The organism is Pseudomonas salicis (genome assembly GCF_057128705.1).
In genome coordinates, this window is sequence record NZ_JBSKHU010000005.1 from 519,045 (window position 1) to 576,715 (window position 57,671).

The 57,671-nt window shown below is 58.5% G+C and carries 45 protein-coding genes, 2 tRNA genes and 1 other RNA gene (2 of these 48 cut by a window edge); 32 read left to right on the forward strand and 16 right to left on the reverse strand.

The features are described from left to right. Positions 1–1,161, reverse strand: partial view of a sugar transporter gene (locus tag ACWKWE_RS20755; RefSeq protein ID WP_483851559.1) — the 5' portion only. 18 nt of this gene lie to the left of the window's left edge; only the first 1,161 of its 1,179 coding nucleotides appear in the window; it begins with the start codon at positions 1,159–1,161; its stop codon lies off the left edge, out of view. Between the two features lie 395 nt (positions 1,162–1,556). Between ACWKWE_RS20755 and ACWKWE_RS20760 the strand changes: the two genes are divergently transcribed. Beyond that, positions 1,557–4,220, forward strand: a complete 2,664-nt coding sequence (locus tag ACWKWE_RS20760; protein ID WP_483851560.1) for an autotransporter family protein — start codon at positions 1,557–1,559, stop codon at positions 4,218–4,220. On the opposite strand, the gene ACWKWE_RS20765 is transcribed toward ACWKWE_RS20760, so the two are convergent. Beyond that, complete coding sequence (locus tag ACWKWE_RS20765) at positions 4,210–5,157, reverse strand: LysR substrate-binding domain-containing protein (RefSeq protein ID WP_483851561.1); 948 nt, start codon at positions 5,155–5,157, stop codon at positions 4,210–4,212. The two genes, ACWKWE_RS20760 and ACWKWE_RS20765, sit on opposite strands and share 11 nt — an antisense overlap. A 117-nt stretch (positions 5,158–5,274) precedes the next feature. Here ACWKWE_RS20765 and ACWKWE_RS20770 point away from each other — a divergent pair, with 117 nt between their 5' ends. After that, entirely contained in the window at positions 5,275–6,279 is a 1,005-nt protein-coding gene (locus tag ACWKWE_RS20770; protein ID WP_483851562.1) for an aldo/keto reductase, read from the forward strand. Positions 6,280–6,363: 84 nt separating this feature from the next. Beyond that, complete coding sequence (locus ACWKWE_RS20775) at positions 6,364–6,780, forward strand: SRPBCC family protein (RefSeq protein WP_483851563.1); 417 nt, start codon at positions 6,364–6,366, stop codon at positions 6,778–6,780. Positions 6,781–6,885: 105 nt separating this feature from the next. Here the strand turns inward: ACWKWE_RS20775 and ACWKWE_RS20780 are convergent, their stop codons facing one another. The 10 genes from ACWKWE_RS20780 to ACWKWE_RS20825 all read right to left on the reverse strand — a co-directional run bounded on the left by ACWKWE_RS20780 (position 6,886) and on the right by ACWKWE_RS20825 (position 22,841). Further along, the gene (locus tag ACWKWE_RS20780) at positions 6,886–7,821 is read right to left on the reverse strand and encodes a restriction endonuclease (protein WP_483851564.1); all 936 of its coding nucleotides are present in this window, start codon (positions 7,819–7,821) and stop codon (positions 6,886–6,888) included. Positions 7,822–7,846: 25 nt separating this feature from the next. Then, positions 7,847–9,121 carry a restriction endonuclease subunit S gene (locus tag ACWKWE_RS20785; protein WP_483851565.1) on the reverse strand — a complete coding sequence of 425 codons (1,275 nt, stop codon included), beginning with the start codon at positions 9,119–9,121 and terminating at the stop codon, positions 7,847–7,849. Next, positions 9,118–10,659, reverse strand: a complete 1,542-nt coding sequence (locus tag ACWKWE_RS20790; protein WP_483851566.1) for a class I SAM-dependent DNA methyltransferase — start codon at positions 10,657–10,659, stop codon at positions 9,118–9,120. The genes ACWKWE_RS20785 and ACWKWE_RS20790 overlap by 4 nt, the downstream gene beginning before the upstream one ends. 66 nt (positions 10,660–10,725) lie before the next feature. Further along, positions 10,726–12,219 carry an RNA-binding domain-containing protein gene (locus ACWKWE_RS20795; RefSeq protein WP_483851567.1) on the reverse strand — a complete coding sequence of 498 codons (1,494 nt, stop codon included), beginning with the start codon at positions 12,217–12,219 and terminating at the stop codon, positions 10,726–10,728. A gap of 97 nt (positions 12,220–12,316) precedes the next feature. Next, positions 12,317–15,781, reverse strand: a complete 3,465-nt coding sequence (hsdR, locus tag ACWKWE_RS20800) for a type I restriction-modification system endonuclease (RefSeq protein WP_483851568.1) — start codon at positions 15,779–15,781, stop codon at positions 12,317–12,319. 257 nt (positions 15,782–16,038) lie between these two features. After that, positions 16,039–16,430: a transfer-messenger RNA gene (ssrA, locus tag ACWKWE_RS20805) on the reverse strand. Between the two features lie 121 nt (positions 16,431–16,551). After that, positions 16,552–16,842, reverse strand: a complete 291-nt coding sequence (locus ACWKWE_RS20810) for a hypothetical protein (RefSeq protein ID WP_166597081.1) — start codon at positions 16,840–16,842, stop codon at positions 16,552–16,554. A gap of 209 nt (positions 16,843–17,051) precedes the next feature. Then, a complete protein-coding gene (locus ACWKWE_RS20815; protein WP_483851569.1) occupies positions 17,052–19,862 on the reverse strand; it encodes an FAD-binding and (Fe-S)-binding domain-containing protein in 2,811 nt (936 codons plus the stop codon). A 63-nt stretch (positions 19,863–19,925) separates the two neighbouring features. Next, on the reverse strand, positions 19,926–21,074 hold the full coding sequence (lldD, locus tag ACWKWE_RS20820; RefSeq protein WP_401149687.1) for an FMN-dependent L-lactate dehydrogenase LldD: 1,149 nt from the start codon (positions 21,072–21,074) through the stop codon (positions 19,926–19,928). A gap of 69 nt (positions 21,075–21,143) precedes the next feature. Beyond that, on the reverse strand, positions 21,144–22,841 hold the full coding sequence (locus ACWKWE_RS20825) for a lactate permease LctP family transporter (protein WP_166597078.1): 1,698 nt from the start codon (positions 22,839–22,841) through the stop codon (positions 21,144–21,146). A gap of 408 nt (positions 22,842–23,249) precedes the next feature. Between ACWKWE_RS20825 and ACWKWE_RS20830 the strand changes: the two genes are divergently transcribed. Continuing rightward, positions 23,250–24,017 (forward strand): GntR family transcriptional regulator, encoded by a 768-nt coding sequence (locus ACWKWE_RS20830; RefSeq protein WP_166597077.1) that lies wholly within the window; start codon positions 23,250–23,252, stop codon positions 24,015–24,017. A 164-nt stretch (positions 24,018–24,181) separates the two neighbouring features. On the opposite strand, the gene smpB is transcribed toward ACWKWE_RS20830, so the two are convergent. Then, positions 24,182–24,664: an SsrA-binding protein SmpB gene (smpB, locus tag ACWKWE_RS20835; RefSeq protein WP_166597076.1), complete on the reverse strand. Its 483-nt coding sequence runs from the start codon at positions 24,662–24,664 to the stop codon at positions 24,182–24,184. Between the two features lie 117 nt (positions 24,665–24,781). On the opposite strand from smpB, the gene ACWKWE_RS20840 reads away from it, so the two are divergent. Genes ACWKWE_RS20840 through ACWKWE_RS20850 form a run of 3 tightly spaced genes read left to right on the forward strand, consistent with a single transcriptional unit; the run spans position 24,782 to position 26,940 of the window. Next, positions 24,782–26,185, forward strand: coding sequence for a sodium-dependent transporter (locus tag ACWKWE_RS20840; RefSeq protein WP_341959982.1), 1,404 nt, complete (start codon positions 24,782–24,784; stop codon positions 26,183–26,185). 7 nt (positions 26,186–26,192) lie between these two features. Beyond that, on the forward strand, positions 26,193–26,627 hold the full coding sequence (locus tag ACWKWE_RS20845) for a type II toxin-antitoxin system RatA family toxin (RefSeq protein WP_166597074.1): 435 nt from the start codon (positions 26,193–26,195) through the stop codon (positions 26,625–26,627). Next, positions 26,620–26,940 (forward strand): RnfH family protein, encoded by a 321-nt coding sequence (locus tag ACWKWE_RS20850; protein WP_483851570.1) that lies wholly within the window; start codon positions 26,620–26,622, stop codon positions 26,938–26,940. Before ACWKWE_RS20845 ends, ACWKWE_RS20850 begins: the two co-directional genes overlap by 8 nt. Before the next feature lie 88 nt (positions 26,941–27,028). Here ACWKWE_RS20850 and ACWKWE_RS20855 read toward each other — a convergent pair whose 3' ends face one another. Continuing rightward, positions 27,029–27,553 (reverse strand): outer membrane protein assembly factor BamE, encoded by a 525-nt coding sequence (locus tag ACWKWE_RS20855; protein ID WP_166597072.1) that lies wholly within the window; start codon positions 27,551–27,553, stop codon positions 27,029–27,031. A 98-nt stretch (positions 27,554–27,651) separates the two neighbouring features. Here ACWKWE_RS20855 and fur point away from each other — a divergent pair, with 98 nt between their 5' ends. Then, positions 27,652–28,059 carry a ferric iron uptake transcriptional regulator gene (gene fur, locus ACWKWE_RS20860; RefSeq protein ID WP_110951407.1) on the forward strand — a complete coding sequence of 136 codons (408 nt, stop codon included), beginning with the start codon at positions 27,652–27,654 and terminating at the stop codon, positions 28,057–28,059. A 240-nt stretch (positions 28,060–28,299) separates the two neighbouring features. Here fur and recN read toward each other — a convergent pair whose 3' ends face one another. Then, positions 28,300–29,973 (reverse strand): DNA repair protein RecN, encoded by a 1,674-nt coding sequence (gene recN, locus ACWKWE_RS20865; protein WP_341959975.1) that lies wholly within the window; start codon positions 29,971–29,973, stop codon positions 28,300–28,302. 275 nt (positions 29,974–30,248) lie between these two features. Between recN and grpE the strand changes: the two genes are divergently transcribed. The 7 genes from grpE (at position 30,249) to greA (ending at position 40,373) form a co-directional block, all read left to right on the forward strand. After that, positions 30,249–30,815 (forward strand): nucleotide exchange factor GrpE, encoded by a 567-nt coding sequence (gene grpE, locus ACWKWE_RS20870; protein ID WP_166597070.1) that lies wholly within the window; start codon positions 30,249–30,251, stop codon positions 30,813–30,815. Positions 30,816–30,917: 102 nt separating this feature from the next. Next, on the forward strand, positions 30,918–32,834 hold the full coding sequence (dnaK, locus tag ACWKWE_RS20875; protein WP_166597069.1) for a molecular chaperone DnaK: 1,917 nt from the start codon (positions 30,918–30,920) through the stop codon (positions 32,832–32,834). Between the two features lie 350 nt (positions 32,835–33,184). Continuing rightward, entirely contained in the window at positions 33,185–34,312 is a 1,128-nt protein-coding gene (gene dnaJ, locus ACWKWE_RS20880; protein ID WP_166597068.1) for a molecular chaperone DnaJ, read from the forward strand. A 10-nt stretch (positions 34,313–34,322) separates the two neighbouring features. Then, positions 34,323–35,129 (forward strand): 4-hydroxy-tetrahydrodipicolinate reductase, encoded by an 807-nt coding sequence (gene dapB, locus ACWKWE_RS20885; RefSeq protein WP_341959974.1) that lies wholly within the window; start codon positions 34,323–34,325, stop codon positions 35,127–35,129. Positions 35,130–35,410: 281 nt separating this feature from the next. After that, positions 35,411–36,547 (forward strand): glutamine-hydrolyzing carbamoyl-phosphate synthase small subunit, encoded by a 1,137-nt coding sequence (gene carA, locus ACWKWE_RS20890; RefSeq protein WP_483851571.1) that lies wholly within the window; start codon positions 35,411–35,413, stop codon positions 36,545–36,547. Positions 36,548–36,672: 125 nt separating this feature from the next. After that, on the forward strand, positions 36,673–39,894 hold the full coding sequence (carB, locus tag ACWKWE_RS20895; protein WP_483851572.1) for a carbamoyl-phosphate synthase large subunit: 3,222 nt from the start codon (positions 36,673–36,675) through the stop codon (positions 39,892–39,894). 2 nt (positions 39,895–39,896) lie between these two features. Next, positions 39,897–40,373, forward strand: coding sequence for a transcription elongation factor GreA (gene greA / locus ACWKWE_RS20900; RefSeq protein WP_166597136.1), 477 nt, complete (start codon positions 39,897–39,899; stop codon positions 40,371–40,373). A 95-nt stretch (positions 40,374–40,468) separates the two neighbouring features. Here the strand turns inward: greA and yhbY are convergent, their stop codons facing one another. Next, the gene (gene yhbY / locus ACWKWE_RS20905) at positions 40,469–40,777 is read right to left on the reverse strand and encodes a ribosome assembly RNA-binding protein YhbY (protein ID WP_093465544.1); all 309 of its coding nucleotides are present in this window, start codon (positions 40,775–40,777) and stop codon (positions 40,469–40,471) included. Positions 40,778–40,881: 104 nt separating this feature from the next. On the opposite strand from yhbY, the gene rlmE reads away from it, so the two are divergent. The 17 genes from rlmE to ACWKWE_RS20990 form a co-directional block, all read left to right on the forward strand. Continuing rightward, the gene (rlmE, locus tag ACWKWE_RS20910; RefSeq protein WP_166597064.1) at positions 40,882–41,532 is read left to right on the forward strand and encodes a 23S rRNA (uridine(2552)-2'-O)-methyltransferase RlmE; all 651 of its coding nucleotides are present in this window, start codon (positions 40,882–40,884) and stop codon (positions 41,530–41,532) included. A 187-nt stretch (positions 41,533–41,719) separates the two neighbouring features. After that, complete coding sequence (gene ftsH / locus ACWKWE_RS20915) at positions 41,720–43,630, forward strand: ATP-dependent zinc metalloprotease FtsH (RefSeq protein WP_166597063.1); 1,911 nt, start codon at positions 41,720–41,722, stop codon at positions 43,628–43,630. 8 nt (positions 43,631–43,638) lie between these two features. Further along, on the forward strand, positions 43,639–44,490 hold the full coding sequence (folP, locus tag ACWKWE_RS20920; RefSeq protein WP_483851573.1) for a dihydropteroate synthase: 852 nt from the start codon (positions 43,639–43,641) through the stop codon (positions 44,488–44,490). A 16-nt stretch (positions 44,491–44,506) separates the two neighbouring features. After that, complete coding sequence (gene glmM / locus ACWKWE_RS20925; RefSeq protein ID WP_483851574.1) at positions 44,507–45,850, forward strand: phosphoglucosamine mutase; 1,344 nt, start codon at positions 44,507–44,509, stop codon at positions 45,848–45,850. A gap of 66 nt (positions 45,851–45,916) precedes the next feature. Then, the gene (gene tpiA / locus ACWKWE_RS20930; RefSeq protein ID WP_166597060.1) at positions 45,917–46,672 is read left to right on the forward strand and encodes a triose-phosphate isomerase; all 756 of its coding nucleotides are present in this window, start codon (positions 45,917–45,919) and stop codon (positions 46,670–46,672) included. 4 nt (positions 46,673–46,676) lie between these two features. Then, positions 46,677–47,060 (forward strand): preprotein translocase subunit SecG, encoded by a 384-nt coding sequence (secG, locus tag ACWKWE_RS20935; protein ID WP_166597059.1) that lies wholly within the window; start codon positions 46,677–46,679, stop codon positions 47,058–47,060. 45 nt (positions 47,061–47,105) lie between these two features. After that, positions 47,106–47,191: transfer RNA gene (locus tag ACWKWE_RS20940), tRNA-Leu, on the forward strand. 97 nt (positions 47,192–47,288) lie between these two features. Next, positions 47,289–47,365 (forward strand) — tRNA-Met (locus ACWKWE_RS20945). Positions 47,366–47,497: 132 nt separating this feature from the next. Continuing rightward, positions 47,498–47,956 (forward strand): ribosome maturation factor RimP, encoded by a 459-nt coding sequence (rimP, locus tag ACWKWE_RS20950; RefSeq protein WP_166597135.1) that lies wholly within the window; start codon positions 47,498–47,500, stop codon positions 47,954–47,956. A 47-nt stretch (positions 47,957–48,003) separates the two neighbouring features. Next, positions 48,004–49,485 carry a transcription termination factor NusA gene (gene nusA / locus ACWKWE_RS20955; RefSeq protein ID WP_166597058.1) on the forward strand — a complete coding sequence of 494 codons (1,482 nt, stop codon included), beginning with the start codon at positions 48,004–48,006 and terminating at the stop codon, positions 49,483–49,485. Between the two features lie 27 nt (positions 49,486–49,512). Then, entirely contained in the window at positions 49,513–52,053 is a 2,541-nt protein-coding gene (gene infB, locus ACWKWE_RS20960) for a translation initiation factor IF-2 (protein WP_483851575.1), read from the forward strand. 157 nt (positions 52,054–52,210) lie between these two features. Further along, positions 52,211–52,612, forward strand: a complete 402-nt coding sequence (gene rbfA / locus ACWKWE_RS20965; RefSeq protein ID WP_166597056.1) for a 30S ribosome-binding factor RbfA — start codon at positions 52,211–52,213, stop codon at positions 52,610–52,612. 4 nt (positions 52,613–52,616) lie between these two features. After that, the gene (gene truB / locus ACWKWE_RS20970) at positions 52,617–53,534 is read left to right on the forward strand and encodes a tRNA pseudouridine(55) synthase TruB (RefSeq protein WP_166597055.1); all 918 of its coding nucleotides are present in this window, start codon (positions 52,617–52,619) and stop codon (positions 53,532–53,534) included. A gap of 149 nt (positions 53,535–53,683) precedes the next feature. Beyond that, a complete protein-coding gene (gene rpsO / locus ACWKWE_RS20975; protein ID WP_166597054.1) occupies positions 53,684–53,953 on the forward strand; it encodes a 30S ribosomal protein S15 in 270 nt (89 codons plus the stop codon). 209 nt (positions 53,954–54,162) lie between these two features. Beyond that, the gene (pnp, locus tag ACWKWE_RS20980) at positions 54,163–56,268 is read left to right on the forward strand and encodes a polyribonucleotide nucleotidyltransferase (RefSeq protein WP_483851576.1); all 2,106 of its coding nucleotides are present in this window, start codon (positions 54,163–54,165) and stop codon (positions 56,266–56,268) included. A 295-nt stretch (positions 56,269–56,563) separates the two neighbouring features. After that, positions 56,564–56,914 (forward strand): BON domain-containing protein, encoded by a 351-nt coding sequence (locus ACWKWE_RS20985; RefSeq protein ID WP_166597052.1) that lies wholly within the window; start codon positions 56,564–56,566, stop codon positions 56,912–56,914. 507 nt (positions 56,915–57,421) lie between these two features. After that, positions 57,422–57,671, forward strand: partial view of a sensor histidine kinase gene (locus ACWKWE_RS20990; RefSeq protein ID WP_483851577.1) — the beginning only. The gene runs 1,178 nt beyond the window's last position; only the first 250 of its 1,428 coding nucleotides appear in the window; the start codon lies at positions 57,422–57,424; the stop codon falls past the right edge of the window.

Consider the following 57,671-nt stretch of genomic DNA (forward strand, 5'->3'; position numbering starts at 1 on the left):
GCTATAGCGATAGGTCGCCACGCAAGCCAGTGCCAGGCCGCTGAGCGCGACCAGCCCACCGACCAGGCCGATATTGGCGACGCCCAACTGGCTGATCACCATGCTGCCCAGCAACGCGCCGCCACCGATGCCGATGTTGTAGATGCCCGAGTGCAGCGACATCGCGACGTCTGTGGCGTCCGGCGCCATGGCCAGCACCTTGGCCTGCATGACCAGGCCGAAACACATGATCGCCATGCCCCAGACCACGCTCAGCGCCGCAACCCACGAGGCCTTGCCTGACATCGGCAACAGCAAAATCAGACACAGCGCCAGCGCGCCGATGGCCGCAATCAGCAATCCGCGTGGATAGCGGTTGTTGTAGCGACTGAACACGATCGAGCCCAAAACGCCTGCACCGCCGAACAGCAAGAGGACGATGGTGATCATGTCACCGCTCATCTTCCCGACGATCTGTGCGAAAGGTTCGATGTAGCTGTAGGCCGTGAACTGCGCGGTGATCACCAGCGCCGTCAGCACGTACAGCGACACCAGCGCCGGGCGTTTGAAGAGGATTGGCAGGCTGCGCAGCGAGCCCGAGTTCTGGCTCGGCAACAACGGTAGCGATTTCATCAACACCAGTACGGTCAGGGTCGCCGCACCGCCAATGGCCAGGAATGTTGTCCGCCAGCCCAGCGTTTCGCCCAGCACCCGTCCCAGCGGAATGCCCAATACCATCGCCAGTGATGTGCCGGTCGCAAGCAAGCCCAACGCCTGCACCTGTTTGCCCGCAGGCGCCACGCGCACGGCAAGCGACGCCGTGATCGACCAGAACACCGCATGGGCCAACGCAATCCCCACGCGACTGACCAACAACATCCCGAAGTTCGACGCCACACTCGACATCACATGGCTGGCGATGAACAGGATGAACACGAACATCAGCAACTTGCGCCGCTCGATGTTGCGCGTCATCAGCATCATCGGCAGCGACGTCAACGACACGATCCACGCGTACACCGTCAGCATCAGACCCACCTGAGCGGTGGTCATGTCGAAACTGTGGCCGATGGCGCTCAACAACCCGACCGGCACGAATTCCGTGGTGTTGAAAATGAAGGCCGCGAGGGCCAGCGCGATGACGCTGAGCCAGCTACCCGTTTGAGCATCGGTCGTGTTCATGAAAGGACGCATCAGCCTCAAGGAAAAAATCCGACAACAAAGCCGCCAGCCTCACACGCAAAACGCCGACAAGCAGAAACGCCGCGCAGGGTGGTAAACCGAGGCGGTGTAGGCAGTCAGCAAACTATTATGGGTATGGGGGGTACGACCAGATGAGGCGCAGTGTACGTGGTTGTTAACGTTGTCACAACGGGGTGACCCCTGCGTCAAAATGGCCCACTCGCAGGTTCGCTAATCAATCATTCGCCCTTCATTGCATCTTGCCGCTCACTTGACGCGCCCTCGATGCTGAACTTATCTGGATAACTATAGGGAGTCACGACTCGATGCAGCTGTTCGCATCGGTATCTAAATGGATGTAAATATCTCGGGTATATCCCGCAGGAGTATTTCTGATGAAACGGCCCATTGGGGCTAGTGTCAGCAATATTCTCTATTTGTCTTGCGTATCTATGTTGTTATTGCCAGCCACGGAGATTAATGCCGCCTGTTCGCTCACCCCGAGTGCAGGCAATGACAGCTATGTCTGCGACAGCGGTACAAGTGCGGGAGTGACCGACTTACAGGGCAGCAACACCCTGAACTTCCCCGCTGGGGGCACCGGCACCATTAACGGCGATGTGCAGTTGGGGCCGGCAGCAGATCAAGTGCTGATGGATTCCGGCACGATCCAGGGCCGCCTCGACATGGGGGATGGCGCCAACGTGCTGCGTATCGGCGCAGGCACCGTCACCGGCGCCGTCCAGCAAGGGGCGGGGCCGGATATCTTCCAGATGACCGGCGGCTCGATCCTCTCGCTTTCCCAAGGCGACACCCGCGACACCTTTTTCATGAGCGGCGGCACCATCGTCGGCGCGTTCGAAGATGGCGATGTGGCGACCATGACCGGCGGTACGATTGGCCGCGTCGACATGAAGCTCGATAACAACATCTTCGACATGTCGAACGGGCGAATCATCGGCAATCTGGTGACGGGCTTGGGCCGGGACATCATCATCGTGTCGGGAGGCAGTATCGGCGGCAACGTCAGCGTAAGTGGCGGCAACGACAACGTCACGGTCACCGGCGGCGTCATTTCAGGTGAGATACGCACCAGCCTTGGCAATGATGTGTTTGTCTGGAACGGCGGCGGGCAGATCAACTCCGCCGTGCTGATGGGCGATGGCGACGATACCGCGCGGGTGGCGAACCTCACTGAAAGCCAGCTTGCGGCCACGCCGTCACTCGATGGTGGTCTTGGCGCCGATACCCTGACCTTCAGCAACACCCCCTCAGGCAACCCCGCCCGTTACGTGGGTTGGGAAACCGTCAACCTCAACGACGGGTCGCGCCTGGACCTTGGCAACGGCAGCTTATTCCTCGGCGACAGTGCCAGCGCCACTGGTACCTTCAACATTGATGGCAGCAGCATACTGACCTCGATACAAGGCGCGGTTCGTCCCTATCAAGCGGATCAACTGGCCACCCTGAACAATGCCGGGGTCATCGACCTGACCCGAGGCAGCTCGGTCGCCGGTGACACCTTCAGCGTGTACGGCAACTACGTCGGTGCGGGCGGTCAGTTGTGGGTGAAGACGGTACTCGGCGATGACCAGTCGGCCAGCGACAAACTGGTCGTCTCCCAAGGCTCGATCAGCGGCCATACGCAACTGAGTGTCACCAATCTCGGTGGCCTCGGCGGGCTGACCCAGTCCAACGGTATCGAAGTCGTTCAGGCGCTCAACGGGGCCACCAGCACAACCGACGCCTTTGCCCTGAAAGGCTCGCTGTCCGCAGGCGCTTATCAGTACTACCTGTTCAAGGGCGGCGTGACGGCGGGGACTGAAAACAATTGGTATCTGCGCTCCTCGGTGGCGGCCGTGGGGCTGTTTTCCGTCCCGCCTTCGGCGCCCGTGGCAGTCGTGCCGCCTGTGACCACCCCCGTCGCCGCAGCGCCGCCCACCGTGAGCGCCGACGAACCGCCCGTTGAAGCACCGACCGCTGCCCCTGTGGCGCCGCCTGATCCGCCGGCTACGTCTTCAACCGCGCAGGCCGCGACCTCACCCGAACCCGCCGCCACTACACCGCCGGTTCCGCAGGCCGTCCCGGGTGAAGCGCCCATTGCGTTGTATCGGCTCGAAGTGCCTGTCTATTCGGTCATCGTGCCCGCTGCGCAGATGATGACACTGTCTGCCCTGGGGACCTTTCACGAGCGGCAAGGCGATCAAAGCCTGCTGGCTGAAACCGGCATGGTGCCCGCCGGGTGGGGGCGCCTCTATGGTGATGACCTCAAGAAAAGCTGGTCAGGCACTGCGTCTCCCCGTTTCGATGGCTCGACGCAGGGCTACCAGATCGGCCACGACCTCTTTGCCTCCGCCCTCGACGCCGGTCAGACGCAACGCCTCGGTTTCTTCGTGGGCCAAAGCCGTTTGCGCGGCGACGTCCAAGGCTTCGCCGAAGGCTTCCAGCACCGCAAGGCCGGCCATCTTAAACTCGAAGGCGACCACGTCGGTGCGTACTGGACATTGGTCGATCCGAGCGGCTGGTACCTGGATGCCGTCGCCATGGGCACCCGCCTGAACGGCACCAACCGCTCCGACCGCGGCGTCAAACTCGACACCGATGGCCACGCCGTCACCCTGTCACTGGAAAGCGGCTACCCGCTGCCGATCTCGGAACACTGGATACTCGAACCCCAAGTGCAAATTATCCGCCAACGCATCGACCTGGATAAACAGAACGACGGCATCTCCGACGTCGCCTTCGACGCCCAAACCTACTGGACCGGCCGACTCGGCGCGCGCCTCAAAGGACGTTACGTCGTCAGCGGAACTCCCGTTGAGCCGTACCTGCGTGCTAACGCCTGGCACACCTTCAACGGCCGGGACACCGTCACCTACAACGGCGTGGACCGTATCAAGAGCGAGCATCGCGCATCCTCGGCCGACATCGGCGCGGGCGTTGTGGCGAAGCTGTCGACCAGCGTCAGCCTGTATCTGGCCGTGGATTACAGCGCAAACCTGGACAGCGAGGTGTTGGAGGGCAGCAGTGGAGAGGTGGGGGTTAGGGTCAGTTGGTAACCGTTTCGCGTGTCTGCCGTTCAGGCGCGGCAGCAAGCGTGGCATCAGCGTCCGTCCCGGTAAGGATCATTCGAAAAGTGCCCACCAGAGGCCTCAGCGTCACCCGATGCCACGCCGCCCACAGTGGCATGGTGAAGGTCAGCCATGGCAGTTCCCGGAACACGACCCCCGGATGCGCCGACTGGTTGAGGCTTTTTTGAGTCATCGCAATGCCCAATCCTGCCGCCACCAAACCTAACGCCGTATAAGGCTCGGCGGCCTCCAGACGAATCTCCGGCGTGAAACCGGCGCGGATGCACGCGGCGACAAAGTCATCATGAGGATTCTGGCTCTGGCTCGACTTCACGCCGATCCAGTCGAGGTTTTCCAGATTGGCCGGGGTCAGCCGCTCGATGCTCGCCAGCGGATGATCGGCGGGCAGTGCGAGCAGCATCGGGTCTTCCAGCAATTGGCGGCACGTCAGGTCCGGGTCGTCATCGACAGGAGGCTCGCTGACCAGCGCCACGTCCAGGCTGCGCTGGCGCAGGCCTTCCAGTTGATCCGCCGAACTGAGGTTGTACAGCGCGACGTGAACCCCCGGCCGAATGGCGCGCACTTCACTCAGTGCCTTTGGCAGCACGTTGGCGTGCATGGCGTTCTCGATGTAGCCGATGCACAGACCGCCTTCTTCACCGCGTCCCAGGCGCTTGCCCAGCGACTCCAGCCGATCGGCGTGTGTCATCAATGCCCGAGCTTCGGTGAGGAAAGTACGTCCATCCACTGTCAGACGAATCCGCTGCTGAGTGCGCTCGAAGAGGATGAGACCCAAGCGCTCTTCCAGTTGCGCGATCTGACGGCTTAGGGGCGATTGCGAGATGTGCAAACGCTCAGCGGCGCGACCGACATGCTCCTCTTCGGCAACGACGACGAAATAACGAAGCTGGCGCAAATCCAACATGGCGATGCTCTACAGGTCTCAAGTGTTGCTTATTGTGTCTTGGACGGTCTCGTCTTGGCAATCTAGGATCTGCTCAACGGTCGCAACAGCGGCCCACAATTGATCCGGAGAACCACCATGAGCTTGAAAGACAAACTCCCTGGCGTCATCGGTTTTGGCACCGCTCCACTGGGCAACATGTTCCGCAACATCCCTGAAGCAGAAGCGGCGGCGACCGTCGATGCCGCTTGGGCTGCTGGCGTCCGCTACTTCGACACCGCCCCGTTCTACGGCGCGGGCCTGTCGGAAATTCGCCTCGGCGATGCGCTGAAAAAATACAACCGAGACGAATACGTGCTCAGCACCAAAGTCGGCCGCGTCATCCTCGACGAACTCGACAACAGCGCCCGCGACCTCGGCGAAAAAAGCGGCGTGTTCGAACACGGCCTGCGCAACAAGATCGTCAACGACTACAGCGCCGACGCCACGCTGCGCTCCATTGAAGACAGCCTCAAACGCCTGAAAACCGACCGCCTCGACATCGTCTGGATTCACGACATCGCCCAGGATTTCTACGGCGACGAGTGGCTGCGCTACTTCGAACAGGCCCGCACCGGCGCTTTCAAAGTGCTGACCCGCCTGCGCGAAGAAGGCGTGATCAAGGCCTGGGGCCTGGGCGTGAATCGTGTCGAACCCATCGAACTGACTCTCGGCCTCGACGAAGCCAAACCCGACGGCTTCCTGCTCGCCGGACGCTACACGCTGCTGGATCACGAACGTGCCCTACAACGCCTGATGGGCGAGGCGCGCGCGCAAAACACCGACATCGTCGTCGGCGGCCCCTACAGCTCAGGCATCCTCGCGGGCGGCACCCACTTCGAATACCAGAAGGCCAGCCCGCAAATCATCGCCAAGGTCGAGTACATCAAACGCATCGCCCAGGCCCACAACGTCGACATCAAAGCCGCCGCGCTGCAATTCTCGCTTGCCAACCCGGCCGTCGCAGCGGTAATACCTGGAGCCAGCCGCCCTGAGCGGATCGCAGAAGACATCGCCGCGCTCAACGCCGTCATCCCCGCAGCCTTCTGGAAAGACCTGCGCGACGCCCGGCTGATCGCAGTCGACGCCCCTGTTCCGGCATAACGACCCACACGCTCTTGAACGAAAACCCGCGACGGCTCCACACAACGCCGTCGCCGGTCAAACCCCAAATTCTGGAGAAACACCATGGCACACGCATCTGCAACCCTCGACATCCCGGCTTCGGCCAATACCGTCTGGCAACTCGTCGGCGGCTTCGACTCGCTGCCCGACTGGCTGCCCTTCATCCCCAAAAGCGAACTCAGCGAAGGCGGCCGCGTCCGCACCCTGCAAACCCCGGACGGCGACACGATCATTGAACGGCTTGAAGGGTTTGATAATGATGGGCGGTGGTACAGCTATTCGATTACCCAGGCTCCGTTTCCTGTGACGGGGTATCGGGCGACTCTGCGGGTTGAGAATGGGTCTGATGCGAGTACGGCTCGGGTGACCTGGTCGGCTGACTTCACGCCGAATGGGGTTTCTGAAGAAGAGGCTGTGGAGTTGTTTGATGGGATTTTCACCAGCGGTCTGGAGGCGATGAAGGCGAATTTTGCGGGGTAGTGTGAACAGCCGGTTGGTGAATGATCTCTATCCGGCCTCCGAACGTCAGTAGCGTCGGAGGGTATTTGAGGACCGTATTGGCCAACGTCATGGTGCTTTTCAAACTCAGCCGAGCGACTCGTCAAAGTAATCGCTGTCGAGCCTAGGCACCTTGAAAAGCTGCGAGCTGACACCGACCTCGTGATCCAACATCAAGTTGACCAGGCGCTTACCGTCGACCAGCACAAGCCCTTCGACCGATAGCGCGAACTCAACTGCTTGGGCAGTGAAGCCGGAGGTGGTGATGAACACCCCGCGTTTGGCTTTCTGTCCAGCGAGGGCGCCATAGAACGCTTGAAGGTCGGGGCGGCCGACGGTGCTCTGCCACCGTTTGGCCTGTACGTAGACTTTTTCCAGCCCCAGTGCGTCTAGCGAGATTACGCCGTCAATGCCGCCGTCGCCACTACCGCCGACTTGCTGCAGCGCCTGACGATTCGCGCCGTAGCCCAAGCTGTGCAGCACATCGAGTACGATGTGCTCGAAGCGCGTCGGGCTCGCTTGCAGCAGGCTGTCCAGCAGGTCGCCCGCGACGCTGGTACGCAGCTCGAGGATGGCTTGGTTCAAGCGCTCCTGCGGGCTGCTGGTTGCGAGATCGGCGTTGGCAATTGGCACTGGCGTGTCGTTGTTTTCATCCAGCGAAGCGGCATCCGGCGCTGTCTTCAGCTTGACGCTCATGAAGTTCACGGCCAGATGCTCGACCTGTTCTGCGCTCAATGGGGCGGGGTTGGACTGAGCGAATGCGCGGCCAGTGTCGGTCAGCTGCCAGTAGCCACGCTTTGCGCTGCTCGAATAGCCAGCGCGCTTGAGCCGATCATGTGCCCAGCCGGAGCGGTTCTTGTAAGTAGCCTGGCCGCTGGCGATGGTCTCGTATCGTTGCGAATCGCTCAGGCCAAGTGTCAAGGCAGCTGCTTCATGGGCCTCGCTCGCAGTGGAACCGGCCGGGTGGGCGGCGAGGAAGCGCAGGATGGGCTCGATGAACTGGTCGTAGGTCGGGACTGGCATGGTTCGTCATATTCCAGATAAAGGCTTAGCCCAACTTAGCGGCTTGGCGACCGCGCTTTGCCTTGGGCGCGGTGGCGCGTTGAGCCTTGATGCGATCCAGCAGCGTGCCGGCTGTTTCGTCATTCGTATCCTGCGGGACCAACTCGCCACGGAAGGCCTTGATAAGGATGCTCTGTGTGAGTTGGTCGATACGGCTTTTTGCCGAGGCAATTTTGGTTTCCAGTTGGTCAGCATAGGCGAAGAGTTGTTCGACGCTGCAGACGATTTCGCTCTGCTCAACAAGAGAAGGAAGCGGTATTTTTAATACTTCCAAATCTCCTTGAGAAATTTTCCAAATACCAGCGGTTGTCCGTGCGGTGGATTCAATTTGCCCTCGAACTAACTGGCTATTCCAAACAGTGGCTAAGAATTTTGGAAGCAGTTTTTGTGTGTCAGGTCGTACTCGGATCATAGTATCTGGATAGGCAACGTTATCGGTTACATGGCGGGCTAAGCCACCGCGCCCTACTAGCGCTTTCGAGCCATTACCACGAGAAATGAGGAAGTCGTCATTTTTGACGATGTATTGCTCAAAATTTATTCCAGTCCAATTTCCTGCTTTGGACTCAAAAAAATCAATGCTGTTTTTTTTGACCGCGGATAGTCGTAGAACTCGCTGACCTATACCATCTTTGACAGATTTTCCGTTGCGAAGTGGCTCCGCAACCAGCTTGCCCAATGGCTCTAGTGCATAAGTGCCGCTTAATGAATCATAGCTCTCTCTCGTAAGCCGCCCGGAAACAGCAGCGGCCAGGACGGACTGGCGGAAGCGTTTGAGTAGTGCAGGTATGCCGTCGATACGGGCTTTCAGGGTGTCGACTTGGGCCAGCAGTTCGTCGAGCTTGGTGGCTATGCGGGTTTGCTCAGCAAGTGGAGGTAGCCCTATCTCTAAATCATATGCATCCTGTCTATTAAGGCCGGGGATGGCGGTCGATTTATTAAGGTCACCAAGCCTAAGAGTCTTCAAAAGATAAAAGCAAAATTTGGGATCGAGGGATTTGAATGAATCGACATAGTAGGTTGTATCAATAGGCGAGCAATTTTTATCCGAAAAGCAAATCTCTCCGACGCTGCCCTTTCTTCCAATGATGATTGTGGGGGCAGCGGACAGCCATGTCGAGTGCTGGCCGACAATTCCATTCGACCCGTAGACCGGAAACTCTCCACCATCTCGTACAGTCGCGGGTAATGCTTTTCCGTATTTAAACTCAGAAATATCACCAAGCTTTACTAGGCTCCAGCTAGCGGGAGATTCACTCATTCTCCGATCCTCACTTCCAGCCCCATCACCTCAGCCATCAACTGCTTCTGCGCCACAACCTCATCCCCAGCACCCAGCGCCTTCATCAGTTCTTCCAACTCATGCAGTGCCTCAGTCAGCTCAGCCATGGCCTCGCCCGCCAGCACTTCCGGAGCAGGGAGGTCGGCGGCATCCAGGCTGCTGTCGTCCTTGAGCCAACTGATATCCAGCGAGTCACCACGGTCATTGCGAATGTAATCGCGAGTAAAGCAACGGAAGCGGCTTGCCTCACCAATACCTTCGACGTTTTCCGCACGCGGGCTTGCGCCGTTGGTATCGTCACCAAAGGCATCTTCGAACGGCTTGAGGTGTGCAGGACCAAAGGGCGTGCGCTTGCCAAAACTGGGCATATTGCTGCGCAGGTCATAAATCCACACCCGCTTGGTGCAGCCTTCTTCCTGACGAGGGTTTTCCGCAGTGCCTTTCTGGAAAAACAGCACGTTGGTCTTCACGCCTTGTGCGTAAAAGATGCCCGTAGGCAAACGCAGGATGGTGTGCAGATTGCACTTGTCCATCAGGTCGCGACGCACCTCAGTGCCAACACCCGCCTCAAATAGCACGTTGTCCGGCAACACGACGGCGGCACGGCCACCGGGCTTGAGACCTCGATAAATGTGCTGAAGGAAGGCCAACTGCTTGTTGCTGGTCTTGTACGTCAGATCATCACGAGTCGGGCCGCCGCCGCCCTTGGCAGTGCCAAATGGTGGGTTAGAAAGAATGACATCGACTTTGGGCAGGTTAGCTCCGGTCTGACCTAGTGCGTTGCCTAGGTGCACGACGCCTTCCTCATCCCCCACCATCCCGTGCAGCAAGGTGTTCATCAACGCAAGACGACGGGTGCCAGGCACCAACTCCACGCCGACATAGGCCTGAGTGCGTTGGAACTCGATCGCTTTGGCTGGCAAAGCGTACAGGTCGCTCGTTTGGGATTTGATGTACGCATCCGCAGCAATCAAAAAGCCCGCAGTACCCGCGGCCGGGTCTTGGATGGTCTCGCCCGGCTGCGGCTTGATGCAGCGGATGATGCTATCGATCAGTGGGCGCGGCGTGAAGTACTGGCCCGCACCGGACTTGGTCTCGCTGGCGTTCTTTTCCAGCAAGCCTTCATACAGGTCACCGAGGCCGTCCTCGCGAGCGCTAAACCAGTCGATACCGTCGAGGCTCTTGACCAATTGCTCGAGGTGGCGTGGTTGCTGCAGACGAGTCTGTGCGTCGGCATAGATGGCGGCGATCAACGGGTCCGGGTTTTTGCCAAGGTCCAGCAGCATCTGCCGGTAGTGATCGAGCAGGGTAACGCCGGACTTGCCAGCCAGGTCTGGCCAGCGCGCGCCTTCGGGTAGCTTGTGGCCGAAGTTCTCGTTGTTTTGCACCTGCTCGTATTCCATCTTGATGAACAGCAGCAGCACGAGCTCTGTGACGTAGTCGCTGTAGTTGATGCCGTCGTCGCGCAGGACGTCGCAGAGGTTCCAGAGTTTCTGGACGATGTCGGAGTTGGTCATGGGGTACCTGTGGTGATGTGTGTAAAGCGCCAGATTGCGCTGGCGCAAAAATAGGGTTGTCCGGGGTCAGTCGTGCGGAGCGTGTTGTTCAGCCTTTAGCGTTTGGCCGATTGAGGTCAGGCGGTAGCGTTGCTTGCTGCTGTTGGGTTTGTCTGGAATGGTCATCTCGACCATGCCCAGTGCCAGCAGCGGGGACAAAACCAACTCACGGAACTTGGTGCGGTTGTTGCGCCCGACGAAGGTCATCAGCTCTGGCACGGTGTGGGCGCCTGTCATGCTGTAGAGCAGCGTTAGCTGCTCTTGCTGCAAGGATTTACCTTCTAACGCCAGCTCAGCCCCTACTTGGTCCCTACTTGGTCCCGACTTAGTCCCTACTTGGTCCCTACTTGGTCCCGAAAGAGGCCCGCTTTCAACGACCCGCTGAATGACCACCTTGAACTGGTTGCCTTGCCGATCATCATCCAAGGTGATCATGGGCCACGCATCGATTGCGCGCGGGATGCCAGTACCCAGGCCGCGATAGGGCAGGATGTGTACAGCATGGGAGGTCAACGTCGGGTTACGACGGTTTGACAGGCCGAATCGGATCTTCTCGGTATCGAGTACGTCGGGCAGGTGTCCAGGGCTGATCAGTTCGATGCGGTCGGCGAAAATCATGACCCGTATAGAGGCGCTGACAAAGTAGTCGCGGTGGATCAGGGCATTGACCAGCAATTCTTCGAACACTTCCTCCGGTACTTCCAGTTGACCGAGGCTATTGAAGCCCTGCTGGTGCTGCACATGGCGCAGGTTGCGTTTGATAAAGGCCAGGCTGCGTCGGTACTGCTCTTGAAGATTGCCGTCGATATCCTCGCTGTCGAGGTAGTGGCGGTCATGCAGCTCAGTGCCCGGAAACGCGACGGCTTTGATATCGAACGCGGGGCAGAGACGTTGCGGAGCCTTGCCGAACAGTAGCATTCCAGCCAGATTGGGTATGCCGCCGCTGGCGAGGCCGAGGTTTTCCAGGATGCGGATGGTGTCGAAACCTGTCTGCTCTAGACTTTGCCGGAAGCGTCGTTCGAAGTAGTCGGCAAGCGCTTTGGCGTCGATATCTGCCACGCTACTGCCTATCACCGGAACCGCGTCGGCGCACACTAATCCGGCCTGCTGGAACAGGCGCTGCAGCTCTTCACGAGCCGTGACTCTGCGTTTGTCTGCGCCGTTCTTCACCCAGATGCGACCTTGGTTGTCCACATAGGGTTTGTTCAGCCCTGGTTCGACAGTTACCACAATGACCAACCCTTGTTCGGTCTGAATGTTACTGGACAGGGGATTGATGGCGGGGCGGATATTCTGCGATGCCGCATTGGAGAGCAGTTGGTTGAGGCGCGCAACATCGGCACTGTCCAGCCCGCTCACCTCGCCGGAATCCTCCACGCCAATCAGCAGATAGCCACCGGACGTATTAGCAAACGCCACCAATTCGGCTGCCAAGGCATCGATATTGTTGAAGTCGCGCTTGAACTGATGGCGGCTGTCCTCACCACAGGCAAGGATTTGGTGAAGCTCGGCAAGGGTCATTAAGCGTCTCTGGATGTTGCGGGCGATGAGTCGAGTAGCGGGTGGCATTATCCCTCATGAACGAGTACTGAGGCCAATCCAGCTCGCTGGATTGGCCTCATCCCGTTTGTGACCACAGATTGTCGTTCAGGGCATCCAGCACCGCCCCCAGATTGCCGCCCAGCAGTTTATTCAGCCGCGTGCTGCCACCATCGTTCCTGAAGGCTTCGCCAATCTGCTTTTCGTCAATAACAACCTCGTGCACCAGTTGGTTGGCGAGATGGTCTAGCCATCTACGCTGTACTTGAGTCCAAGGCTGCAGGGCGTAAATCGTCTCCATTGCCTTGGCTACGCGCTGCCTAAATGGCAGCAGAGCCTCTCCAAGGGCCGCGCGACGGATGAACCCTACGATACTGGCGGCGACTTCCTGGTTAGTCTGGTTGCGCCATGCGCTCTGCAGGTTTACTTCGCTGTAGCCGTGCTCGTCGAGCAGCAGCCGCACCTGGCGCAGTTGCTCACGGGTCAGGTCCCGCGGGCGGTTGACCACTACGCCGAGGGCCACCGACTGGTTCAACTGATTTTTGATGAAGTCGTTGAAACTTTCCAGATAGTCGGCAGGCTTCTCGTAGGCGCCGTAATTCTGCTCACGGGTCACGAGTTGGTCTGTGTGAGCGGAGATCACTGGGTAGTTCAGCGAACCCATCAGGGTGTTCACCGTATCGAGCTGGCGAAGCAATTGGGAATGTTGCCGGATGAACTGCGCAGCCTGCTGCGGACCCATCTGGCGCAGATGCTGGTGCAGTGTGTCAGGCGGTACGCCCCAGGTATCTTCCAGTTCTGCGAGCTTATCTTTTAGCACTGACTTGCGTTCGGCTTCATGGTTGGCCTTGCGCAGAATACGCATAATCCGTTGACTGAGCTGGTCTAGCACGTCGTGGGCATGGCTGGTCTCTGGCTGATTGCCTGGAGCATCGAGGCTGGCAGGGTTGGTCAGTTCGCTGACCAGTTGTTCGAGACTAACGCTTGGGTCTTTTACTAGCGGCTTCATCGTATCGACTGGTTCGAGGGCAGCGTACAGATCAACCGGATCGTAGATCTTGAATACCGTCTTGCCGATGTCATCGCAGCGGCGGGTTGCGCGGCCTTTCATCTGCTCGTAAAGGATGCGCGAACGCACCCGGCGCATGAACACGAGGTGACAAATGCGCGGCACGTCGATACCGGTGGTTAATAGGTCAACCGTGATCGCAATGCTCGGGTAGCGCTCGTTCTTGTACTGGCGGATCAGCTGTTTGACCTTGTCACTTTGCCCGGTGATGATCTGCACTGCTGCCTGGTTGTAATCCTCGCCGTGAACGTCCTTGAAGGCTTCGTCGAGGAGGTTTTTGACCCGCTCGGCATGGGCCTGATTCACACAGAAAATCATCGTTTTTTCGTCGCCCGAAGGGTCAAGCTCTTGGGCTAGCTGTTCGCAGATCACCTTGTCGAAACCGGGCGTAATCACGCGCCGATTGAAGGACTCGATTTCGAAGTCGAGCTCATCCTCAAGCTCGGCAACATCTACTTCACCAGTGCTCGTATCGATGACGTTGACACTCTCGCCCTTGGCAAAGTGGATGCCATTTTTGTTAAGTAGTGTCTGGTAGCGGATCGGCGGTTCGTGATCGATCAGCCAGTCGTCAGCCACGGCCTCTCGGTAGCTATAGGTAAATATCGGAGCACCGAAAACTTCGCTGGTGTGCTTGGCGGGCGTGGCAGTCAGTCCGATGCGGCAGGCATCGAAATAGTCGAGCACGCGACGATACTGCGACAGGTATTGGTTGAAGTCGCGTATGGCCAGCTCGCCTTCGGTCATTTCCTGATCGAGGGTATAACCGCGGTGGGCTTCGTCAACGATGATGCAGTCAAAGGCATCAATGGGCGGCGGAGTGTCCGACTGGAAGATGCGTTTAACCATGGCCTGAACGGTAGCGACCTGAACTCGCGTTGCCGCTTCTGCAGCCATGTCACCGAGCTCTTTCACATCGTAGATCTGGGCCAGGGTCTGGTTCTGTTCCAGCGTTGCCTCGTTAAAGGCTTCGATGGCTTGCTCTCCCAACGCGCTGCGATCCACCAGGAATAGAATGCGGTGAAAGCGCTCAGCCTTCAGCAGGCGGTACATCAGGCCAATGATCGTGCGCGTTTTTCCGGTGCCGGTCGCCATGGCCAGTAGACAGTTGCGGCGATTGGCAACCAGTGCTTGTTCGACGGCCCGGATAGCGTTTTCTTGGTAGTCACGCAACTTGAGATAGGCAAAGCTTTCTTGCTCCAGCTTCGCCTCTGATGCTTGCTGGCTGCGCGTGAGCAGGTCGAGTAGGCCGTTTGGCGTGTGGAAGTCCTGTAGCGGTCGCCGCAGGTTCGCTGGGCTACGCAAGTCGCGAAACCAAATGCCGGACAGTTCGGCGAGCTGCTTGATGAACGGGCGACCATTGCAGGCAAAGGCAAACGGGACTTTGAAGTGGCCGCCTTGTCCATCCATCCAGCCAGTTTCCTGCCCTGCGGGTTGTAGATCAGTGGTCATGATCAACTGCCGTGAATAGCGCTCTGCTTGGGGGATGCGGTCCGCAATGTTGATGCGCTTTCGTTTGGCTTCAACGATGGCAACGGGTGTAAGGCCAGCGAACAGTACGTAATCAGCGTCTTCATTGGTCTTGCTGGTTGGCCATTCAGCGATGGCTTTGTTTTTTCCTTTCTCGGGTCGAGCACCCTTTTTGTAGGTAAGCTCGAGCGAGTTAGCCTCCCAGCCAGCGTCTTTCAGCTGTTGATCAATGAGAATACGGGTCAGGTCTTCGTTGAGGTCAAACTGGCTGCTGGCCTGCTGGGTTTTACGCGTGACCTGCTGCGCGGCTTGAGGCTGATCTGCAAGCTGTTGCTGCAGTACTTTCAGTCGTGCCTCGAAATCTGCTCGGGCTTTGGACAGCTCTGCCTCACGCTCGAGAGCGATCTGTTCGTAGACGCCTGCCTCTTCCTTCATCTGCCCGACAAGACTGGCTTGTTCTTGCTTCTCTTGCGCGAGTAGCTTGGCTAATTGCAGGTTGCTCTCCAGTTGCTGATGACTGTCACCCAACTCTGCGCGAAGTTTCTCAATCTGACCCTGTAGCTCTCGCAGAGGCTCACTCGGATCAGTCGGAACCAAGAAAGACCCTAACTTGAGCGTGCTGCCGCCCTTGCCGAATGATTGGTGGTACCAAATCGCCAAAGCGCGAGCGACCTTCAGCCCGTCCAGTGCTTCGCGATGCTGTGTGCGGAATTCGTGGGTCGCCTTGTTGCCTTCAATGCGCAACGTATGGAACAGGTTGCGGATATTGCCGTCGAGCTGGATTTCACGGCTCAGGCGAAACAGCAGATCAGCTTGAGATGTGGTGGCGTCGAACTCGATACCCGCCCTCACTGCCAGATCTTGGGCAAGCGCCTCGCCCAACTGTCGTAGTTTGATGAGCGTTGTGTTGGGGTCGCTGGAAAATACGCGCTCTGCCGCGTTGGCAAGCTGGAAGAAGACTGGATCGTGCTCTTTAAAAAAAGCGAAGTTGCTGCTCTCTGGCATGTTCCTTCCCTTGAATTCGTGATCAGCCATCTGGAGAGTGGCGGAGCTGTAGGGGCATAATGCCAGACGAAACGTGGCACGTGTATGGCCGTGTCGTCGTACCAACGTTGCCCGCGATTGATCGAAATAGAGGGGTTGCGTTTGGCTAGGCGTGATCCGCGATGGATTTCCAGATGATTTTTGAAGCGCTCAGGGCTCTTTGATACTGAATTCCAGGCACAAAAAAAGACGTCCTAAGACGTCTTCTCTGTCAGATTTGGTGGAGCCGGGGGGATTTGAACCCCCGTCCGCCAGTACTCCGCTTTCGGGCCTACATGCTTAGCCGTGTCTATTAAGTTAACCCTCAGCGACCCGACGGGCAGGGTGCTTTGGGCGAGCTGTGTAAGTTTTAGCCGATTCGTCCACAGCGTACTGCACGGCGATCCTGTTCTGTATGACAATCATTTTGGGTTTACAGGCATCCCCTGATGATTGCTGGAGCCGAAGCTACCAGAAGGAAGGCTAGCGCCGCTTACGCAGCGAGAGCTTGTTCCCCGTAGGTTTCGTCATTGGCAACTATAGAAAGTTGCAACAGTGGATTTACGACTTCTGTTACCAAGTCGGCATGCCCCTAGAGTTTCATCACCGGCGTCGAATCCTAATCGGCCCCAATTCTGCTGCTCTAGCAGTCAGGCCGCGGAGTGTACCCGAATCAATGGGATACGTCGACTCCGGGCCTCAAGCCGCGTCACCACGCCAGCCCAAAGGCTGGCTGCAGTGCTCGTAGCGTCTTACTTGGCGTTGCCGCCGTCGGAGCCGTCGCCGCCGGTTTTGAGGGTGGTGATTTCTTTGGTGGTGAGCTCGATGCACTTCTTGTCATCACCGGCTTTTTGCGCAGCGGTGGCAGCGGTCAGGGTTTTTTCCAGCTCGTCTTTGGTGTCTGCGCTCATGTTGGTGCTCGTGGATGTATGAGCATCCTTGAGCGTTTGCAGGTTAGCGCCACACAGGTCGTCGGCAGCGAATACCGGGGAACCCAACAGTGCAGCGGTAAGAAACAGACCAGTCAGTGCTGTGCGCTTCATGTGTATCTCCTTGAGCCTGTTGACTCGGTGTGGCCGCTCAATCGGGGCCGTTCTCCGAGATGGAGGAATAAGCGCCTGTCGTGTGTGGCGCTTAAAGAGATGGACTGTCGGTCAACGCAGGGGTTCTATTTATTTTACGAATGCTGGGAAAAAGCCATGTTGCGACATGTTTCAGCGAAATGGGGCGAACGTCGCCCCATTTGTGTGCATCAAGCGCTTCTTGGCCGGGTGACGCGATCCACGAGGTAGACCAGACCGTGGTAGTCGATTTCTCCATGTTGCGAGAGGCCGATTTCGCAGGTGCGGCTGGTTGAGATGCCTTCGGTGCAGTACTGGACGGCGTCTTTCAGGGTGCGCAGCGAGTGGGCGTTGAGCTCAGGTGTGGTGAAGCCTTTGTCACCCGCGAACCCGCAGCAGTGGATGCCTTCAGGGATGACCACCTTGACGCTGCACATGCGGGCAAGTTCGATCAGTGCCTGGCTCTCTCCCAGGTGTTGAGTGCTGCAGGTGACGTGGACGGCGATGGCTTCCTGTTGCGGCGTGAACTCCAGTTTGTCGAGCAGGTGCGTGCGGATGAAGCGCACGGGGTCGTAGAGGTCGAGCCGGCTGTCTTTGAGGTCTTGGACCAGTCGCAGTGTGCATGGGCTGGTGTCGCAATAGATGGGGTCGAGGCCGCCACGGCTGGCGTTGGTCAGCGCGGCGAGCAGTTGTTGGCGCTTCTCTTCGGCCTGGTCGGGATAGCCTTTCGACGCGAACGGCTGCCCGCAGCAGAGGCTGTCCTGATCGTCCGGGAAGATCACTTGGTAGCCCGCTTTCTCCAGCAGACCGCGTGTTTTGTCCATCAACGACATTTGTTCGTGGTCGCTTGCGGCAGGGCCCATGACGCGTGAGACGCACGCGGCGAGGTACACCACGCGAGGGCGCTGATCTTCCACGGGCGGGGTGAAGCGAATGGCGTTTTCCGGCTGCGGCATGGCGGGGGTCCATTGCGGGACGCGACCCGACGACGCCTTGGTCAGCGCGGCAGAAACCTTCGCCAGCCGTGGCGCCCCCAGCAGCATGCGAGCGCCATTGGCGGCATGCAACGTGAAGCGTGCGCCCTTCAGTGCGGTGGTGAAGTGCTCGGCCAGCCAGCCAGCGGTTTTGCCGTGAGTCGCTTCTTGGGCTCGCAACTTTTTCACCAGCTCGCCAGTGTTGATGCCCACCGGGCAACGCTGCGCGCACAAGCCGGTCGCGGCGCAGGTGTCGATGCCTTGGTAGTGATAATCGCGCTCCAGTTCGGTGGTGTCGGTGCCGGCGCGTTTTTTTGCCTGAATGTCGCGCCACATGACGATGCGCTGGCGCGGGCTGAGGGTCAGTCCTTTGGACGGGCACACCGGTTCGCAGAAGCCGCACTCGATGCATTTGTCGACGATTTCATCGGCAGCGGGCATGGGCTTGAGGTGCTTGAGGTGAATCTGCGGGTCTTCACTGAGCACGACGTCCGGGTTGAGAATGCCGTTGGGGTCGAGCAGCCGTTTGAGCTGCCACATCAATTGGTAGGCGTCGCTGCCCCACTCCAGCTCGACGAAGGGCGCCATGTTGCGCCCAGTGCCGTGTTCGGCCTTGAGCGAGCCGTTGAATTCGACCGCGACGAGTTGCGTGACGTCGTCCATGAACGCCGAATAACGGGCGACTTCCTGAGGGTCGTTGAAACCTTGGGTGAAGACAAAATGCAGGTTGCCCTCCAGCGCATGGCCGAAGAGGATCGCCTCGTCGTAATGGTGTTTGTCGAACAACTCGATCAGCCGCCGCACGCCAATGGCCAGTTGCTCGACGGGGAAGGTCACGTCCTCGATGATCACGGTGGTGCCGGTTTCACGCACGGCGCCGACGGCAGGAAACGTGTCTTTGCGGATCGCCCACAGTCGGGCGTTTTCGACAGGGTCTTCGGTGAAATCGACCTGCTTCTCGACCGGAAAATGAGCGATGGCCGCCATGATCTGCGCCAGTTGTTCGTGCAGCAGAGGCTGTGTCGCGGCCCGGGCTTCGATGAGCAAGGCGCAGGCGTTTTCCGACAGCTCGCGCACGAACGGCGGCATCCCCGGTTTGTTTTGCACTGAGCGCATGCTGCGTCGGTCGAGCAGTTCGACGGCGGACACTGGCTGGGTTTTCAGGACCGTCACGGCGTTGCAGCAGGTTTCCACATCCGGAAACACAATCAGCGCCGAGGCTTTGTTCGGGTGATCGGGCACGGTGTCGTAGGTGACCGCGCTGATGAACCCCAGCGTGCCTTCGGAACCGACGAGCAGGTGGCTCAGGATGTCCAGCGGCTTCTCGAAATCGACCAGAGCGTTAAGCGATAAGCCGGTGGTGTTTTTCAGGCGGTATTTGTGGCGGATCCTGGCGGCGAGTTCGGTGTTGGCGCGGGTCTCCCGGCCTAGTTGAGCGAGACGTTCCAAGAGGTCAGCGTGACTGGCGCGAAAGGCCGCAACGCTCTGCGGATTTTCGGTGTCGAGGCGCGTACCATCCGCCAGCACCAGACGAATCCCCGCCAGCGTGTGATAGGTGTTTTGCGCGGTGCCGCAGCACATGCCACTGGAATTGTTCGCGACGATGCCGCCGATTTTGGCGGCGTTGATCGAGGCCGGGTCCGGACCGATCTTGCGCCCGAACGGCGTGAGCCAGGCGTTGGCCTGAGCACCGATTACGCCCGGTTGCAGGCGAATCTGCTCCCCGCGACCGCGGATTTCCCGGCCGTTCCAGTTATCGCCGAGCACCAGTAAGACGGAGTCGCTGATGGCCTGACCCGACAGGCTCGTGCCAGCTGCGCGAAAGGTGACAGGAACTCGGTCAACCTGCGCGAGCTTGAGCAGTGTCACGACTTCGTCTTCGGACTCAACGCGGATGACCAGCTTGGGAATCAGCCGATAAAAGCTGGCGTCGGTGCCGAAGGCCAGCGTCGACAGCGGGTCGTCGAACCGGCGTCCGGCAGGGATCAGGCGCTTCACATCGGCCAGGAAGGAGGCGGGGAGGCTCATGCGGTCTTCCTCATCTGCCGCGACGTCTGACGCGCCGCGTGCGTGGGCTGTATGGGTCGAAACTTACGAAATCAGCGATTCACGCACGAGGGAATCGCGGGTGATTTCACTGATGGACTTGGCGCCGGTCAGCACCATCGCGACACGCATCTCTTTTTCGAACAGGTCGAGCAGGTGCTTCACGCCCGCTTCACCGTGAGTGGCGAGGGCATAGAGGAAGGCGCGACCGATCAGCACAGTGTCGGCGCCAAGGGCGATCATGCGCACCACGTCGAGACCGCTGCGGATGCCAGAGTCGGCGAGGATCTTGATCTCGCCTTTCACCGCGTCGGCAATGGCAGGCAAGGCACGGGCGCTGGAGAGCACGCCGTCGAGCTGGCGGCCGCCGTGGTTCGAGACGACAATCCCGTCCGCGCCGAATTTCACGGCGTCGCGTGCGTCTTCGGGGTCGAGAATGCCTTTGATGATCATCGGGCCGTCCCAGAATTCGCGAATCCATTCCAGGTCTTTCCACGAAATGGACGGGTCGAAGTTATTGCCGAGCCAGGCGATGTAATCGGTGAGGCCGGTGGGGTTGCCTCGATAGGCTGAAACGTTGCCCAAGTCGTGAGGGCGGCCGTTGACGCCAACGTCCCACGCCCATTGCGGGTGAGTCATGGCTTGCAGCACGCGGCGGATCGGGCCGCTCTTGCCGCTCATGCCGGAATGCAGGTCGCGGTAGCGGGCGCCGGGGACGGGCATGTCCACTGTGAACACCAGCGTCTTGACCCCGGCGGCCTTGGCGCGCTCTAGGGCATTGCGCATGAAGCCCCGGTCTTTCAGCACATACAGCTGGAACCACATGGGGCGGTCGATGGCCGGGGCGACCTCTTCGATCGGGCACAGTGACACAGTGGACATCGTAAACGGGATGCCTTTGGCGGCAGCGGCACGTGCGGCCTGGACCTCGCCGCGACGGGCATACATGCCACAGAGACCGATCGGTGCCAGCACCACTGGCATGCTCAGGGTTTCGTTGAACAGCGTGGTTTGCAGGCTCAGTTCGGACATGTTTTTCAGCACGCGCTGACGCAGTGCGATGCTCGCGAGGTCCGAAACGTTGTGCCGCAGGGTGTGTTCGGCGTAGGCCCCACCGTCGGCGTAGTGAAACAGGAAGGGCGGCAGCTTGCGCTGGGCAGCGGCGCGATAATCAGTAGCGGCAGAAATGATCATGGTGTCTCGCAACGTTGAGTGAGCGGAACTGCAACCGGGCGTGAGCCTCCACGCCCGGCGCTTTCTTCGTTAATGAACGAGCATGCCTGTGAACCAGTAAGCCTGAGCGTACGTGATGCAGCCAACGATGGCAGCGAAGAACAGGCTGTGCTTGAGGGTGAAACGGAACAGATCCGATTCCTTGCCCACTAGCCCGGTTGCCGCACACGCCACGGCGATGGATTGCGGAGAAATCATCTTCCCGGTCACGCCACCGCTGGAGTTCGCGGCCACCATCAGCACGTCACTTACGCCCACCTGGTGCGCGGTGGTCGCTTGCAGCGAGCCGAACAGCGCGTTGGACGAGGTATCCGAGCCGGTCAGGAACACACCCAACCAGCCGAGGAACGGCGAGAAGAACGGGAACGCGGAGCCAGTGGCGGCCAACACCAGCGCCAGGGTCGTCGACATGCCGGAGTAGTTCATGACGAAGGCGAACGCCAGCACCATGCCGATGGAGACGATGGCCCAGCGCAGTTCGATCAGCGTTTCTTTAAAAGTGGTCAGACCAGTTTGGACGCCGATGCGCAGGACGATCATCGCCAGAATCGCAGAAATCAGAATCGCGCTGCCGGATGCCGCCAACAAATCGAACTTGTACACAGCGGGCATGGCGGTCGGGTTGGCCACGATGGGCGCCATCTTCATGACCAGTTGGTCCAGGTGTGGCACCGGGAAGTTCATGGTCAACGCTTGCAGCGCGCCGCCCGCGGCGAAGAGTGCCTTGAAGGGTTTCAGTGTCCAGATCGTCACGACCACGGTCAGGATCAGGAACGGCGACCACGCCTTGAAGATCGTGCCTGCGGAGTAAGGGGATTTACGGGTCGTACGTGGCTGACCAAAACCGCCGGGGCCACCGCTCATCACCGCTGCGCCGCCGCTTGTGCTGGCAACTTGCGCGTCGCTGGCGTGGGCCGGTTGCCAGATTTTGAGGAAGAACGTCAGGGCGACCAGGCTGACCAGCGCTGAGGTGATGTCCGGCAGTTCAGGGCCGATGAAGTTGGACGTCAGGTACTGAGTGACCGCGAAGCTGCCGCCTGCCACCAGTGCTGCTGGCCAGGTTTCCTTCACGCCTTTGACGCCGTCCATCATGAACATCAACCAGAACGGTACGAACACCGACAGCAACGGCAATTGACGGCCTGCCATGGCGCCGATCTTGAACGCGTCAATGCCCGAGACTTGGCCCGCCACGATGATCGGAATCCCCAACGCGCCAAAAGCCACGGGCGCCGTGTTGGCGATCAGGCAAAGGCCCGCTGCATACAGCGGGTTCAGGCCAAGGCCGACGAGCAAGGCAGCGGTGATCGCTACAGGTGCACCGAAACCTGCGGCACCTTCCAGGAAGGCGCCGAAGCAGAAACCGATGAGCAAGACCTGCAAGCGCTGGTCGTCGGTGATCGACATGACCGAACTGCGAATGATCTCGAATTGGCCGCTTTTAACGGTGAGTTTGTAGAGGAATACCGCCGCGATGATAATCCAGGCGATGGGCCACAGGCCGTACAGAAAGCCGTAGACCGCCGAAGCGATGGCCATGTCTGCGGGCATCTGGAAGCCGAAAATCGCAATCAGCACAGCCAGCAACAGGGTAATGGTGCCCGCGATATGCCCTTTGAGCCGGAAGACGGCCAGTGCCAGAAAGAAGAATGCAATCGGAATGACTGCAACCAGCGCCGACAAGCCCAGGCTGCCGAGTGGTGTGTAGAGCTGTTGCCAGGTTTGCATGTGTGAGGCCCCTAGTTGTTTTTTGATTAGGCCCGGTGTCCATGTCTCACGTGCGCGGCTCCTGCAAGCGACGACTGTCGTCCTGCCGGTGCTGACGAACGAATCGCACAGCTCACCAGCTCAAGCCCTTCTCCACCAGAACGGCTTGCGACGTATCGAAGGTCAGTCCGACGCGTCGGCATTGTAAATTGGTAATACCAATTTACAATGTCTTGGCGCTAGGTTAAAAGCCTTGGCATTGATGTGTCAATTTGTGACCGTAGAACTTTTGTAGCAGCTATCCCGGTTTTTTCCTGAAACGGTGATTTCTCCTACATCTGCCGGGTGAATGTCTGACTGCAATCGGCGAGAATGTGCCCCCCCGCTGGCATGTCGGACGGGGGCAGCTGGAGAGGTGGAGTGAGCGGTATGGGCTTTGATCAGGTGCGTCAGCGCCGATTGTCTGACGATATTGTCGAGCAACTCGAACGAATGATTCTCGAAGGCACGCTCAAGGCGGGTGGGCGTTTGCCTGCCGAACGCGCGTTGGCCGAGCAGTTCGGCGTGTCTCGCCCGTCGCTGCGCGAGGCCATTCAGAAGCTCACCGCCAAAGGGTTGTTGGTCAGCCGGCAGGGTGGGGGTAATTACGTCGTCGAGAGTCTGGGTTCAACGTTCAGCGACCCTCTCCTGCATCTGCTGGAAAGCAGCACCGATGCGCAGCGTGATTTGCTGGAGTTTCGGCACACGCTGGAGGCGTCTTGCGCCTATTACGCGGCCGTTCGGGCGACGGATGTTGACCGCACGCGTCTGCGCGAGGCATTCGATGCGCTGCAGGATTGCTACAGCCGGGTCGATGAAGTCAGCCGTGCGGAAGAAGGCGCGGCGGATGCGAATTTTCATTTGGCTATCGCCGAGGCCAGCCACAACGCCGTTCTGCTGCACACCATTCGCGGGTTGTTCGACCTGCTCAAGCGTAACGTCGTGACCAACATCGGCGGGATGTACAAGCAACGCACCGAAACCCGCGACATGCTGATCACCCAGCACCGCGAGTTGTACCTGGCGATCATCGAAGGTCGAGCGGACGATGCCCGCGAGGTGTCGAGCCGTCATTTGCTGTACGTGCAGGAGGTGCTGGAAGAGGTGCGTCAGCAGGTGCAGCGCACGGCACGGGCTGAGCGACGGAACGGGATTTGATTCGGTTTCACGGCTGGACCAGATAACACTGTGGGGGCGAATTCATTCGCGATGCGAGTGTACATCCGACAGACCTCTATCGAATGTACCGTCCCTATCGCGAATGAATTCGCTCCTACAGGTGGTGCGTGTACGTCAGTCGGGCCTTGGCAGCCCGGCAAGGATTACTCTTCCTTGCCCTTGTTCCGCACCGCGCGTTGCAGCTCGCGATTGGAGTCGCGTTCACGCTCGGTGTCGCGCTTGTCGTATTCCTTCTTACCTTTACCCAAGGCGATTTCGCACTTGATCAAGTGCGCCTTCCAGTAAATCGAGAGGGCGACAGCGGTGTAGCCTTTTTGCGCGACGGAGGCATTGAGCCGTTCCAGCTCGCGCTTGTTGAGCAGCAGTTTACGGGTGCGTGTCGGGTCAGCGATGACGTGGGTGCTTGCAGTCGTCAGCGGTGTGATATGGCAGCCCATCAGCCATGCCTCACCGTCCTTGAGCAGCACGTAACTGTCTACCAGCTGCACCTTGGTGGCACGCAGGCTTTTTACTTCCCAACCGGCCAGGACCAGACCGGCCTCGAACTTGTGTTCGATGAAGTAATCGTGTCGCGCCTTCTTGTTCTGCGCGATGGTCCCTGTGGGGTGTTTCTTGAGCTTGGCCATAGGCGACGCATTATAGGGATCAACGGTGCTCTCGGCTATGGGGATGCTGCGTGCTTGAGCGCGTTGAGTGAATCCCGGACAATGCGCGATCTTTTTTGGGTGCGGGACGTGTCAACGATGTCGACGGACAAGGTTTCAGTCCATGGTAGCTGGGCGAGTCGCTGGGTTTTTATCCTGGCTGCAACCGGCTCTGCCGTGGGTTTGGGCAGTATATGGAAATTCCCCTACATGGTCGGCGTCTACGGCGGCGGTGCGTTCGTGCTGGTGTTCCTGGCGTGCATCGCGCTGATCGGCATTCCGGTGATGATGGCCGAGACCCTGATCGGTCGCCGCGCCCGCCAAAGCCCCGCCAACGCCTTGAAGGTGCTGGCGCGGGAGTCGGGCCACTCGGGTAAATGGTCTTGGGGCGCGTTCGCCGGGATGATCACCGCGCTTCTGATTCTTTCTTTTTACAGTGTGGTGGGCGGCTGGTCGCTGGAGTACATCGTCGATGTGGGCAAGGGCGATTTTCAGTCGGTCACGCCCGATGGCGTTGGCGCGTTTTTCGGTGAGCTGATCGCCGATCCGTGGCGCATGGTGGCGTGGCACACGCTGTTCATGGTCCTGTCCGCGATCACTATCGCGAAGGGCGTGAATGCGGGGCTTGAGCGCAGTCTGCGCATCCTCATGCCGCTGCTGTTCGTGCTGATGGTGATCCTGTTGGGCTACAGCCTGACCACCGGGCATTTCATGGAAGGCGTGCATTTCATGTTCGACTTCAAGCCCGAGCAGATCATGGAAGGCTTGCTGCCAGCGATGGGGCACGCATTTTTCTCGCTGAGCGTGGGCGTCGGTTCGATCATGATTTACGGCGCCTACATGACCAAGGAAGCCTCGATCAGCGCGACGGTCGTAGGCGTGGCGCTTCTGGACACCTTCGTCTCGTTGCTGGCGGGTCTTGCTTTGTTTCCAATTGTTTTCGCGGCGGGCCTGAACCCGAGCGAGGGCCCAGGCTTGATGTTCGTCACCTTGCCCTACGCGTTTGGTAACGTAGCGTTCGGCACCGTGATGGGTGTGGTGTTCTTTATCCTCGTCGCGGTGGCGGCCTGGAGTTCGGCGATTTCGCTGCTGGAACCGATGGTCGCGTACCTCGTGGAGCGCACTAAAGTGCGCCGTGGCTGGGTCACGTTCTGGTTGTCGTTCATCTGCTGGTTCGTGGGACTGGGCACGGTGTTCTCGTTCAACATCTGGAAGCAGGCCAAATTTTTCGTGAACGAAGGCGGCGCGTTTCATCTCTACCAGTGGGGCGCGACGGCGGGCTTGGACTTCTTCGGCGTGATCGATTTCTTCACGTCGCGAATCATGCTGCCGCTGGGTGGTTTGTGCTTTGTGATCTTCGCAGGTTGGGTGATGGGCCGTGAGGCCGTGCGCGATGAATTGTCCGTGCGCAGTCCGGTCTTGTTCGCTCTGACGTTCTTTTTGATGCGCTATGTAGCGCCGATCGGCATTCTGATTGTGTTTGCCGCTCAGCTTTGGAAATGACGCTGACATGACTACGCATATTCAACGTTCGGCCCTGTTGCCCTATCCCGCACAGGCGCTGTACGACCTGGTCAACGATGTGGCTCGCTATTCGGAGTTCCTGCCATGGTGTTCCGGCGCCACGGTGCTTGAGCAGAGCGACACGGCCATGCGCGCGCGGGTTGAAGTCGCCAAGGGTGGCTTGAGCCAGCATTTCGTGACGCGCAATACGTTGACGCCGGGGCAGGGCATCGAGATGAACCTTGAAGAAGGGCCGTTCAGTCAATTGCATGGCGTCTGGACCTTCAAGGCCCTCAATGAGAAGGCCTGCAAGATCAGCCTCGACCTGTCCTTCGATTACTCCGGTTCCATCGTGCGCGCGACGCTTGGCCCTCTGTTCAATCAGGCGGCGAACACGCTGGTCGATGCGTTTTGCCAACGCGCCAAAGAGTTGTATGGCTGAGCCAATGATTCGCGTCGAAGTGGTGTATGCCACTGCCGAACGTCAGGCGCTGATCGCTCTTGAGGTGCCTGCGGGGACGACAGTGTTCGGAGCGGTCGAGGCGTCGGGGATTGCCGAGCAGTTCGTCGGGCTGGACGTGACCCACTGCCCGATGGGCCTTTTCGGCAAGGTGGTCAGCGATCCTCAAACGCGACAGCTGGAGGAGGGTGATCGGGTCGAGATCTACCGTCCTTTGCTCGCTGACCCAAAAGATGTGCGTCGTTTACGTGCCGAGAAGGCGGCGAAGGCGAAAAAAGAGCAGAAATCGATTTAAGTTTTGCATCGCCCCGATTCGTCAGACGTAAAAAAGCCCGGCATTGCCGGGCTTTTTTGTACCGCCGTTTTGAGTCCGGCGGTGAGGATCAGCGTGGATTGGTGTCCAGCGGTTCCTGAGTCGGGACGGGCACGGTCTCGACCTTGTCGACGTCGTTCTGGATCTGTTCCAGCAGGGAGCCAGGCTTCGGCGGCTCTTCTTTCTTCGGCTGATCGCCCGTGTTTTCGGGGGTGACGTTGGTGTCGCTCGGCTTTCCGAGGATCGCTTCGTCGCGAGACACGCCTGGCTTGAAGTCGCCGGAAAGGCTCGCCAGTTGATCATTACCGTTGAAGATCAGGCTGATGCGCTCCTGTTGGCGTTCACCGCCACCGGGCTGCAAGCTGTACAGATAGTCCCAGCGATCAGGGTGGAAGGTGTCGGTCAACAAGGGGTTGCCCATGATAAACCGTACTTGCCGTCGGGTCATTCCGGGGCGCAACTGGTCTATCATGTCTTGCGTGACGACATTGCCCTGTTGGATGTCGATTTTATAAACCCCGGGGAATGAACAACCGGCGAGTGCGAGCAGTCCCACGAAGGTGAAACTGGTTAGCAAGAGCTTGGTGTTTTGCATCGGTGGGCGACTTCCACTATCTTGGCTGGGACAACGTAAACCCCGATCATACCTGCATTAAGAGAAGCTGCGAAGCAGCGTCTGCGAGAAAGCTGACCATGGTTGAAAATAGCGAACTACGCAAAGCTGGACTTAAAGTGACTCTGCCACGGGTCAAAATCCTTCAAATGCTCGATTCTGCAGAGCAGCGCCACATGAGCGCGGAGGACGTCTACAAGGCACTGATGGAGGCCAACGAAGACGTCGGTCTGGCGACGGTTTACCGTGTTTTGACTCAGTTCGAAGCAGCCGGATTGGTGGTTCGCCACAACTTCGACGGCGGTCACGCCGTGTTCGAACTGGCCGACGGAGGCCACCACGACCACATGGTCAACGTGGAATCTGGCGAGGTGATCGAATTCTTCGACGAAGAAATCGAGAAGCTGCAAAAAGCCATTGTGGTGAAACACGGCTTCGAGCTGGTGGATCACAATCTGGTGCTCTACGTACGCAAGAAAAAAGCGTAAGTTTTTTTCGGATACAAAGACAAAGGCGACCTTAGGGTCGCCTTTGTTGTTTTCGGGTTCGGTGCCGATAGTAAACACGGCTTCGTGCTGGTCCCCTGTGGGAGCGAATTCATTCGCGATGCGGTGGAACAGCCGATAGAAATCTGTCGGCTGTACAGGCCAATCGCGAATGAATTCGCTCCCATAAGGATTGCATTGCCAACAGAGGCCTCTCACCGGCAGGAAATCGTGCCGTCTATATCAAGACTTCGACGCGACCACCATTTTCTTCGCATGGGCCAACGACTCTTTCGTCAGGTCGATCCCGCCCAGCATCCTCGCGACTTCTTCCACCCGCTCGTTCTTGCTGAGCTTGGAAACCGCCGTGCGCGTGACCGCTTCATCGCGAACCTTGTGCACGAACAGGTGCTGATGCCCCTGCGCCGCCACTTGCGGCAAGTGCGTCACGGTCATGACCTGCCCGCGCTCACCCAAGCGACGCAGCAGTTGCCCGACTATCTCGGCCGTAGGGCCACCGATACCCACATCGACTTCGTCGAACACCAGCGTCGGCACCCTAGAGGTTTGAGCCGTGATGACCTGAATCGCCAGGCTGATCCGCGACAGCTCGCCACCCGACGCGACCTTCGCCAACGCCTTGAGGGGCTGGCCGGGGTTTGCGCTGACCAGCAATTCCACTTGCTCCAGACCGTTAGGTGACAGCTCTTTGTCGGCATTGGTCTTGAGTTCGATGTTGAAGCGGCCACCCGGCATGCCCAGGCGTTGAATCTCATGCTCGACCGCATGGGCGAGTTCAGGCGCTGCGCGATGACGCAGGTCGCTCAGCTCGCGCGCTTTCTCCTGGTAATGGCGGGCGTACGAACCGAGTTCATGTTCGAGTCGCTCAATTGCCTCGTCATTGGCGTTAAGCGTTTCGATCTCATCCAGCAGCTTTTGATGCAGCGCAGGCACCTCGGTGGGTTGCACGCGGTGTTTCCTGGCCAGCGTGTAGATCGTGTCCAGACGTTCTTCAATCTGTTGCAGGCGTGCCGGATCGGCTTCGAAACGATCGAGAAAACGATTGATTTCGCCTACCGCTTCTTCGACCTGAATCTGCGCGCTGGAGAGTAGGTTGGTCGCCTCGTTCAGCGCATCAGGGGAGTTGTTCACGCTGGTCAATCGATTCAGGCTGGCGGTCAGGGCATTCAGTGCGTTGCCCGAATCACTTTCGCTGCACAGCTCGACCACCTGACGACAAATGCCCAGCAAGCTTTCGGCGTTGGTCAGGGTCGTGTGTTCCTGTTCCAGCTGTTCCAGCTCGTTCTCGCCCAGGCTCAAGCCTTCAAGCTCTTCGAGCTGATAACTCAGTAGCTGGTGCTTGGCGCGCTGTTCATCGCCGGAATTGGCAAGGCGTTCCAGCTCATGACGCGTTTGGCGCCAACGCTGTGCCGCAAGCTGAACCTGCCGCGCCAGATCGGTAGCGCCCGCGTATTCGTCCAGCAGCCGACGGTGCGTATCAGTTTTCAGCAGCGATTGATGTTCATGCTGGCTGTGGATATCGATGAGCAATTCGCCCAGCGCCTTGAGGTCGCCTTGAGGGCAGGGCGTGCCGTTTATATAGGAGCGTGAGCGGCCTTCAGCGGTGATGACCCGGCGCAAAATACACGGCCCATCGGTTTCCAGATCACGCTCGGACAGCCAGACGCGGGCTTCCGGAATATCGGAAACGTCGAACGTGGCCAAAATGTCGGCCTTATCAGCGCCCGGTCTTACTACGCCGCTGTCGGCACGATCCCCGAGCGTCAGGCCCAGTGCGTCGAGCATGATCGACTTGCCGGCACCGGTTTCCCCGGTGATCACGCTCATCCCGCGATCCAGTTCGAGGTCGAGGTGTTCCACGATGGCGTAGTTATGTATGGACAGGTGCACCAGCATAAGGGCGGCTCCCAAGCGATTTGTCTGGTTATTTATACAGTGTTTTACTTTGGGCTGACAATGCCCGGTCTTAGCTCGATTTCGCAGGTCTTCCGGAATTTTTAGCACCGATGCGCTGATTTGACAGGTTGAAACGCGATGCGAGTCATGTCGGAAGATTTGTAGGGTTATTCACCTTCTCCTTCGCTCAAAGCCCTTGAAGCCGAAAATTCTGGCCCCATATAGCCGGGCAGAAGCGTGAGTTAGGCTCACGGCCGTTATTGGAGGAGAGAACTATGGCTGACGAACAGAACCCGGATATGCAGGCTCAGGATCAAGCTGCCGACGCAGCGCACTCCGGCGAAGATTTGGCAACCCGCGTGCAAGTGCTGGAAGAGCAACTGGCCACGGCGAAGGACCAGTCTCTGCGTGTCGCTGCGGATCTGCAAAACGTCCGCCGTCGTGCAGAGCAAGACGTCGAGAAAGCCCACAAATTCGCGCTGGAGAAATTCGCCACCGATTTGCTGCCGATCGTCGACAGCCTGGAGCGTGGCCTGGACCTGTCCAACCCGGACGACGAAAACATTCGTCCAATGCGTGAAGGCATCGAGCTGACGCTGAAAATGTTCGGCGACACCCTCAAGCGCTACCAGCTGGAAGCCATCGATCCGCACGGCCAGCCGTTCAACGCCGAGCATCATCAGGCGATGGCGATGCAGGAAAGCGCGGACGTCGAGCCGAACAGCGTGCTCAAAGTGTTTCAGAAAGGTTATCAGCTCAACGGTCGCCTGCTGCGCCCGGCCATGGTCGTGGTCAGCAAAGCGCCGTCGCCTGTTGCACCGTCAATTGACGAGCAGGCTTGAAATCAGCTGAGTGGGCCCCATCTAAGGGCCATGGTTTAAAGAATTACCGCAATTTGTAAACGCAGTTGCGGCAACCAAATTCAAGTTTCGGGAGAGTCAAACATGGGCAAGATTATCGGCATCGACCTGGGGACCACCAACTCCTGCGTCTCGGTTCTGGAAAACGGCGTCGCCAAGGTTATCGAAAACGCTGAAGGCGCGCGTACCACCCCTTCGATCATCGCGTACGCCAATGACGGCGAAACGCTGGTCGGCCAGTCGGCCAAGCGTCAGGCGGTCACCAACCCGCACAACACCCTGTACGCGGTAAAGCGTCTGATCGGTCGCAAGTTCGACGAAGAAGTCGTTCAGAAAGACATCGGCATGGTTCCCTACAAGATCGCCAAGGCTGACAACGGCGACGCGTGGGTTTCGGTCAACGACAAGAAGATGTCGCCTCCTCAGATTTCCGCTGAAATCCTGAAGAAGATGAAAAAGACCGCTGAAGACTACCTCGGCGAGTCCGTCACCGAAGCGGTCATCACCGTTCCGGCCTACTTCAACGACAGCCAGCGCCAGGCGACCAAAGACGCCGGCCGCATCGCGGGCCTGGACGTAAAACGCATCATCAACGAACCGACCGCCGCTGCTCTGGCGTACGGTATGGACAAAGCCAAGGGCGACCACACTGTCATCGTTTATGACCTGGGTGGCGGTACCTTTGACGTGTCGGTCATCGAGATCGCTGAAGTCGACGGCGAGCACCAGTTTGAAGTGTTGGCCACCAACGGCGACACCTTCCTGGGTGGTGAGGACTTCGACATTCGTCTGATCGACTACCTCGTTGACGAATTCAAGAAAGAAAGCGGCATGAACCTCAAAGGTGACCCGCTGGCGATGCAGCGTCTGAAAGAAGCTGCCGAGAAGGCCAAGATCGAGCTGTCTTCCAGCCAGTCCACCGACGTCAACCTGCCGTACATCACTGCAGACGCGACAGGTCCGAAGCACCTGAACGTGAAGATCTCCCGCGCCAAGCTGGAATCGCTGGTTGAAGACCTGGTTGCCCGCACCATTGAGCCTTGCCGCATCGCGTTGAAAGACTCCGGTATCGACATCGGTGCGATCAACGACGTGATCCTGGTCGGCGGTCAGACCCGTATGCCGCTGGTTCAGCAGAAAGTGACCGAGTTCTTCGGTAAAGAAGCTCGTAAGGACGTCAACCCTGACGAAGCCGTTGCCATGGGTGCTGCGATTCAAGGTGCGGTACTGGCCGGCGACGTGAAAGACGTTCTGCTGCTGGACGTCAGCCCGCTGACCCTGGGTATCGAAACCATGGGTGGCGTGATGACTGCGCTGATCGAGAAAAACACCACGATTCCTACCAAGAAATCGCAAGTGTTCTCGACTGCCGACGACAACCAGAGCGCCGTGACCATTCACGTGCTGCAAGGTGAGCGCAAGCAGGCTGCATCGAACAAGTCCCTGGGCAAGTTCGACCTGGCCGAGATTCCACCAGCGCCACGTGGCGTGCCTCAGATCGAAGTGACCTTCGACATCGACGCCAACGGCATCCTGCATGTCGGCGCCAAAGACAAGGCCACTGGCAAGACTCAGTCGATCGTGATCAAGGCCAACTCGGGTCTGTCGGATGAAGAAATCCAGCAGATGATCCGCGACGCTGAAGCGAACTCGGAAGCGGACAAGAAGTTCGAAGAGCTGGCCGCGGCCCGCAACCAGGGTGATGCACTGGTTCACTCGACTCGCAAGATGGTCGCTGACGCAGGTGACAAGGTCACTGAAGAAGAGAAGACCGCGATCGAAGCTGCTGTGGTTGCCCTGGAAGCTGCTGTCAAAGGCGACGACAAGGCTGCCATCGACGCCAAGGTCGAAGAGCTGTCGAAAGTCTCCGCTCCAGTGGCGCAGAAAATGTACGCCGAGCAGGCTGAAAAGCCGGAAGCTGGCGCGCAGGCGGCCCAGGAAGAGCACAAGGCTGACGACGTGGTCGATGCCGAGTTCGAAGAAGTCAAAGACCAGAAGTGATGATTGAGGTGAGCCGTCATAAAAAGACGTCAGCTCACTTGATCATCGGTTGACCGCTCTTGAGTGGTCGCTGGTAGGATGTCGCCGCGCGGGAGCTTGCTCCCGCGTTGGCGTGTCTGGAACACCCGAAATTTCAGGGCTTGTGCACTTCGATTCACGGGCCCCGTGGCAAAGCCGGATGCTCCTGCAAACCGGCTTGTTCTGCCGCTTTACTCGGTCGATCGAAGGCCGTTGAACCAAGACCAGGATCGTTGAATTGACGTGAGTTGGGTCCGGGCCTGAAAGGGGCTCAACGAGTTCGGCAAACTCAGGAGGGTTATGTCGGACGTCCTCAAGAGTGCAGAAAACTTATGTCAAAGCGTGACTATTACGAAGTATTGGGGGTGGAGCGCGGCTCCAGCGAGGCGGACCTGAAAAAGGCGTACCGTCGTCTCGCGATGAAGTATCACCCCGACCGCAATCCGGGCGACAAAGCCTCGGAAGATTCTTTCAAGGAAGCCAACGAGGCTTACGAAGTGCTGTCCGACGCCAGCAAACGCGCGGCCTATGACCAATACGGCCATGCCGGTGTCGATCAGGGGATGGGTGGCGGCGGTTTCGGTGGCGGCGGCGCGAACTTCTCCGACATTTTCGGCGATGTGTTCAGCGACTTCTTCGGTGGTGGCCGTGCGGGCGGTGGTCGTGGCGGTGCCCAGCGTGGCAGTGACCTGCGTTACACCCTCGAACTGAATCTCGAAGAAGCCGTGCGTGGCACCACCGTCAGCATTCGCGTGCCGACTTTGGTCAATTGCAAACCGTGTGATGGCAGCGGCGCGAAAAAAGGCTCCTCGCCTGTCACGTGCCCAACTTGTGGCGGCATCGGCCAGGTACGTATGCAGCAGGGCTTCTTCTCTGTTCAACAGACCTGCCCGCGTTGCCACGGCAACGGCAAGATCATCTCCGACCCTTGCGACTCCTGCCACGGCGAAGGCCGTGTCGAAGAATACAAGACGCTGTCGGTCAAGGTGCCAGCAGGCGTCGATACTGGCGACCGTATTCGTCTGTCGGGCGAAGGCGAGGCGGGTGTTCAGGGTGGGCCTACGGGTGACCTCTACGTTGTGATCAACGTGCGCGAGCACGCGATTTTCCAGCGCGACGGCAAGCACCTGTATTGCGAAGTGCCGATCAGCTTCACCGACGCGGCATTGGGCGGCGAGCTGGAAGTGCCGACGCTGGACGGTCGCGTCAAATTGAAGATTCCGGAAGGCACCCAGACCGGCAAGCAATTCCGTCTGCGTGGCAAAGGCGTCGCGCCGGTGCGTGGCGGTGGTGCAGGCGATTTGATGTGCCGCGTTGCGGTGGAAACCCCGGTCAACCTGGGTCGTCGTCAGCGTGAACTGCTCGAAGAATTCCGTGCGTCGCTGGAGGGTGACAGCTCTCACTCACCGAAAGCCAGTGGCTGGTTCGAAGGCGTGAAGCGTTTCTTCGGCGATCTCTAAGGAGCAGGGCATGCGACGTATTGCTGTGATGGGTGCTGCCGGGCGCATGGGCAGGCATCTGGTCGAGGCCGTTCAGGAGCGCGCACCGCTCACTGGGCTGACGGCGGCCATCGTTCGTCCGGGCAGTACCATGATCGGTGCTGATGCTGGTGAGCTGGCTTCGTTGGGGAGAATCGGCGTGCAACTGACGGGTAATCTGGAGCAGGTCGCGGACGAGTTTGACGTCCTGATCGACTTCACCCTGCCAGACGTCATGCTGAAAAATCTGGCGTTTTGTCGCAAGGCTGGCAAGGCCATGGTGATCGGCACCACGGGATTGAACGCTGAGCAGAAACACGTGCTGAGCGAGGCGAGCCAAGAGATTCCGATCGTCTTCGCCTCCAATTTCAGCGTGGGTGTAAACCTGTCGTTCAAGCTGCTCGACCTGGCTGCGCGGGTGATGGGTGACGACGCCGACATTGAAATCATCGAAGCGCATCACCGCAACAAGGTCGATGCGCCATCGGGCACGGCGGTCAGCATGGGCGAGGTGGTTGCCAATGCGCTGGGGCGTGATCTGAACAAGGTCGCGGTCTATGGTCGTGAAGGGCACACCGGCGTTCGTGAGCGCGAGACCATTGGTTTCGCGACGGTGCGTGGCGGTGATGTGGTCGGAGATCACACCGTCCTGTTCGCCGCCGAAGGTGAACGACTGGAGATTACGCACAAGGCTTCCAGTCGCATGACGTTCGCCAAGGGAGCCGTACGTGCAGCGCTCTGGCTCGATGGCAAGGCGCCGGGTCTGTACGACATGCAAGACGTGCTCGACCTGCGCTGATCGATCGCGCCGATCTCGGCAACAATGCGGGCAGGAAGGGGGTTTTCCCTGTATCCTGCCCGCAGTTTCACACCGCTACGCGATGTCCTGTCGCATTCCCCAGCCTTTAAGGCGTTTTAGCGGTGGATTAAAAAACACTTTTTCTGTAAGCTACAGCTTTAGTGTGTCCACTAAAAGCGCGCAGATAATTCGATGAAAAAAGCGGGGTGACGTGTCCAAACGTCATTCCGCTTTTTTACAACCTGCGATCGCCCTTTCAGGCTTTATTACGGGAGGTCTTCTTGACTAAGCCAGCCATACTCGCCCTTGCTGATGGCAGCATTTTTCGCGGCGAAGCCATTGGAGCCGACGGTCAAACCGTTGGTGAGGTGGTGTTCAACACCGCAATGACCGGCTATCAGGAAATCCTTACCGATCCTTCCTATGCCCAGCAAATCGTCACCTTGACCTACCCTCACATCGGCAACACCGGCACTACACCGGAAGACGCCGAATCCGACCGCGTGTGGTCGGCGGGCCTGGTGATTCGTGACCTGCCACTGGTAGCGAGCAACTGGCGTAACAAGATGTCCCTGGCTGACTATCTGAAGGCCAACAACGTCGTTGCCATCGCCGGTATCGACACCCGCCGCCTGACCCGCATCCTGCGTGAGAAAGGCGCTCAAAACGGCTGCATCATGGCCGGTGACAACATCTCCGAAGAAGCGGCCATCGCAGCGGCTCGTGGTTTCCCTGGCCTGAAGGGCATGGATCTGGCGAAAGTCGTCAGCACCCAGGAAAGCTACGAATGGCGCTCCAGCGTCTGGAGCCTGAAAACCGACAGCCATCCAGAGATCGCTGCAGCCGATTTGCCATACAACGTTGTGGCCTACGACTACGGCGTCAAGACCAACATCCTGCGCATGCTGGTCGAGCGCGGCTGCCGCGTGACTGTGGTGCCTGCGCAAACCCCGGCCCGTGAAGTCCTCGCGCTCAATCCGGATGGCGTGTTCCTGTCCAACGGTCCTGGCGACCCTGAGCCTTGCGACTATGCGATTCAGGCGATCAAGGACGTGCTGCAGACCGAGGTTCCGGTGTTCGGCATCTGCCTGGGCCACCAGTTGCTGGCCTTGGCCTCCGGCGCCAAGACCGTCAAGATGGGTCATGGCCATCACGGTGCCAACCACCCGGTTCAGGATTTGGACACCGGCGTCGTCATGATCACCAGCCAGAACCACGGTTTTGCGGTAGATGAAGCCACCTTGCCGAGCAACGTCCGAGCGATTCACAAATCGCTGTTTGACGGCACCCTGCAAGGCATCGAGCGCACCGACAAGGACGCGTTCAGCTTCCAGGGCCACCCTGAGGCGAGCCCGGGCCCGAACGACGTCGCGCCGCTGTTTGATCGCTTCATCACTGCCATGGCCAAGCGCCGCTAAGCGGCTGACTGTCGACCATAGCGAGCAGGTGACTGCGGTGGGCCGGATCAAATCCGACAGCCTGCCCGGCACCTGAGAATGTTCAAGACGGCTTGCCGACTGACACAGGATTCGAGTGACAACCCATGCCAAAACGTACAGACATTAAAAGCATCCTGATTCTTGGCGCTGGCCCGATCGTGATCGGCCAGGCTTGTGAATTCGACTACTCCGGCGCCCAGGCCTGTAAAGCCCTGCGCGAAGAGGGTTACCGCGTCATCCTGGTGAACTCCAACCCGGCCACCATCATGACTGACCCGTCCATGGCCGACGCGACCTACATCGAGCCGATCAAATGGGCAACCGTTGCCAAGATCATCGAGAAAGAGCGTCCGGACGCACTGCTGCCGACCATGGGTGGCCAAACCGCACTGAACTGCGCATTGGACCTGGAGCGCGAAGGCGTTCTGGAGAAGTTCGGCGTAGAGATGATCGGTGCCAACGCTGACACCATCGACAAGGCAGAAGACCGGTCGCGTTTCGACAAGGCCATGAAAGCCATCGGCCTTGAATGCCCGCGTTCCGGTATTGCTCACACGATGGAAGAGGCCAATGCGGTCCTCGAAAAGCTCGGCTTCCCGTGCATCATCCGTCCGTCCTTCACCATGGGCGGCACTGGCGGCGGTATCGCGTACAACCGTGAAGAGTTCGAAGAAATCTGCGCTCGTGGTCTGGACCTGTCGCCGACCAAGGAGCTGCTGATCGACGAATCCCTGATCGGCTGGAAAGAATATGAGATGGAAGTTGTCCGCGACAAAAAGGACAACTGCATCATCGTCTGTTCCATCGAAAACTTCGACCCGATGGGCGTGCACACCGGTGACTCGATCACCGTGGCGCCTGCGCAGACCCTGACCGACAAGGAATACCAGATCCTGCGTAACGCCTCGCTGGCAGTCTTGCGCGAGATCGGCGTTGAAACCGGCGGTTCCAACGTGCAATTCGGTATCTGCCCGGACACTGGCCGCATGGTCGTGATCGAGATGAACCCGCGGGTTTCCCGCTCGTCGGCTCTGGCTTCGAAAGCTACAGGTTTCCCGATCGCTAAAGTCGCCGCCAAGCTGGCCGTGGGTTACACCCTCGACGAACTGCAGAACGACATCACCGGGGGCAAGACTCCGGCCTCGTTCGAGCCGTCCATCGACTACGTCGTCACCAAGCTGCCACGCTTCGCCTTCGAGAAGTTCTCCAAGGCTGATGCGCGCCTGACCACTCAGATGAAGTCGGTCGGTGAAGTCATGGCCATCGGCCGTACCTTCCAGGAATCCCTGCAGAAAGCCCTGCGCGGTCTGGAAGTGGGCGTCAGCGGCCTCGATCCTAAGTTGGACCTGGCTGACCCTGAAAGCGCTAGCATCCTCAAGCGCGAACTGACCGTTCCAGGCGCCGAGCGCATCTGGTACGTCGCCGACGCATTCCGCGCTGGCATGACCGTTGAGCAAATCTTCGGCATGAACATGATCGACCCTTGGTTCCTAGTGCAGATCGAAGATCTGATCAAGGAAGAAGAGAAGGTCAAGACCATGGGCATGTCGGCCATCGATCGCGACGTAATGTTCCGTCTGAAGCGCAAAGGCTTCTCTGACGCACGTCTGGCCAAACTGTTGGGTGTGACCGAGAAGAGCCTGCGCGCTCATCGTCACAAGCTCGAGATCTACCCGGTCTACAAGCGCGTCGACACCTGCGCCGCCGAGTTCGCGACCGACACCGCGTACATGTACTCCACGTACGAGGAAGAGTGCGAAGCCAACCCGTCGACGCGCGACAAGATCATGATCCTGGGCGGCGGTCCAAACCGTATCGGCCAAGGGATCGAATTCGACTACTGCTGTGTACACGCGGCACTGGCACTGCGCGATGACGGGTATGAGACCATCATGGTCAACTGCAACCCGGAAACCGTATCGACCGACTACGACACCTCCGATCGCCTGTACTTCGAGCCAGTGACCCTGGAAGACGTGCTGGAAATTGTCCGCGTCGAGAAGCCGAAAGGCGTGATCGTCCAATACGGCGGCCAGACCCCGCTGAAACTGGCCCGCGCGCTGGAAGCTGCGGGCGTACCGATCATCGGCACAAGCCCTGACGCCATTGACCGTGCGGAAGACCGCGAGCGCTTCCAGCAGATGGTTGAGCGTCTGAACCTGCGTCAGCCGCCAAACGCCACTGTGCGCAGCGAAGACGAAGCGATTCGTGCCGCCGCCAAGATCGGTTACCCACTGGTGGTTCGTCCGTCCTACGTACTGGGTGGCCGTGCGATGGAAATCGTTTACCAGGAAGACGAACTCAAGCGCTATCTGCGTGAGGCGGTTCAAGTGTCGAACGACAGTCCGGTGCTGTTGGACCACTTCCTGAACTGCGCCATCGAGATGGACGTGGATGCGGTCTGCGACGGCACTGACGTCGTGATCGGCGCAATCATGCAGCACATCGAGCAGGCCGGCGTTCACTCCGGCGACTCCGCGTGCTCGCTGCCGCCGTATTCGTTGCCTGCGCACATCCAGGACGAGATGCGTGAACAGGTCAAGAAAATGGCCCTTGAACTGGGCGTTATCGGCCTGATGAACGTTCAGTTGGCGCTGCAGGGCGAAGACATCTACGTCATCGAAGTAAACCCGCGTGCTTCCCGTACTGTGCCGTTCGTGTCCAAGTGCATCGGTGTTTCCCTGGCAATGATCGCTGCGCGCGTGATGGCCGGCAAAACCCTGAAAGAACTGGGCTTCACCAAGGAAATCATTCCGAACTTCTACAGTGTGAAAGAGGCGGTATTCCCATTCGCCAAATTCCCTGGCGTTGACCCGATCCTTGGGCCAGAGATGAAGTCCACGGGTGAAGTCATGGGTGTCGGTGACACCTTCGGCGAAGCGTTCGCTAAAGCGCAAATGGGCGCCAGCGAAGTGTTGCCGACCGGCGGTACCGCGTTCATCAGCGTGCGTGACGACGACAAGCCTCTGGTGGCTGGCGTTGCTCGCAGTCTGATCGAGCTGGGCTTCGACGTTGTTGCAACCGCTGGCACTGCGCGTTTGATCGAGGCTGCTGGCCTGAAAGTGCGCCGCGTGAACAAAGTGACCGAGGGCCGTCCTCACGTGGTCGACATGATCAAGAACGACGAAGTCACCTTGATCATCAACACCACCGAAGGTCGTCAGTCGATCGCGGACTCCTATTCCATCCGTCGCAACGCCTTGCAGCACAAGATCTACTGCACCACCACCATTGCTGCGGGCGAGGCCATCTGTGAAGCGCTGAAGTTCGGCCCTGAAAAGACCGTGCGTCGCTTGCAGGATCTACATGCAGGATTGAAGGCATGAGCATTACTAAATATCCGATGACCGTCCAGGGCGCCAAGGCCCTGGAAGACGAACACGCTCACCTCACTAAGGTCGTCCGTCCGAAGCTTAGCCAGGACATTGGCACGGCTCGCGAGCTGGGTGACCTGAAAGAAAACGCCGAATACCATGCTGCTCGCGAGCAGCAAGGCATGGTCGAGGCGCGTATCCGTGACATCGAAGGTCGCATGCAAAATGCCGTGATCATCGATGTCAGCACGATCGCCCATACTGGCAAGGTCATTTTCGGCACGACCGTGGAGCTTGCCAACGTGGAGACTGACGAGCAGGTGACTTACCAGATCGTGGGTGAGGACGAGGCCAACATCAAACTGGGCAAGATTTCAGTCGGTGCGCCGATTGCCCGGGCGATCATTGGCAAAGAAGAAGGCGATGTCGTTGCGATCAAAACACCGAGCGGTGTGATCGAGTACGAGATCGTTGAGGTCAAGCACATCTGACTCGTGGCTCGCATGCTGCTCTCTTCGAGTGGCGTGCGGCAGAGGCAGGTGCCGTTCAGAGGCGCGCAGGTCGCGCCTCCTGACGGGTTTCGCCATTACTTGTAACGGTGAATGTTGGACAGCTGTTTGTTAGGCTGCGGGTTCTTGCGGTAGATCAGCGCCATTTTGCCGATGGTCTGTACCAGCTCAGCACGACCTTGCTTGCACAGTTCTTCGATCACGGCGCGACGCTCGTCGCGGTCTTCCAGCTTGATCTGAACCTTGATCAGTTCATGATCGACCAAAGCGCGGTCCAGCTCGGCCAGGACGCCTTCGCTCAGGCCATTGCCGGCGACCATCAGAACCGGCTTCAGGTCATGTCCAATGGATTTGTATTGTTTCTTCTGCTCGTTATTGAGCGGCATAATCTGACCCTTTTCGTCTGATTCTGTAAAATTGGCGGGCATTTTACCCGAGGGGCCGTGGCTCCGCCCAGTTAATCACGACCCTTTCATCATCGAGGTGCCCCGTGGCGCAGCGTTCCAAGAGCAGCCAGAACTGGCTGAGAGAGCATTTCAACGACCCTTTCGTCAAGCAGGCGCAGAAGGATGGCTACCGCTCGCGGGCGAGTTACAAGCTTTTGGAGATCCAGGAAAAGGACCGTCTGATCCGTCCCGGCATGACCGTGGTCGATCTGGGCGCGGCGCCTGGGGGCTGGTCCCAGGTGACCAGTCGTCTGATTGGTGGTCAAGGTCGTTTGATTGCGTCCGACATTCTGGAAATGGACAGCATCCCCGACGTGACCTTCATTCAAGGGGATTTCACTGAGGATGCCGTGTTCAAACAAATCCTCGAGGCGATCGGTAATACGGAAGTAGACCTTGTGATTTCCGATATGGCCCCCAATATGAGTGGATTGAGCGCTGTGGATATGCCACGCGCCATGTTCCTTTGTGAGTTGGCGCTCGACCTGGCGGGTCGGGTTCTGCGTCCAGGTGGCGATTTTTTGATCAAAATCTTCCAGGGCGAAGGTTTTGATACTTACCACAAGGACGTTCGGAAAATGTTCGACAAGGTGCAGATGCGCAAACCTTCGTCGTCCCGTGACCGGTCGCGTGAACAGTACCTGCTGGGCCGTGGTTTCAAGGGCGGTTATGAGGCCCCAAGCCAATTTGAGTGAAGGCAATAGCTTTTTTCAAATGGCTTTATTCATGAAGCGTAACGAACATCTTGTAGTCAAAGTTTCACAAAGGGTTACAGACGCCGCCTGCCACACCTGTAGGATCTGTAGTAAGTTAGGCCGGTGAATATCATGCGAGGCACGCTCCTGCGTGGAGCTTGCTTCAGAGGGTAGCTAATTGAACGATATGGCAAAGAATTTGATCCTGTGGTTGATCATCGCTGCGGTCCTGGTGACCGTGATGAACAACTTCTCCAGCCCGAACGAGCCGCAGACCCTCAACTATTCCGAGTTCATCCAGCAAGTGAAGGATGGCAAGGTCGAGAAAGTTGCCGTTGACGGTTACGTCATCACGGGCAAGCGCAGCGACGGTGACACCTTCAAGACCATTCGTCCGGCGATTCAGGACAATGGCCTGATCGGTGACCTTGTCGACAACAATGTCGTGATCGAAGGCAAGCAGCCTGAGCAGCAGAGCATCTGGACTCAGCTGCTTGTCGCGAGCTTCCCGATTCTCGTAATCATTGCTGTCTTCATGTTCTTCATGCGCCAGATGCAAGGCGGCGCGGGGGGCAAGGGAGGGCCGATGAGCTTCGGCAAGAGTAAGGCGCGCCTGCTCTCCGAAGACCAGGTCAAGACCACCCTGGCTGACGTCGCGGGTTGCGATGAGGCCAAAGAAGAAGTCGGCGAGCTGGTTGAATTCCTGCGCGATCCGGGCAAATTCCAGCGCCTGGGCGGTCGTATTCCGCGCGGCGTGCTGATGGTGGGTCCACCGGGTACCGGTAAAACGCTGCTTGCCAAGGCGATTGCTGGCGAAGCGAAAGTTCCTTTCTTCACCATTTCCGGTTCTGACTTCGTTGAAATGTTCGTGGGTGTCGGTGCAAGCCGTGTTCGCGACATGTTCGAACAAGCCAAGAAACACGCGCCATGCATCATCTTCATCGACGAAATCGACGCCGTCGGTCGCCATCGCGGCGCTGGCATGGGCGGCGGTCACGATGAGCGTGAGCAGACTCTCAACCAGTTGCTGGTAGAGATGGACGGCTTCGAAATGAATGACGGCATCATCGTGATCGCCGCGACCAACCGTCCTGACGTACTCGACCCTGCGCTGCTGCGCCCGGGCCGTTTCGACCGTCAGGTCGTGGTTGGTCTGCCAGACATTCGCGGTCGTGAACAGATTCTGAAAGTGCACATGCGTAAAGTGCCGATGGGTGACGACGTCAATGCTGCCGTCATTGCTCGTGGTACGCCTGGTTTCTCCGGTGCAGACCTTGCCAACCTCGTCAACGAAGCCTCGCTGTTCGCGGCTCGCGTGGGCAAGCGCATCGTCGAGATGAAAGAGTTCGAGCTGGCCAAAGACAAGATCATGATGGGCGCCGAGCGTAAATCGATGGTCATGTCCGAGAAAGAGAAGCAGAACACCGCTTATCACGAAGCCGGGCACGCCATCGTCGGTCGCGTCGTGCCTGAGCATGATCCGGTCTACAAAGTGTCGATCATTCCACGTGGTCGTGCATTGGGCGTCACGATGTTCCTTCCTGAAGAGGACCGTTACAGCCTGTCCAAGCGTGCGTTGATCAGCCAGATCTGCTCGCTCTATGGTGGTCGTATCGCGGAAGAGATGACGTTGGGCTTTGACGGCGTCACCACGGGTGCTTCGAACGACATCATGCGCGCCAGCCAGATTGCCCGGAACATGGTCACCAAATGGGGCCTGTCCGAGAAAATGGGCCCATTGATGTACTCCGAAGACGACGATGGCGGTTATCTGGGTCGTGGTGGTGGCGGTCAGAACTCCAGTCTTTCGGGTGAAACCGCTAAGATGATCGACTCTGAAGTGCGCAGTATCATTGACCAGTGCTACGGCACTGCGAAGCAAATCCTCACCGACAACCGCGACAAGCTGGATGCGATGGCGGATGCGCTGATGAAGTATGAAACCATCGATGCTGAGCAGATCGATGACATCATGGCGGGTCGCACGCCTCGCGAACCGCGCGATTGGACAGGGGGCACCGGCACTTCCGGGACGCCAACTGCACCCGTCGGTCCGCGTCCGGAAACACCGATCGGTGGTCCTGCTGCTGAACACTAAGGCCTGACATGACTTCTGCGCTGTACCCGACCCGGTTGCCTTGCGGCAACCGGGTTCTTGATTTATCCCGGACCCACGTCATGGGCATCCTCAATATCACCCCTGATTCGTTCTCTGACGGTGGTCGGTTCGCTCAGCGCGATCTTGCCCTCCGTCATGCGGAGGCTATGGTGGCGGCTGGTGCGACACTTATAGACGTCGGCGGCGAGTCCACACGTCCGGGTGCTGCTGCGGTTTCTGCCAACGAAGAGCTGAATCGTGTCGCACCGGTCGTCGAAGCCATCAGTCGTGAGCTTGATGTGGTCATCTCGGTCGACACTTCGACACCAACGGTCATCCTTGAGACGGCTCGGCTGGGCGCGGGGCTCATCAACGATGTGCGCTCGTTGCGGCGAGAGGGTGCACTGGAGGCGGCTGCCGCGACCGGGCTGCCCGTGTGCCTGATGCACATGCGCGGCGAGCCAACGGACATGCAGGACGATCCTCGTTACGACGATCTCATCGGTGAGGTGACCGCCTTTCTCGGTGAGCGAATGGACGCCTGTGTCGCGGCGGGTATTCCTGCAGAGAAGATCATTCTCGATCCAGGCTACGGTTTTGCGAAGAATCTCGATCATAACCTGAGCCTGTTCAAACATATGGAGGCGCTGCATGTGCTGGGGCGGCCTCTGCTGGTGGGTGTGTCACGCAAGAGCATGATTGGCAAAGTGCTCGACAAGCCTGTTGATCAGCGACTCTACGGTGCACTGGCTCTGGCTGCGATGGCCATGATTCAAGGTGCAAGAATTTTACGCGTGCACGATGTTGCGGAAACTGTCGACGTGGTGCGGATGATTGCCGCTGTCGAATCGGCAAAATAAGAAGGTTGGAGCCCCCATGACCCAGAAAAAATACTTCGGAACCGACGGCATTCGCGGTCGTGTCGGTCAATTTCCGATCACTCCCGATTTCATGCTGCGGCTTGGTTGGGCAGCTGGCATGGCGTTCCGCAAAATGGGCGCTTGCCGGATTCTGGTCGGCAAAGACACGCGTATTTCGGGTTACATGTTCGAATCTGCCCTGGAAGCCGGGCTGTCAGCCGCGGGTGCAGATGTGATGCTGCTCGGCCCGATGCCAACGCCTGCCATCGCCTATCTGACGCGGACGTTCCACGCCGAGGCAGGGATAGTGATCAGCGCCTCGCACAACCCGCATCACGATAACGGCATCAAGTTTTTCTCGGGTCAGGGCACCAAGCTGCCAGACGAAATCGAGATGATGATCGAGGAATTGCTCGATACGCCGATGACCGTGGCTGAGTCAGAAAAGCTCGGCAAGGTGTCGCGTATCAACGACGCGGCTGGCCGTTACATCGAATTCTGCAAAAGCAGTGTGCCGACCAGTACTGACTTTGCCGGTCTGAAATTGGTGGTCGACTGTGCGCACGGGGCAACCTATAAAGTGGCGCCCAATGTCTTTCGAGAGTTGGGCGCGAAGGTCACCGTGCTGTCGGCGGCGCCGAACGGCCTGAACATCAATGATGATTGCGGTTCGACCCATATGGGCAATCTGCAAGCGGCGGTTGTCGCTGAGAAGGCGGATCTGGGGATCGGCTTCGACGGTGATGGTGATCGAGTGCTGATGGTTGATCACACCGGTGCGATCGTCGATGGTGACGAGCTGCTCTACATCATTGCCCGCGATCTGCATGAGCGCGGCCGCCTGCAAGGTGGCGTGGTCGGGACTTTGATGAGCAACCTGGGGCTTGAACTTGCCCTCGCGGATCTGAACATTCCGTTTGTGCGTGCCAATGTTGGCGACCGTTACGTCATCGCCGAACTGCTGGAGCGCAACTGGCAGGTGGGTGGCGAGAATTCCGGTCACGTCGTTTGCTTCCAGCACACCACCACGGGTGATGCGATCATTGCCGCGCTGCAGGTGCTGCTGGCGCTCAAGCGCACCGGGCAAAGCCTCGCAGAATCGCGCCAGGGCGTGAGGAAATGCCCTCAGGTATTGATCAACGTGCGGTTCGAGGGTGGGAATGTCGATCCAGTCGAGCACCCGGCGGTCAAGGAGGCCTGTGAGCGCGTGACGGCGGCCATGGGTGGGCGTGGGCGCGTGTTGCTACGCAAGTCCGGCACAGAGCCTTTGGTGCGTGTGATGGTCGAAGGCGAGGACGAAACGCTGGTTGCGGGCTACGCCGATGAACTGGCAAAACTGGTTGCTGAAGTTTGCGCCTGATTACGGCTTGCCAGTGTTGAAACTGTTGGGTAACATCTGCGCCCACTTTGACCGACGAGGTACAGCATGCGTCGCCCTATGGTAGCTGGTAACTGGAAAATGCACGGTACCTGCGCCAGCGTCGCTGAGCTGGTAGAAGGTCTGGCCAATATGGCCATTCCTGACAGTGTCGACGTTGCGGTATTCCCTTCGAGTCTGCACGTCAGCTTCGTTGTCGAGTGCTTTGAAGAGCATTCGATTTCTGTAGGTGCGCAGAACTGCGCGCACGAAGCGGGTCAGGGTGCACTGACCGGTGAGATTTCACCGACTCAGTTGCAGGATGCGGGTTGCAAGCTGGTGCTGGTAGGGCACTCGGAGCGTCGCCAGATCATGGGCGAGAGCAACGAAGTCCTGAACCGCAAGTTTGCAGCTGCGCAGGCAAGTGGCTTGACCCCGGTGCTGTGCATCGGTGAAACACTTGAGCAGCGTCAGGCTGGCAAAACGCTTGAAGTTGTCGGGCAGCAGCTCGACAGCATCATCGAAGAGTTGGGTATCGATGCTTTCGTGAATGCGGTCATCGCTTACGAGCCGGTCTGGGCCATTGGTACCGGACTGACAGCCTCGCCGGAACAGGCGCAGGAAGTGCACGCAGCCATTCGTGCGCAGTTGGCAAAAGAGAATTCTGAAGTCGCGCAAGGTGTGCGTCTTCTATATGGCGGCAGCGTGAAGGCGGCCAATGCGGTCGAGCTGTTCAGCATGCCGGATATCGATGGGGGCCTCATTGGAGGCGCTTCCCTGAATGCAGATGAGTTCGGTGCGATCATTCGCGCCGCGGGAAACTGAAAAAATGCTGGAAACAGTCGTAGTCGTTCTTCATCTGCTGGGTGCGCTGGGCGTTGTTGCTCTGGTATTGCTGCAGCAGGGTAAAGGTGCGGACGCTGGCGCGTCGTTCGGAGCAGGTGCATCAAATACTGTCTTCGGAGGCCAAGGTTCCTCTACCTTTCTTAGTAAGTTTACTGCTATACTTGCCGCCTGTTTCTTCATAACCAGCTTGGGGTTAGGTTACTTTGCTAAAGAGAAAGCTCACCAGCTGACTCAAGTAGGTTTGCCAGATCCAGCGGTGTTGGAAGTTAAACAAAAGCCGGCAGCAGATGATGTTCCGGTCCTGGAAGGGCAACAGAAACCAGCCGCTGCTCCAGCTGATGTTCCTGCCGCTCCAGAACAGAAGTAACACAGGATTCGCAGTCGATATTGGGGCTGCAAAAAGAGTTGTAATGCCGAGGTGGTGGAATTGGTAGACACGCAACCTTGAGGTGGTTGTGCCCATAGGGTGTAGGGGTTCGAGTCCCCTTCTCGGTACCAATTAACAAGTCAGCCCGCAGTAGCGGGCTTTCTTGTAGGTGGATGTGTCGGATTGACCCAAATCGGGATCGGTCGTATACTTCCGCCCCAGCTTTGTCGCGGGGTGGAGCAGTCTGGTAGCTCGTCGGGCTCATAACCCGAAGGTCGTTGGTTCAAATCCAGCCCCCGCAACCAGTTTTAGCGGAGCCCCTTTTCAGGGGCTTTTTGTTAACTGGACACTTTATTACGCCGCTGTTCAACGGCGTTTTTCATGAGATGGGCGCTTTGCCCATTTTTTATTTGCACAGCATGCACGAGGGGGTTCAGGTGTCGAGCAAGCTAGAACAGTTGCAGGCCTTGCTGGCCCCGGTGGTCGTGGCCCTTGGCTATGAATGCTGGGGTATCGAGTTTTCGGCCCAGGGTCGTCACTCAATGTTGCGCGTTTATATCGATAAAGAGGGCGGCGTGCTGGTGGACGATTGTGCCATCGTCAGCCGTCAGATCAGCGGTGTTCTGGACGTAGAAGATCCGATCAGCTCCGAATATACGCTCGAAGTTTCTTCTCCTGGCATGGAACGCCCGCTGTTCACGATTGAGCAGTTTGCAGCCTTTGCCGGGGAACAAGTGAAGATAAAGCTGCGCTCGCCCTTCGACGGTCGACGTAACTTTCAAGGCCTTCTCCGCGGGGTGGAGGAGCAGGATGTCGTGGTGCAAGTGGATACTCACGAATACCTGTTGCCGATCGATCTGATCGACAAAGCCAACATTATTCCCACGTTTGACTGAGACGCGGATCCCGCGGATCCAATGGCTTGCGAAAGGCGAGGCGTACGATGAGCAAAGAAGTACTGCTGGTTGTTGAGTCGGTATCCAATGAAAAAGGCGTACCGGCCGGTGTAATTTTTGAAGCGCTGGAAATCGCGTTGGCCACGGCCACTAAAAAGCGTTTTGAAGACGAAGTTGACCTGCGTGTGGAAATCAATCGCCACACGGGCGCTTACGAGACGTTCCGTCGCTGGACAGTCGTCGAAGAAGAAGACCTTGATGATCCGGCCATCGAAACCTGGCCGAGCAAGGTTGCCGAGACGCACCCCGGTGCGAACGTCGGCGATGTCGTAGAAGAAAAGATCGAGTCTATCGAGTTCGGCCGTATCGCTGCCCAGACTGCCAAGCAAGTCATTGTGCAGAAAGTACGCGAAGCCGAGCGCGCTCAAGTCGTGGACGCTTATCGTGAGCGTCTGGGCGAAATCATTTCCGGCACTGTTAAAAAAGTTACACGTGACAATGTCATCGTCGACTTGGGTAACAATGCCGAGGCGCTGCTGGCGCGTGAAGACATCATCTCCCGGGAAACTTTCCGCGTCGGTGTCCGCGTCCGTGCATTGCTCAAAGAGATCCGCACTGAAAACCGTGGTCCTCAGTTGATCCTGTCGCGTACTGCGCCAGAGATGCTGATCGAGCTGTTCCGGATTGAAGTACCGGAAATTGCCGAAGGTCTCATCGAGGTGATGGCTGCCTCCCGTGATCCTGGTTCGCGTGCAAAAATCGCAGTTCGCTCCAAGGACAAACGCATTGACCCGCAAGGCGCGTGCATCGGCATGCGTGGTTCGCGTGTCCAGGCTGTTTCCGGCGAGTTGGGCGGCGAGCGTGTGGATATCGTGCTCTGGGACGATAACCCGGCGCAGTTCGTCATCAACGCCATGTCGCCTGCCGAAGTGGCAGCGATCATCGTTGATGAAGACGCCCACGCCATGGACATCGCTGTCGGTGCGGACAACCTGGCCCAAGCGATTGGTCGCGGCGGCCAGAACGTGCGTCTGGCAAGCCAGTTGACTGGCTGGACCCTGAACGTGATGACCGAATCGGACATCCAGGCCAAGCAGCAAGCGGAAACCGGCGACATCCTGCGTAACTTCATCGAAGAGTTGGAAGTCGATGAAGAGCTCGCGCAGGTTCTGGTGGACGAAGGCTTCACCAGCCTGGAAGAGATTGCCTACGTACCGTTGGAAGAAATGCTCAACATCGACGGCTTTGACGAAGACATCGTCAACGAGCTTCGTGCTCGCGCCAAGGATCGTTTGTTGACCAAAGCCATCGCTACTGAGGAAAAGCTGGCAGACGCCCATCCGGCCGAAGACCTGCTCTCGCTTGAGGGTATGGACAAGGATTTGGCGATGGAACTGGCGGTGCGCGGCGTAATTACCCGCGAAGACCTGGCCGAGCAGTCTATTGACGATCTGCTCGACATCGACGGCATTGACGATGATCGTGCCGGCAAGTTGATCATGGCCGCCCGAGCCCATTGGTTCGAGTAAGTAAATGCGGCCTGAGGAGAGAAGTGCATGACGCAAGTCACGGTGAAAGAACTGGCCAAAACGGTCGACACACCGGTAGAGCGCCTGTTACAGCAGATGCGTGAGGCAGGTCTGCCGCACACCGCCGCCGAGCAAGTTGTGACCGATAACGAAAAACAAGCCCTGTTGACGCACCTGAAAAGCGGCCACAAGGCTAAAGTGGAAGAACCGCGCAAGATCACTTTGCAGCGTAAAACCACCAGTACCCTGCGCGTTGCTGGCAGCAAAAGCATCAGCGTTGAAGTACGTAAAAAGAAAGTCTTCGTACAGCGTAGCCCGGAAGAAATCGAAGCCGAGCGCAAGCGCGAGCAGGACGAGCGTCGTGCGGTAGAAAATGCCGCGCGTCAAAAGGCTGAAGAAGAAGCCCGTCAGCGTGCCGAAGAAGAAGCGCGCCGCCAGCCTGCTACTACTCAGGAAACTGCTGACGCTGTTGCTGCTCCGGCGCCAGCGGCCGAAGCCGCTCCGCAAGTGGCTGCAGAGCCTGTTCAGGAAGCGCCTGTCGCTGCCCCTGCACCGGCTGCCGATATTCGCAAGCGCGAGGAGCCCCGTCGCCCTGATAAACCACGTGCCGACGATAACAATCGTCGTGGCGGCGGTGGCGATGGCGAGCGCAAAAACGCTCCGCATCGTGCTTCGGTCAAGGAAAAGGCGCCTGCGCCACGCGTTGCTCCACGTACCACCGACGAAGAAAGCGATGGCTTCCGTCGTGGTGGTCGCGGCAAGGCGAAACTGAAGAAGCGCAACGCTCACGGCTTCCAGAACCCTACCGGTCCTGTGGTTCGTGAAGTGAAGATCGGCGAGACCATCACTGTGGGCGACCTCGCTCAACAGATGTCGGTCAAAGCTGCTGAAATCATCAAGTTCATGTTCAAGCTGGGCACGCCAGCCACCATCAACCAGGTTCTGGATCAGGAAACTGCCCAACTGGTCGCTGAAGAACTGGGCCACAAAGTGACCCTGGTCAGCGATACCGCCCTGGAAGATTCCCTGGCTGAGTCCCTGAAATTCGAAGGTGAAACGGTTCCTCGTGCGCCGGTCGTGACCGTCATGGGTCACGTTGACCACGGTAAGACCTCGCTGCTCGACTACATCCGTCGTGCCAAGGTTGCCGCTGGCGAAGCCGGTGGTATCACCCAGCACATTGGTGCGTACCACGTTGAAACCGAGCGTGGCATGGTGACGTTCCTCGACACCCCGGGTCACGCCGCGTTTACCGCAATGCGTGCCCGTGGTGCCAAGGCGACCGACATCGTGATTCTGGTGGTTGCTGCCGACGACGGTGTCATGCCTCAAACCATCGAAGCCGTTCAGCATGCTGTCGCAGCTGGCGTTCCGTTGGTCGTGGCGGTCAACAAGATCGACAAGCCGGGTGCTGACCTGGACCGTATCCGCAGTGAACTGTCGGTTCATGGCGTAACGTCCGAAGAGTGGGGTGGTGATACCCCATTCGTACCGGTATCGGCAAAAGTCGGTACGGGTGTCGACGAACTGCTGGAAGCGGTTCTGCTTCAAGCTGAAGTTCTTGAACTGGTCGCTACGCCATCGGCCCCAGGTCGTGGTGTCGTGGTTGAATCGCGTCTGGACAAGGGCCGTGGTCCAGTGGCCACCGTTCTGGTTCAGGACGGTACGCTGCGTCAGGGCGACATGGTCCTGGTTGGCTCCAACTACGGTCGTGTCCGCGCCATGCTTGACGAGAACGGCAAATCCATCAAGGAAGCCGGTCCATCCATCCCTGTCGAGATTCTCGGCCTGGACGGTACACCGGATGCTGGCGACGAGATGAGCGTAGTTGCTGACGAGAAGAAAGCCCGTGAAGTGGCTCTGTTCCGTCAAGGCAAGTTCCGCGAAGTCAAGCTGGCCCGTGCTCACGCCGGCAAGCTGGAAAACATCTTCGAGAACATGGGTCAGGAAGAGAAGAAGACGCTCAACATCGTCCTCAAATCCGACGTCCGTGGCTCCCTCGAAGCTTTGCAGGGCGCTTTGAATGGCCTGGGCAACGACGAAGTGCAAGTGCGTGTAGTGGGCGGCGGCGTCGGTGGTATCACCGAAAGCGACGCCAACCTGGCGCTGGCTTCCAACGCTGTTCTGTTCGGCTTCAACGTGCGTGCTGATGCTGGCGCGCGCAAGATCGTCGAGCAGGAAGGTCTGGACATGCGTTACTACAACGTCATCTACGACATCATCGAAGACGTCAAGAAAGCCCTTACCGGCATGCTTGGCAGCGACGTCCGGGAGAACATCCTGGGTATCGCCGAAGTTCGCGACGTGTTCCGCTCGCCGAAATTCGGTGCGATCGCCGGTTGCATGGTCATTGAAGGCGTTGTGTTCCGTAACCGTCCGATCCGTGTACTGCGTGAAGACATCGTTATCTTCGAAGGCGAGCTGGAATCCCTGCGCCGCTTCAAGGATGACGCTTCCGAAGTACGTGCCGGCATGGAATGCGGTATCGGCGTCAAGAGCTACAACGACGTCAAGGTCGGCGACAAGATCGAAGTCTTCGAAAAGGTCCAAGTGGCTCGCAGCCTCTAAATCGCGAGCTTCAGGAACTCTGGCGAACGTCGCATGAAAATGCTCAGCGCACGTCATGGGTTCTAAACGCAACGCCCGGTCCGGCTTCTGCCAGGCCGGGCGTTTGCCGCTTTCAGACCGGACGGCTTTTGCCGAAGGTCAGTACAGGTAACAAGACATGGCAAAAGAATACAGCCGTACCCAACGTATCGGCGATCAGATGCAGCGCGAGCTGGCTCAACTGATCCGTCGTGAAGTCAAGGACCCGCGCGTAGGTCTGGTCACCATCACTGCTGTCGACGTCAGCCGTGATGTGGGACACGCGAAGATCTTCATCACCGTGATGGGCCAGGACAACGCTGAAGACATCAGCCAGACCATCAAGGTCTTGAATTCCGCAGCGGGTTTCCTGCGCATGCAGCTGGCGCGTGAAATGAAGCTGCGCAGCGTGCCTCAATTGCATTTCCACTACGACGAAAGCGTTGCCCGTGGCGCGCACCTGTCGGCGTTGATCGAGCGCGCGGTGGCCGAGGACGGTCAGCACGAACCGGCTGCCAAGCAAGACGGTTCGGAGGAATAACGGCGTGGCTCAGGTCAAGCGTATTCGCCGCAACGTCAGCGGCATCATCCTGCTCGACAAGCCGCTGGGTTTCACCTCCAACGCCGCCTTGCAGAAGGTGCGCTGGTTGCTCAATGCGGAAAAGGCCGGCCACACCGGTAGCCTCGATCCCCTCGCCACCGGCGTGCTGCCACTGTGCTTCGGAGAGGCGACCAAGTTCTCCCAATACCTGCTCGATTCCGACAAGGGTTACGAAACCCTGATGCAGTTGGGCAAGACCACCACCACGGCGGACGCCGAAGGCGACGTGTTACAAACTCGTCCGGTGACCGTTGGTCGCTCCGATATCGAAGCTGTATTGCCTGATTTTCGTGGGCAAATCAGTCAGATACCGCCGATGTACTCTGCCCTGAAGCGTGATGGCCAGCCGTTGTACAAGTTGGCTCGCGCAGGGGAAGTGGTGGAGCGCGAACCGCGTTCTGTTACTATTGCGCGCCTGGAATTATTGGCGAGCGAAGGCGAGACCGCGCGACTGGCCGTTGACTGCAGCAAAGGCACCTATATCCGCACCCTCGTGGAAGATATCGGTGAAAAACTGGGCTGTGGCGCGTATGTTGCCGAGCTGCGTCGTACGCAAGCAGGGCCGTTCACACTGGCGCAGACTGTTACGCTGGAAGAGCTTGAAGCGGTTCACGCCGAAGGTGGCAACGAAGCGGTTGATCGTTTCCTGATGCCTTCCGACAGCGGTTTGCAGGATTGGCCTCTGCTGCAATTTTCCGAGCACAGTTCGTTTTACTGGCTGCACGGTCAGCCAGTCAGAGCCCCGGATGCGCCGAAGTTCGGCATGGTACGGGTGCAGGATCACGAAGGACGCTTCATCGGAATCGGTGAAGTGAGTGAAGACGGGCGGATTGCGCCGCGTCGTTTGATTCGGTCAGAGTGACCGAAACCCGTTGTGACAGGGTTTCCTGCACGGCGGTGAAGGGTGGCTGTTAACAGGCATGGTCACGCCTCATTTTTTAATACGAGAGTTTGCTCTCGGCCTGTTGAAATCGTCTCTCTGGAGCGGTTTCCTGATAAAAGGATTGCCTCATGGCTCTCAGCGTTGAAGAAAAATCTCAGATCGTAACCGACTACCAGCAAGCTGTTGGTGACACTGGTTCGCCAGAAGTGCAAGTTGCACTGCTGACCGCCAACATCAACAAACTGCAAGGTCACTTCAAGGCCAACGGTAAAGACCACCACTCCCGTCGTGGTCTGATCCGCATGGTAAACCAGCGTCGTAAGCTGCTGGACTACCTGAAAGGCAAAGACCTGAGCCGTTACAGCGCTCTGATCGGTCGCCTGGGTCTGCGTCGCTAATCAGCGATTGCGCTAGAGGTTGGTTGTCTGTCGTGCGTCAGAGGGTTTCCCGCTGGCGCATGGCAGGCTCCCAGCCTCAAGTTTTATCTGGATACATGTTTTATACGCTTGGCTGTACACCTGGACTGCCGCAGGGGCCGATTCCCCTCACTGCCCACGAATTCGCAAGAAACCAGTTCCCCCAAGAGCCACAAAGAAGGTAGGAAACCGTGAACCCGGTAATCAAGACGTTTCAATTCGGTCAATCGACCGTCACGCTGGAGACAGGCCGCATCGCCCGTCAGGCTTCTGGTGCAGTATTGGTCACCGTTGACGACGACGTCACCGTACTCGTGACTGTAGTCGGCGCCAAACAAGCTGACGCTGGCAAAGGCTTCTTCCCGCTGTCCGTTCACTACCAGGAAAAAACCTACGCTGCGGGCAAGATCCCTGGCGGTTTCTTCAAGCGTGAAGGCCGTCCCTCCGAGAAAGAAACACTGACGTCGCGTCTGATCGACCGTCCGATCCGCCCACTGTTTCCTGAAGGCTTCATGAACGAAGTGCAGGTTGTCTGCACCGTCGTTTCCACCAGCAAGAAAACCGATCCGGACATCGCTGCGATGATCGGTACTTCGGCTGCCCTCGCAATCTCCGGCATCCCGTTCGACGGCCCGATTGGCGCCGCTCGCGTGGCATTCCACGAAAGCACCGGCTACCTGCTGAACCCGACTTACGAGCAACTGAAAGCATCGAGCCTGGACATGGTCGTTGCCGGTACCGAAGAAGCGGTGCTGATGGTTGAATCCGAAGCCAAAGAGCTGACCGAAGACCAGATGCTGGGCGCGGTCCTGTTCGCCCACGACGAATTCCAGTCGGTCATCAAGGCTGTCAAAGAGCTGGCCGCTGAAGCTGCCAAGCCAACCTGGACCTGGGCTCCTCAGCCAGAAGCCACCGCACTGCTGGGCGCTATCCGCTCCGAGTTCGGCGCTGCGATTTCCGAGGCCTACACCATCACCGTCAAGGCCGACCGTTACGCTCGCCTGGGCGAGTTGAAGGATCAGGTTGTCGCCAAGCTGGCCGTTGAGGAAGGCAGTCCGTCGGCTTCCGAAGTCAAAGCCGCTTTCGGTGAGATCGAATACCGCACCGTTCGCCAGAACATCGTTGATGGCAAACCGCGTATCGACGGCCGCGACACCCGCACCGTACGTCCGCTGAACATCGAAGTCGGCGTTCTGCCGAAGACTCACGGTTCTGCACTGTTCACCCGTGGCGAAACGCAGGCGCTGGTGGTAGCGACCCTGGGTGCTGCCCGTGACGCACAGCTGCTGGACACCCTGGAAGGCGAGAAAAAAGACCCGTTCATGCTGCACTACAACTTCCCTCCGTTCTCGGTGGGCGAGTGTGGTCGCATGGGTGGCGCTGGTCGTCGCGAAATCGGTCACGGCCGTCTGGCTCGTCGTTCGGTTCAGGCCATGCTGCCTGCTGCTGACGCGTTCCCGTACACCATCCGTGTCGTATCGGAAATCACCGAGTCCAACGGTTCCAGCTCCATGGCTTCGGTCTGCGGCGCTTCGCTGGCTCTGATGGACGCGGGCGTTCCGCTGAAGGCACCGGTTGCCGGTATCGCCATGGGTCTGGTTAAAGAAGGCGAGAAATTCGCTGTTCTGACCGACATCCTGGGTGACGAAGACCACCTCGGCGACATGGACTTCAAAGTGGCCGGTACCGCCAAAGGCGTTACCGCGCTGCAGATGGACATCAAGATCAAAGGCATCACCGAAGAGATCATGGAGATCGCCCTGGGCCAGGCCCTGGAAGCTCGCCTGAACATCCTTGGTCAGATGAACCAGATCATCGGCCAGTCGCGTCCTGAGCTGTCGGAAAACGCTCCGACCATGATCGCGATGAAGATCGACACCGACAAAATCCGCGACGTCATCGGCAAAGGCGGCGCGACCATTCGTGCCATCTGTGAAGAAACCAAGGCTTCGATCGACATCGAAGACGACGGCTCGATCAAAATCTTCGGCGAAACCAAGGAAGCGGCTGAAGCAGCACGTCAGCGCGTTCTGGGTATCACCGCAGAGGCAGAGATCGGCAAGATCTACGTCGGTAAGGTTGAGCGCATCGTCGACTTCGGCGCATTCGTCAACATCCTGCCTGGCAAAGACGGTCTGGTGCACATCTCGATGCTGAGCGATGCTCGCGTTGAAAAAGTCACCGACGTGCTGAAAGAAGGCCAGGAAGTCGAAGTGCTGGTACTGGACGTCGACAACCGCGGTCGCATCAAGCTGTCGATCAAAGACGTCGCTGCAGCCAAGGCATCGGGCGTTTAACCGCTCGCTTCCCCATGCTGTAGAAAAGGGCCCTTAGGGGCCCTTTTTTTTCGAGCGGAATTAAGAGGTTATGGCGCAAAGCGCAGGTTGTTGCTTGGGTGGAACATGCATCTTGCAAGCGGAACTTTTAATAAACGGGCAATCTGCACGATCCACGGGGAGCTCATAATTTTCAAGCCATTGATATATATAGGAAAAATACTTGAACACAGATTGGCACAGCGCTTGCGATATACCAGTAACCCTGCCGCCAACGAGGTTGGCGCAGATTCTGAGAAAAACAGGAGTTACTCGTATGAAGAAGTTCGCTATCGCTGCTGCTACCGCCACTGCTCTGACTCTGACCCTGGCTAACGTAGCCATGGCTCAAACCTCTACTCAAGCTCCGATGATGGTTGCCGCTGGTGAAATGACCAAGGCAAAAGAAACGACCTCTGATACCTGGATCACCACCAAGGTCAAATCTGACCTGCTGACTGAAAAAGGTATTCCAGGCTCCGACATCAAGGTTGAGACCAACAAAGGTGTGGTTTCCCTGTCGTCCACCGTCGCTGTGACCGACGCGCAAAAGAAAACCGCTGTTGCGATCACCAAGAAAATCAAAGGCGTCAAAGCCGTTTCGGCTGATGGTCTGAAAGCCGAATAAAACGTTTCGAAGAACCGTACGAACGGACGATTGGCGGCCAGGGAGGTCGCCGGTTGGTCGATTGAAGGTTCATGCGAAGGCCATACGGATGTGGCCATTACAAGCCCTGGCATTTATGCCGGGGCTTGTTTTATTCAGCGCCCACCCAGTCAGAGCCCACCAAGCCCGCGCGTAACCCCGCAAATGCGCTTGAGCGCACCTTTCACAACCGATCATTCCCCGAGCCTGTCTCCTGACGCATTTCCTGCGTATATTTGTGTCCGGTCGGATACAAGGCCGTTGCCAAGACCGCACCCGATCAAAACTTTCACCAGGATTTGCCATCCTTTCGTCGTCCTGACGGGGATGGGCCGTGGGCACCTTCACGTCCGCGATGCTGATTTGCGCTGCCCCCGATACCTCATAACAAGGCAAAACGTCGCAATGGATAATGTCCCAACTGCCCTCATGCGAGGGCTCCGGGCGGACCCTCCGCCCAGCGTGTGGTTGTGGCGCTCCGGCGCTGTGATGCTGACATTGGCCATTTTCCTTACGGACTGGCTCAGCTCGCTCGACGTCGCCATTGCCGTGCTTTATGTGACCGTCATCCTGATGTCCGAGGACCTGTTATCTCAAAGGGGGCTCGTCATTGCCACGGTCGGGTGTGGTGCGCTGACGTTGCTTGCTTACCTGTTGACCCATGGCCTTGAGTGGTCACGCGGCACTGTGTGGCTGATACCGGCGTTCGGGCGCTGCCTGGTCAGCCTCTGCGCCATTG

What these genes read in the sequence shown, in the direction of transcription:
- ACWKWE_RS20760 (WP_483851560.1), top strand. Translation starts at nt 1,557, where the DNA reads ATGAAACGGCCCATTGGGGCTAGTGTCAGCAATATTCTCTATTTGTCT.
- ACWKWE_RS20765 (WP_483851561.1), bottom strand. Translation starts at nt 5,157, where the DNA reads ATGTTGGATTTGCGCCAGCTTCGTTATTTCGTCGTCGTTGCCGAAGAG.
- ACWKWE_RS20770 (WP_483851562.1), top strand. Translation starts at nt 5,275, where the DNA reads ATGAGCTTGAAAGACAAACTCCCTGGCGTCATCGGTTTTGGCACCGCT.
- ACWKWE_RS20775 (WP_483851563.1), top strand. Translation starts at nt 6,364, where the DNA reads ATGGCACACGCATCTGCAACCCTCGACATCCCGGCTTCGGCCAATACC.
- ACWKWE_RS20780 (WP_483851564.1), bottom strand. Translation starts at nt 7,821, where the DNA reads ATGCCAGTCCCGACCTACGACCAGTTCATCGAGCCCATCCTGCGCTTC.
- ACWKWE_RS20785 (WP_483851565.1), bottom strand. Translation starts at nt 9,121, where the DNA reads ATGAGTGAATCTCCCGCTAGCTGGAGCCTAGTAAAGCTTGGTGATATT.
- ACWKWE_RS20790 (WP_483851566.1), bottom strand. Translation starts at nt 10,659, where the DNA reads ATGACCAACTCCGACATCGTCCAGAAACTCTGGAACCTCTGCGACGTC.
- ACWKWE_RS20795 (WP_483851567.1), bottom strand. Translation starts at nt 12,219, where the DNA reads ATGACCCTTGCCGAGCTTCACCAAATCCTTGCCTGTGGTGAGGACAGC.
- hsdR (WP_483851568.1), bottom strand. Translation starts at nt 15,781, where the DNA reads ATGCCAGAGAGCAGCAACTTCGCTTTTTTTAAAGAGCACGATCCAGTC.
- ACWKWE_RS20810 (WP_166597081.1), bottom strand. Translation starts at nt 16,842, where the DNA reads ATGAAGCGCACAGCACTGACTGGTCTGTTTCTTACCGCTGCACTGTTG.
- ACWKWE_RS20815 (WP_483851569.1), bottom strand. Translation starts at nt 19,862, where the DNA reads ATGAGCCTCCCCGCCTCCTTCCTGGCCGATGTGAAGCGCCTGATCCCT.
- lldD (WP_401149687.1), bottom strand. Translation starts at nt 21,074, where the DNA reads ATGATCATTTCTGCCGCTACTGATTATCGCGCCGCTGCCCAGCGCAAG.
- ACWKWE_RS20825 (WP_166597078.1), bottom strand. Translation starts at nt 22,841, where the DNA reads ATGCAAACCTGGCAACAGCTCTACACACCACTCGGCAGCCTGGGCTTG.
- ACWKWE_RS20830 (WP_166597077.1), top strand. Translation starts at nt 23,250, where the DNA reads ATGGGCTTTGATCAGGTGCGTCAGCGCCGATTGTCTGACGATATTGTC.
- smpB (WP_166597076.1), bottom strand. Translation starts at nt 24,664, where the DNA reads ATGGCCAAGCTCAAGAAACACCCCACAGGGACCATCGCGCAGAACAAG.
- ACWKWE_RS20840 (WP_341959982.1), top strand. Translation starts at nt 24,782, where the DNA reads ATGTCGACGGACAAGGTTTCAGTCCATGGTAGCTGGGCGAGTCGCTGG.
- ACWKWE_RS20845 (WP_166597074.1), top strand. Translation starts at nt 26,193, where the DNA reads ATGACTACGCATATTCAACGTTCGGCCCTGTTGCCCTATCCCGCACAG.
- ACWKWE_RS20850 (WP_483851570.1), top strand. Translation starts at nt 26,620, where the DNA reads ATGGCTGAGCCAATGATTCGCGTCGAAGTGGTGTATGCCACTGCCGAA.
- ACWKWE_RS20855 (WP_166597072.1), bottom strand. Translation starts at nt 27,553, where the DNA reads ATGCAAAACACCAAGCTCTTGCTAACCAGTTTCACCTTCGTGGGACTG.
- fur (WP_110951407.1), top strand. Translation starts at nt 27,652, where the DNA reads ATGGTTGAAAATAGCGAACTACGCAAAGCTGGACTTAAAGTGACTCTG.
- recN (WP_341959975.1), bottom strand. Translation starts at nt 29,973, where the DNA reads ATGCTGGTGCACCTGTCCATACATAACTACGCCATCGTGGAACACCTC.
- grpE (WP_166597070.1), top strand. Translation starts at nt 30,249, where the DNA reads ATGGCTGACGAACAGAACCCGGATATGCAGGCTCAGGATCAAGCTGCC.
- dnaK (WP_166597069.1), top strand. Translation starts at nt 30,918, where the DNA reads ATGGGCAAGATTATCGGCATCGACCTGGGGACCACCAACTCCTGCGTC.
- dnaJ (WP_166597068.1), top strand. Translation starts at nt 33,185, where the DNA reads ATGTCAAAGCGTGACTATTACGAAGTATTGGGGGTGGAGCGCGGCTCC.
- dapB (WP_341959974.1), top strand. Translation starts at nt 34,323, where the DNA reads ATGCGACGTATTGCTGTGATGGGTGCTGCCGGGCGCATGGGCAGGCAT.
- carB (WP_483851572.1), top strand. Translation starts at nt 36,673, where the DNA reads ATGCCAAAACGTACAGACATTAAAAGCATCCTGATTCTTGGCGCTGGC.
- yhbY (WP_093465544.1), bottom strand. Translation starts at nt 40,777, where the DNA reads ATGCCGCTCAATAACGAGCAGAAGAAACAATACAAATCCATTGGACAT.
- ftsH (WP_166597063.1), top strand. Translation starts at nt 41,720, where the DNA reads ATGGCAAAGAATTTGATCCTGTGGTTGATCATCGCTGCGGTCCTGGTG.
- folP (WP_483851573.1), top strand. Translation starts at nt 43,639, where the DNA reads ATGACTTCTGCGCTGTACCCGACCCGGTTGCCTTGCGGCAACCGGGTT.
- glmM (WP_483851574.1), top strand. Translation starts at nt 44,507, where the DNA reads ATGACCCAGAAAAAATACTTCGGAACCGACGGCATTCGCGGTCGTGTC.
- tpiA (WP_166597060.1), top strand. Translation starts at nt 45,917, where the DNA reads ATGCGTCGCCCTATGGTAGCTGGTAACTGGAAAATGCACGGTACCTGC.
- secG (WP_166597059.1), top strand. Translation starts at nt 46,677, where the DNA reads ATGCTGGAAACAGTCGTAGTCGTTCTTCATCTGCTGGGTGCGCTGGGC.
- nusA (WP_166597058.1), top strand. Translation starts at nt 48,004, where the DNA reads ATGAGCAAAGAAGTACTGCTGGTTGTTGAGTCGGTATCCAATGAAAAA.
- infB (WP_483851575.1), top strand. Translation starts at nt 49,513, where the DNA reads ATGACGCAAGTCACGGTGAAAGAACTGGCCAAAACGGTCGACACACCG.
- rbfA (WP_166597056.1), top strand. Translation starts at nt 52,211, where the DNA reads ATGGCAAAAGAATACAGCCGTACCCAACGTATCGGCGATCAGATGCAG.
- rpsO (WP_166597054.1), top strand. Translation starts at nt 53,684, where the DNA reads ATGGCTCTCAGCGTTGAAGAAAAATCTCAGATCGTAACCGACTACCAG.
- ACWKWE_RS20985 (WP_166597052.1), top strand. Translation starts at nt 56,564, where the DNA reads ATGAAGAAGTTCGCTATCGCTGCTGCTACCGCCACTGCTCTGACTCTG.